The sequence below is a fragment of the Bradyrhizobium viridifuturi genome, from assembly GCF_001238275.1.
Classification (GTDB): domain Bacteria; phylum Pseudomonadota; class Alphaproteobacteria; order Rhizobiales; family Xanthobacteraceae; genus Bradyrhizobium; species Bradyrhizobium viridifuturi.
In genome coordinates, this window is the sequence record NZ_LGTB01000011.1 from 56,325 (window position 1) to 111,818 (window position 55,494).

General features: G+C 64.4%; 55 protein-coding genes, 1 tRNA gene and 3 pseudogenes (2 of these 59 running past the window's edge). 21 read left to right on the forward strand and 38 right to left on the reverse strand.

The genetic code is table 11. The features are described from left to right. The 4 genes from ALC15_RS11875 to ALC15_RS11890 all read left to right on the forward strand — a co-directional run. Positions 1-319, forward strand: partial view of an acetamidase/formamidase family protein gene (locus ALC15_RS11875; RefSeq protein WP_050627375.1) — the end only. The gene continues 632 nt to the left of window position 1, outside the view; the window shows 319 of its 951 coding nt (coding positions 633-951); its start codon lies beyond the left edge, outside the window; the stop codon is at positions 317-319. 87 nt (positions 320-406) lie between these two features. Next, positions 407-2,233 (forward strand): AMP-binding protein, encoded by a 1,827-nt coding sequence (locus ALC15_RS11880; protein ID WP_050627376.1) that lies wholly within the window; start codon positions 407-409, stop codon positions 2,231-2,233. Between the two features lie 164 nt (positions 2,234-2,397). Next, positions 2,398-2,598 (forward strand): hypothetical protein, encoded by a 201-nt coding sequence (locus ALC15_RS11885; protein ID WP_016844973.1) that lies wholly within the window; start codon positions 2,398-2,400, stop codon positions 2,596-2,598. Between the two features lie 49 nt (positions 2,599-2,647). Next, a complete protein-coding gene (locus ALC15_RS11890; RefSeq protein WP_050627377.1) occupies positions 2,648-3,115 on the forward strand; it encodes a GcrA family cell cycle regulator in 468 nt (155 codons plus the stop codon). Positions 3,116-3,169: 54 nt separating this feature from the next. Here the strand turns inward: ALC15_RS11890 and ALC15_RS11895 are convergent, their stop codons facing one another. The 3 genes and pseudogenes from ALC15_RS11895 to ALC15_RS11905 all read right to left on the reverse strand — a co-directional run bounded on the left by ALC15_RS11895 (position 3,170) and on the right by ALC15_RS11905 (position 6,644). Next, the gene (locus ALC15_RS11895; protein ID WP_050627378.1) at positions 3,170-4,132 is read right to left on the reverse strand and encodes an SDR family oxidoreductase; all 963 of its coding nucleotides are present in this window, start codon (positions 4,130-4,132) and stop codon (positions 3,170-3,172) included. A 352-nt stretch (positions 4,133-4,484) separates the two neighbouring features. Beyond that, positions 4,485-4,664: a hypothetical protein gene (locus ALC15_RS11900; RefSeq protein ID WP_094193847.1), complete on the reverse strand. Its 180-nt coding sequence runs from the start codon at positions 4,662-4,664 to the stop codon at positions 4,485-4,487. 445 nt (positions 4,665-5,109) lie between these two features. Next, positions 5,110-6,644, reverse strand: a pseudogene (locus ALC15_RS11905) (porin). Positions 6,645-7,098: 454 nt separating this feature from the next. Here ALC15_RS11905 and ALC15_RS11910 point away from each other — a divergent pair. Next, entirely contained in the window at positions 7,099-7,611 is a 513-nt protein-coding gene (locus ALC15_RS11910) for a MarR family winged helix-turn-helix transcriptional regulator (protein ID WP_050627380.1), read from the forward strand. A gap of 293 nt (positions 7,612-7,904) precedes the next feature. Here the strand turns inward: ALC15_RS11910 and ALC15_RS11915 are convergent, their stop codons facing one another. From ALC15_RS11915 to ALC15_RS11950, 8 genes are all read right to left on the reverse strand, one after another. Next, positions 7,905-9,596 carry a radical SAM/SPASM domain-containing protein gene (locus ALC15_RS11915; RefSeq protein WP_210168588.1) on the reverse strand — a complete coding sequence of 564 codons (1,692 nt, stop codon included), beginning with the start codon at positions 9,594-9,596 and terminating at the stop codon, positions 7,905-7,907. Positions 9,597-9,706: 110 nt separating this feature from the next. After that, positions 9,707-9,784 (reverse strand) — tRNA-Pro (locus ALC15_RS11920). A gap of 84 nt (positions 9,785-9,868) precedes the next feature. Next, positions 9,869-10,462 (reverse strand): MerR family transcriptional regulator, encoded by a 594-nt coding sequence (locus ALC15_RS11925; RefSeq protein ID WP_050627382.1) that lies wholly within the window; start codon positions 10,460-10,462, stop codon positions 9,869-9,871. Between the two features lie 127 nt (positions 10,463-10,589). Further along, the gene (locus ALC15_RS11930) at positions 10,590-10,925 is read right to left on the reverse strand and encodes an integration host factor subunit alpha (RefSeq protein WP_035631661.1); all 336 of its coding nucleotides are present in this window, start codon (positions 10,923-10,925) and stop codon (positions 10,590-10,592) included. Between the two features lie 130 nt (positions 10,926-11,055). After that, the gene (locus ALC15_RS11935; protein WP_050627383.1) at positions 11,056-12,033 is read right to left on the reverse strand and encodes a beta-ketoacyl-ACP synthase III; all 978 of its coding nucleotides are present in this window, start codon (positions 12,031-12,033) and stop codon (positions 11,056-11,058) included. Continuing rightward, entirely contained in the window at positions 12,030-13,091 is a 1,062-nt protein-coding gene (plsX, locus tag ALC15_RS11940) for a phosphate acyltransferase PlsX (protein ID WP_050627384.1), read from the reverse strand. The genes ALC15_RS11935 and plsX overlap by 4 nt, the downstream gene beginning before the upstream one ends. Positions 13,092-13,411: 320 nt before the next feature. Then, positions 13,412-13,999 carry a YceD family protein gene (locus tag ALC15_RS11945; RefSeq protein ID WP_050627385.1) on the reverse strand — a complete coding sequence of 196 codons (588 nt, stop codon included), beginning with the start codon at positions 13,997-13,999 and terminating at the stop codon, positions 13,412-13,414. Next, the gene (locus tag ALC15_RS11950; RefSeq protein ID WP_050627479.1) at positions 13,996-14,547 is read right to left on the reverse strand and encodes a ubiquinol-cytochrome C chaperone family protein; all 552 of its coding nucleotides are present in this window, start codon (positions 14,545-14,547) and stop codon (positions 13,996-13,998) included. The genes ALC15_RS11945 and ALC15_RS11950 overlap by 4 nt, the downstream gene beginning before the upstream one ends. Positions 14,548-14,737: 190 nt before the next feature. Here ALC15_RS11950 and ALC15_RS11955 point away from each other — a divergent pair, with 190 nt between their 5' ends. Continuing rightward, positions 14,738-15,163 carry an outer membrane protein assembly factor BamE gene (locus ALC15_RS11955; protein ID WP_050627480.1) on the forward strand — a complete coding sequence of 142 codons (426 nt, stop codon included), beginning with the start codon at positions 14,738-14,740 and terminating at the stop codon, positions 15,161-15,163. 136 nt (positions 15,164-15,299) lie between these two features. Beyond that, positions 15,300-16,307 (forward strand): Bug family tripartite tricarboxylate transporter substrate binding protein, encoded by a 1,008-nt coding sequence (locus ALC15_RS11960; protein WP_050627386.1) that lies wholly within the window; start codon positions 15,300-15,302, stop codon positions 16,305-16,307. A 38-nt stretch (positions 16,308-16,345) separates the two neighbouring features. Here the strand turns inward: ALC15_RS11960 and ALC15_RS44790 are convergent, their stop codons facing one another. From ALC15_RS44790 to glyA, 9 genes and pseudogenes are all read right to left on the reverse strand, one after another. Further along, complete coding sequence (locus tag ALC15_RS44790) at positions 16,346-16,501, reverse strand: hypothetical protein (RefSeq protein WP_167350140.1); 156 nt, start codon at positions 16,499-16,501, stop codon at positions 16,346-16,348. A gap of 87 nt (positions 16,502-16,588) precedes the next feature. Further along, positions 16,589-18,709: a sodium-translocating pyrophosphatase gene (locus ALC15_RS11965; RefSeq protein ID WP_050627387.1), complete on the reverse strand. Its 2,121-nt coding sequence runs from the start codon at positions 18,707-18,709 to the stop codon at positions 16,589-16,591. A 220-nt stretch (positions 18,710-18,929) separates the two neighbouring features. Then, the gene (gene thiL, locus ALC15_RS11970) at positions 18,930-19,931 is read right to left on the reverse strand and encodes a thiamine-phosphate kinase (RefSeq protein WP_050627388.1); all 1,002 of its coding nucleotides are present in this window, start codon (positions 19,929-19,931) and stop codon (positions 18,930-18,932) included. Between the two features lie 137 nt (positions 19,932-20,068). After that, positions 20,069-20,563: a transcription antitermination factor NusB gene (nusB, locus tag ALC15_RS11975; RefSeq protein WP_050627389.1), complete on the reverse strand. Its 495-nt coding sequence runs from the start codon at positions 20,561-20,563 to the stop codon at positions 20,069-20,071. 2 nt (positions 20,564-20,565) lie between these two features. After that, positions 20,566-21,057: a 6,7-dimethyl-8-ribityllumazine synthase gene (gene ribH, locus ALC15_RS11980; protein ID WP_050627390.1), complete on the reverse strand. Its 492-nt coding sequence runs from the start codon at positions 21,055-21,057 to the stop codon at positions 20,566-20,568. Between the two features lie 213 nt (positions 21,058-21,270). After that, positions 21,271-21,879, reverse strand: a complete 609-nt coding sequence (locus ALC15_RS11985) for a riboflavin synthase (RefSeq protein WP_050627391.1) — start codon at positions 21,877-21,879, stop codon at positions 21,271-21,273. Continuing rightward, complete coding sequence (ribD, locus tag ALC15_RS11990) at positions 21,879-23,027, reverse strand: bifunctional diaminohydroxyphosphoribosylaminopyrimidine deaminase/5-amino-6-(5-phosphoribosylamino)uracil reductase RibD (RefSeq protein WP_050627392.1); 1,149 nt, start codon at positions 23,025-23,027, stop codon at positions 21,879-21,881. The genes ALC15_RS11985 and ribD overlap by 1 nt, the downstream gene beginning before the upstream one ends. Then, the gene (nrdR, locus tag ALC15_RS11995) at positions 23,024-23,506 is read right to left on the reverse strand and encodes a transcriptional regulator NrdR (RefSeq protein WP_050627393.1); all 483 of its coding nucleotides are present in this window, start codon (positions 23,504-23,506) and stop codon (positions 23,024-23,026) included. The genes ribD and nrdR overlap by 4 nt, the downstream gene beginning before the upstream one ends. Positions 23,507-23,537: 31 nt before the next feature. Beyond that, positions 23,538-24,838: pseudogene (gene glyA, locus ALC15_RS12000) on the reverse strand (serine hydroxymethyltransferase). A gap of 618 nt (positions 24,839-25,456) precedes the next feature. Here glyA and ALC15_RS12005 point away from each other — a divergent pair. Next, entirely contained in the window at positions 25,457-27,706 is a 2,250-nt protein-coding gene (locus ALC15_RS12005; RefSeq protein WP_050627394.1) for a TonB-dependent siderophore receptor, read from the forward strand. Between the two features lie 219 nt (positions 27,707-27,925). Here ALC15_RS12005 and ALC15_RS12010 read toward each other — a convergent pair whose 3' ends face one another. From ALC15_RS12010 to ALC15_RS12025, 4 genes are all read right to left on the reverse strand, one after another. Beyond that, on the reverse strand, positions 27,926-28,207 hold the full coding sequence (locus tag ALC15_RS12010) for a hypothetical protein (protein ID WP_050627395.1): 282 nt from the start codon (positions 28,205-28,207) through the stop codon (positions 27,926-27,928). 121 nt (positions 28,208-28,328) lie between these two features. Beyond that, entirely contained in the window at positions 28,329-29,828 is a 1,500-nt protein-coding gene (locus tag ALC15_RS12015; protein ID WP_050627396.1) for a tripartite tricarboxylate transporter permease, read from the reverse strand. After that, positions 29,828-30,316, reverse strand: a complete 489-nt coding sequence (locus ALC15_RS12020) for a tripartite tricarboxylate transporter TctB family protein (RefSeq protein WP_050627397.1) — start codon at positions 30,314-30,316, stop codon at positions 29,828-29,830. Before ALC15_RS12020 ends, ALC15_RS12015 begins: the two co-directional genes overlap by 1 nt. Further along, positions 30,313-31,281: a Bug family tripartite tricarboxylate transporter substrate binding protein gene (locus ALC15_RS12025; RefSeq protein ID WP_050627398.1), complete on the reverse strand. Its 969-nt coding sequence runs from the start codon at positions 31,279-31,281 to the stop codon at positions 30,313-30,315. Before ALC15_RS12025 ends, ALC15_RS12020 begins: the two co-directional genes overlap by 4 nt. Positions 31,282-32,047: 766 nt before the next feature. Here ALC15_RS12025 and ALC15_RS12030 point away from each other — a divergent pair. The 4 genes from ALC15_RS12030 (at position 32,048) to ALC15_RS12045 (ending at position 33,637) form a co-directional block, all read left to right on the forward strand. Next, complete coding sequence (locus tag ALC15_RS12030; RefSeq protein WP_050627481.1) at positions 32,048-32,281, forward strand: hypothetical protein; 234 nt, start codon at positions 32,048-32,050, stop codon at positions 32,279-32,281. Between the two features lie 26 nt (positions 32,282-32,307). Further along, entirely contained in the window at positions 32,308-32,697 is a 390-nt protein-coding gene (locus ALC15_RS12035) for a PRC-barrel domain-containing protein (protein WP_050627399.1), read from the forward strand. A gap of 303 nt (positions 32,698-33,000) precedes the next feature. Beyond that, complete coding sequence (locus tag ALC15_RS12040) at positions 33,001-33,231, forward strand: DUF6894 family protein (protein ID WP_050627482.1); 231 nt, start codon at positions 33,001-33,003, stop codon at positions 33,229-33,231. A 16-nt stretch (positions 33,232-33,247) separates the two neighbouring features. Continuing rightward, positions 33,248-33,637 (forward strand): hypothetical protein, encoded by a 390-nt coding sequence (locus ALC15_RS12045; RefSeq protein WP_128089504.1) that lies wholly within the window; start codon positions 33,248-33,250, stop codon positions 33,635-33,637. 298 nt (positions 33,638-33,935) lie between these two features. Here ALC15_RS12045 and ALC15_RS12050 read toward each other — a convergent pair whose 3' ends face one another. From ALC15_RS12050 to ALC15_RS12065, 4 genes are all read right to left on the reverse strand, one after another. Next, the gene (locus ALC15_RS12050) at positions 33,936-34,157 is read right to left on the reverse strand and encodes a hypothetical protein (protein ID WP_021078384.1); all 222 of its coding nucleotides are present in this window, start codon (positions 34,155-34,157) and stop codon (positions 33,936-33,938) included. 20 nt (positions 34,158-34,177) lie between these two features. Next, positions 34,178-34,408 carry a hypothetical protein gene (locus ALC15_RS12055; RefSeq protein WP_050627401.1) on the reverse strand — a complete coding sequence of 77 codons (231 nt, stop codon included), beginning with the start codon at positions 34,406-34,408 and terminating at the stop codon, positions 34,178-34,180. Positions 34,409-34,594: 186 nt separating this feature from the next. Continuing rightward, entirely contained in the window at positions 34,595-35,113 is a 519-nt protein-coding gene (ldtR, locus tag ALC15_RS12060) for a transcriptional regulator LdtR (RefSeq protein WP_024583358.1), read from the reverse strand. A 660-nt stretch (positions 35,114-35,773) separates the two neighbouring features. Then, positions 35,774-36,235: a DUF6163 family protein gene (locus ALC15_RS12065; RefSeq protein WP_050627402.1), complete on the reverse strand. Its 462-nt coding sequence runs from the start codon at positions 36,233-36,235 to the stop codon at positions 35,774-35,776. A gap of 184 nt (positions 36,236-36,419) precedes the next feature. Here ALC15_RS12065 and hemB point away from each other — a divergent pair, with 184 nt between their 5' ends. The 3 genes from hemB to ALC15_RS12080 all read left to right on the forward strand — a co-directional run bounded on the left by hemB (position 36,420) and on the right by ALC15_RS12080 (position 39,084). After that, a complete protein-coding gene (gene hemB / locus ALC15_RS12070; RefSeq protein WP_050627403.1) occupies positions 36,420-37,484 on the forward strand; it encodes a porphobilinogen synthase in 1,065 nt (354 codons plus the stop codon). A 179-nt stretch (positions 37,485-37,663) separates the two neighbouring features. Next, positions 37,664-38,221 carry an RDD family protein gene (locus ALC15_RS12075; RefSeq protein WP_050627404.1) on the forward strand — a complete coding sequence of 186 codons (558 nt, stop codon included), beginning with the start codon at positions 37,664-37,666 and terminating at the stop codon, positions 38,219-38,221. An 86-nt stretch (positions 38,222-38,307) separates the two neighbouring features. Further along, entirely contained in the window at positions 38,308-39,084 is a 777-nt protein-coding gene (locus tag ALC15_RS12080) for an arginyltransferase (RefSeq protein WP_021078378.1), read from the forward strand. Between the two features lie 8 nt (positions 39,085-39,092). Here ALC15_RS12080 and ALC15_RS12085 read toward each other — a convergent pair whose 3' ends face one another. After that, positions 39,093-40,466, reverse strand: coding sequence for an Nramp family divalent metal transporter (locus tag ALC15_RS12085; protein ID WP_050627405.1), 1,374 nt, complete (start codon positions 40,464-40,466; stop codon positions 39,093-39,095). Positions 40,467-40,587: 121 nt separating this feature from the next. Here ALC15_RS12085 and ALC15_RS12090 point away from each other — a divergent pair, with 121 nt between their 5' ends. From ALC15_RS12090 to ALC15_RS12105, 4 genes are all read left to right on the forward strand, one after another. After that, positions 40,588-41,718: a PspA/IM30 family protein gene (locus tag ALC15_RS12090; protein ID WP_050627406.1), complete on the forward strand. Its 1,131-nt coding sequence runs from the start codon at positions 40,588-40,590 to the stop codon at positions 41,716-41,718. Next, positions 41,715-42,374 (forward strand): OB-fold-containig protein, encoded by a 660-nt coding sequence (locus tag ALC15_RS12095; RefSeq protein ID WP_050627407.1) that lies wholly within the window; start codon positions 41,715-41,717, stop codon positions 42,372-42,374. The genes ALC15_RS12090 and ALC15_RS12095 overlap by 4 nt, the downstream gene beginning before the upstream one ends. Before the next feature lie 3 nt (positions 42,375-42,377). Then, complete coding sequence (locus tag ALC15_RS12100; protein ID WP_050627408.1) at positions 42,378-44,126, forward strand: flotillin family protein; 1,749 nt, start codon at positions 42,378-42,380, stop codon at positions 44,124-44,126. A gap of 138 nt (positions 44,127-44,264) precedes the next feature. Next, positions 44,265-45,506 carry an MFS transporter gene (locus ALC15_RS12105; protein ID WP_050627409.1) on the forward strand — a complete coding sequence of 414 codons (1,242 nt, stop codon included), beginning with the start codon at positions 44,265-44,267 and terminating at the stop codon, positions 45,504-45,506. 114 nt (positions 45,507-45,620) lie between these two features. On the opposite strand, the gene ALC15_RS12110 is transcribed toward ALC15_RS12105, so the two are convergent. Further along, on the reverse strand, positions 45,621-46,874 hold the full coding sequence (locus ALC15_RS12110) for an adenylate/guanylate cyclase domain-containing protein (protein ID WP_050627410.1): 1,254 nt from the start codon (positions 46,872-46,874) through the stop codon (positions 45,621-45,623). A gap of 173 nt (positions 46,875-47,047) precedes the next feature. On the opposite strand from ALC15_RS12110, the gene ALC15_RS12115 reads away from it, so the two are divergent. After that, positions 47,048-47,242, forward strand: coding sequence for a hypothetical protein (locus ALC15_RS12115; protein ID WP_050627483.1), 195 nt, complete (start codon positions 47,048-47,050; stop codon positions 47,240-47,242). Here ALC15_RS12115 and ALC15_RS12120 read toward each other — a convergent pair whose 3' ends face one another. Then, positions 47,243-48,121 (reverse strand): DMT family transporter, encoded by an 879-nt coding sequence (locus ALC15_RS12120; RefSeq protein WP_050627411.1) that lies wholly within the window; start codon positions 48,119-48,121, stop codon positions 47,243-47,245. 79 nt (positions 48,122-48,200) lie between these two features. On the opposite strand from ALC15_RS12120, the gene ALC15_RS12125 reads away from it, so the two are divergent. After that, the gene (locus tag ALC15_RS12125; protein WP_050627412.1) at positions 48,201-49,013 is read left to right on the forward strand and encodes a helix-turn-helix domain-containing protein; all 813 of its coding nucleotides are present in this window, start codon (positions 48,201-48,203) and stop codon (positions 49,011-49,013) included. Here the strand turns inward: ALC15_RS12125 and ALC15_RS12130 are convergent. From ALC15_RS12130 to era, 7 genes and pseudogenes are all read right to left on the reverse strand, one after another. Beyond that, a complete protein-coding gene (locus ALC15_RS12130; RefSeq protein ID WP_050627413.1) occupies positions 49,004-49,843 on the reverse strand; it encodes an N-acyl homoserine lactonase family protein in 840 nt (279 codons plus the stop codon). The genes ALC15_RS12125 and ALC15_RS12130 overlap by 10 nt on opposite strands. Before the next feature lie 113 nt (positions 49,844-49,956). Next, positions 49,957-50,951: pseudogene (locus ALC15_RS12135) on the reverse strand (cation diffusion facilitator family transporter). Positions 50,952-51,071: 120 nt separating this feature from the next. Then, positions 51,072-53,327 (reverse strand): DNA topoisomerase IV subunit A, encoded by a 2,256-nt coding sequence (gene parC / locus ALC15_RS12140; RefSeq protein ID WP_050627414.1) that lies wholly within the window; start codon positions 53,325-53,327, stop codon positions 51,072-51,074. 81 nt (positions 53,328-53,408) lie between these two features. Beyond that, on the reverse strand, positions 53,409-53,666 hold the full coding sequence (locus ALC15_RS12145; RefSeq protein WP_050627415.1) for a hypothetical protein: 258 nt from the start codon (positions 53,664-53,666) through the stop codon (positions 53,409-53,411). A 91-nt stretch (positions 53,667-53,757) separates the two neighbouring features. After that, a complete protein-coding gene (recO, locus tag ALC15_RS12150; protein WP_050627416.1) occupies positions 53,758-54,507 on the reverse strand; it encodes a DNA repair protein RecO in 750 nt (249 codons plus the stop codon). Between the two features lie 94 nt (positions 54,508-54,601). Continuing rightward, entirely contained in the window at positions 54,602-54,982 is a 381-nt protein-coding gene (locus ALC15_RS12155; protein WP_050627417.1) for a cyclin family protein, read from the reverse strand. A gap of 12 nt (positions 54,983-54,994) precedes the next feature. After that, on the reverse strand, positions 54,995-55,494 hold the 3' portion of the coding sequence (gene era, locus ALC15_RS12160) for a GTPase Era (RefSeq protein ID WP_050627418.1). It continues 424 nt past the right edge of the window; the window shows 500 of its 924 coding nt (coding positions 425-924); its start codon lies off the right edge, out of view; the stop codon is at positions 54,995-54,997.

Sequence of the window (55,494 nt, forward strand, 5' to 3'; positions counted from 1 at the left end):
CGGCGAGGTCTGCGTCACCGCGATCGAGACCGCGCTCACCGGCCGCTTCCGCCTCACTCTGCGCAAGGACTTCAAGCTTGCTTATCCGCGCGCCGAGACCGCCGACCACTACATGACGATGGCGATGGATCCCGATCTCGACCAGTGCGTGGTGCGGGCGCTGCGCGACATGATCGTGCTGCTCGGCGAGAAGCGCAATCTGTCGCGCGAGGACGCCTACACGTTGTGCAGCCTGGCCGCCGACCTGCGGGTGACCCAGACGGTCAACGGCTCCAAGGGCATTCACTGCATGATCGCCAAATCGGTCGTTCACGGCTGACGGACGGTCGATAAGCCGCACTTGTGCTCCGCGCGCGCGGCTCGATACAATCCCGGTCCCAACGAACAAAAATGGACGGGGACGGATATGCTGAAGGACAGGCTTTCACCGGCCGATGAGGCCGCGCGCGACAAGGAGATGCGGGAGACGCTCGCAGCCTGCCCGCGGATCCTCGATCTCATCGCCCGCGGTCCGCAGGGCGCGCCGGACGCAGAAGCCGCGATCTATTTGCGCTCGCCGCTCGATCCCAACCCGGTCGTGATCTCGAACGATCAGCTGATGGGCTACGTCAAGGCGGCCGAAAACTACTTCCGCGGCCAGGGCATCGGCAAGGACGATGCGGTGGCGATCCTGGTGCCGGCCTGTCCTGCAAGCATCGTTGCGATCTTCGGCGCGGCAGCCTGCGGCGTCGCCGAGCCGCTCAATCTGCTGTTCACGCGCGAAGCGATTGTCGCCCAGCTCAATGCCATCAACGCGAAACTGCTGCTGGCACCACCACCGGGCACACCGGGTGGGCTCTATGAGCGGATCGAGGGCTTGCAGCGCGAGGTGCCGTCGCTCAAGCGCATCGTGACCGTGCCGCTCGACGGCACGATCTCGTTCGACGGCGAGGTGCTGCGGCCCGATCCGGGGTGGCGTGACGACTATGGCAAGTCCAGGGATATGAGCGAGGCCGACCGCGTCGCGGTGATGCTGCCGACCGGCGGCACGACAGGCCATCCCAAGGTGGCGCGACTGACCAACCGCGCGATGGTCGCCTCCACCGTGTCCTCGCGGATGGCGCTCGACTTCCATCGCGGCGAGCGCGCGATGATCACGATGCCGCTATTCCATGTCGGCGGCTTGTTCTGCACCTCGGCCAATTGCCTATCCGCCGGCACGACGATGGTGATCCCCGGTCCTGCCGGCGCGCGCGATCCGGCGCTGGTCCGGAACTTCTGGCAGATCGTCGAGCAATACCGCATCAACATCGCCGGCAACGTGCCGACCATCCTCGGGGCGCTGGCTGATATTCCGGTCGGGGACAGCGATATCTCGACCCTGCGCGTCACCGCCACCGGTGCCTCGATCTGCCCGCCGGAGATCGAGCGGCGCTACCTCGCGACCTGGGGAGGTCCCTGCATCCAGCAGCTCTACGGCATGACCGAGCTCGCCGGCGCGATCACCCATGACGTGCACGGCGTGAAGCCGCGCGCCGAAAGCGTCGGCACCCGCAATCCGCTGGTCGAGCTCGCGATCCTCGAGGGCGGCAAGCTGCACACCGGGCCGTGGCCCTCGCCGGTCGGCGAACTCCTGACCAGAGGTCCGCAGGTGTTCGCCGGCTATGTCGACAAGAAGCAGACCGAAGAGGCGTTCCGCGACGGCTGGCTGCGCACCGGCGACATCTGCCGGATCGATGCCGACGGCTTCGTCTACATCATGGGCCGGGCCAAAGACGTCATCATCCGCGGCGGCCACAACATCGACCCGCGTGCGATCGAGGATGCCGCGCTGGCATTTCCGGGCGTGGCACTGGCCGCGGCGGTCGGACGTCCCGACAGCTATGCGGGCGAAGTGCCGATGCTGTTCGTCTCGGCGCAGCCCGGCGCGCAGATCGATCCGAACGCGCTCGCCGCTTTCGTGCAGGACAACATCCTGGAGCCGCCCGCGCGGCCTCGCGTGGTGTCGGTGATTCCGGAAATGCCGGTCACGCCGGTCGGCAAGATCTTCAAGCCCAAGCTGCGCGAGATCGCCGCCGGCGAGGCCGCGCGCGAGCTGTTGGCGCTGGAGGGTCTATCCGCGGAAGTCAGCGTCGAGGCCATCACCGACCCGTCCCGCGGGCTGTACCTGAGCGTGAGCGCGCCTCCGGACAAGGCCGAAACCGCTGAGCGGCTTCTCAAGAAGTTCCCGGTCAAGGTCGAGTTGCGCGCTTAACCCATTCATATCGCTAAAAATTCTGATCACGACGCCGCGCCGGAAGCGACTTCCGACGCGGCGGTTCGCATTTTGCGGCCAGCGGCTTGACGAACCGCCGCATTCCTAAATAGACTCTAAATAGATACTTTTCAGTACAGGCGTTCAAGGTTAAGCATTTTCTCATGGCTACGGAAAAGGCCGAAACCGACCGCGTCCCGGTCACACTGGCACTCTCGACCATTGGTTATCTCGAGAAGCTGGTGAGACAGGGCACCCACGGCACGAGCGTCCCGGGCGTTGCACGGACATTGATCGAGGAAGGCATTCGGCTCGCCATCAAGGACGGGTTGCTTGCAATCCGCGATAACGGCCGCACGCCCTGACGGCGCACGCGTCCGCGCGGCGGTTCAACACAGAACGTGGAACCGTCAGATGATTGTCAACCAAGAGACCTGGACGCCGGAGCGCGTCGACCAACTCAAGATCTACTTTGAAGCCGGCCTCTCCTGCCGTGACATCGCCGTCAATATCGGCGTCAGCCGCAACGCGGTCATCGGCAAGCTGTCGCGGCTGAACCTGACGCGCACGACGCCGGACGAACGCCGGGCACGGCGCAAGAAATCCGCCGCACACGCCGCGCAACGGGTGACCGCGAAGCAGCAGCTGCAATTGCTGCAGGCAGTCTACGAACCGCCCGCCGAGGACACACCGATCGTCAGCACCAACAGCTGCTCGCTGTTCGAACTGAGCGAACAGCGCTGCCGCTGGCCGATCAGCAGCCCGGGCGCCGACGATTTCTGCTTCTGCGGCAACACGCCGCTCGGCGGCATGCCCTATTGTTCAGGGCATTACCGCCTCGCCTATCAGTCCGGGTCGCGCCAGCGCGCAATGCGCGGCTAGGGCTTCGGGCACGACGAGCATCGGTTCTGACCTCTGTCAGAACCGATGCATTGATCAGCCGACCTTCCAGCCGGTCGCCGCCACCAGGTCCTGATAGAACTCCGGCGTGTAGGCCTGCTCCGGCGTCTTGCGCACGCGCTCGTCGAGCATATGCGCATCGTCGCCGACCAGGATGCGCCAGCGATCGGCCTTGACGCCGTCGAGGATGATCTTGGCGGCGGCGGCCGCCGTGGTCGGCGCCTCGTCGTGGAAGATGCGGGCGCGATCGAGCGCGAGCTGCTGGATGTCGGCGTCCGACATCTTGGCGACGTCGATGCCCTGCCCCTGCAGCCGCTGGCGCGCCTGCTTGAGCTCGTCGGGATTGAGCTGATCGGAGCCGTTCTGCACCTTGCGCGAGTTCGACACGATCGAGGTGCCGATGTGACCGGGCATCACGACCGAGCATTTGACATGCGGTGCGTTGAGGCGGAGATCGTTGATCATCGCCTCGGTGAATCCCTTCACGGCGAATTTCGCCGCGCTGTAGGCGGTGTGCGACACGCCGAGGCCGACCGAGGCCCAGAACCCGTTGACGCTCGACGTGTTGACGATGTGCGCCTCGTCGGCCTTCACCAGCAGCGGCAGGAAGGTGCGGACGCCGAGATAGACGCCGCCCCAGCAAATGTTGAAGGTGCGCTCCCACTGCTCGCGGGTGTTGGTGAACAGGCTGCCGCCGCCGCCGATGCCGGCATTGTTGAACAGCAGGTGGATCTTGTCGGTCGCCTGCTGTTCGATCAGCTCGTCGCGGAAGCGCTTGTAGTGATCTTCGATCGAGACGTCGGCGACGTGGGTGGTGATGCGGAGGCCCTGCGGCAGCTTCTCGACCTCGCAGAGCCGCTTGGTCTCGGCCATCGCCTCCATCGAGACGTCGCACATCGCGACATTGCAGCCCTCGGCAACGAGCTGGCGTGCGAGCTCGCGCCCCATGCCCGTGCCGCCGCCCGTGATGACGGCAATCTTTCCGGCGAAATCCTTCATGTGAGATCCGTTCCTTCCCTGCGTTTTTTCTTGGTTTCGGCTGGAACGCGGATCGCACTTCCGGCCGTTTGACTGAGGCACTGTACATCACCGAATTATCGCCCAGCAACGGTGCCCGACGGTCACGCGCGCGGTCGGGCCGCGTCGAGTAGATTGAAGCGGAGGATGCCGCAGCGAAATCATTCCACGCTGCGAACAATCTGACATCGACAACCGGAGACGACGACCGCGCAGATCGTGAACAGCTTGCGCGCGACAACGCTGACGGCAATCGCAGCAGTCGCCCGGAGACCTGGCGCGCAGCGCGTGACACCACGATTGATCGGGTGCAACTCCGGGGATCGCTGCTGCGCTATTCGGCTGTCTCGATCCGAACCGGTGCGCGCCGCCGCAACGCGGCGGCGCCGACGCTCATGACAAACTTGAACAGGCCCCGCCACGAGAAGTCGACGACCACCTCATGGTGCCGCAATCCCTTGCCGCCCTTCACCAGCCCGAGATCCCGTATCAAGCAGTAGTGGCCGCTGCTCATCCGAGCCAGGCGGCTGTTCTTGAAGCGTCCCATGAATGACGAGAATGCACTGCGGACCGATTCCGTCAAATCTTGACGGCATCGAATCGACGCGGCGCTGTCGGCCTGCTGTGCAGACGACGGCTTGCGATGGCCGCGGACGTCTCCGTCTCCGGCGCCGGCTCGGGTCATGAATCAAAAACCTCCGGCAGGGCATTGCCGGAGGTTTGGGAGGCTTAGCATGTCGCTAAGAGCCATCATTCAATGTGTTGGCCGTGGCGTATATAGTTTAGTAGATCAGCTAAGTAAATAAGTTTGCCGCCAATGAATCGCATGGCTCGTCTTCGCTCTTCGCGTGGACCGAAATGTCGCAGCCAGTCTTCCGCCACCACCTGTTTCGGTCGAAGAAAAAACCCCGGCAGTTGCCTGCCGGGGTTCTGTCGGATCGAGATCAGATCAACCGGTATTACCAGTTGCGCTGAGCGCGGAAGAGCATCTGGACAGTGTCCTGATCCTTCAGCTCGTAGGTCGCGGTCGGCTTGCCGATACCAGCCGACGAGGTGGTGATCGTGCCGGCGTACTTCTGATCGAGATGGACGTAGGTCACGTCGGCCGAGAAGGTCAGGTTCTTGACCGGGGTCCAACGGGTGATCACGCCGATCTGTCCGATGTTGTAGTCGGGGTTGCAGTTGGTCACGCCAGCGCCGCCACCGAAGGCCGTGCGGAACGTGCCACCGACGCCGCCAACGCCGCAGATGAGCGACTTCGCCGTGTCGTTGTACATGACCGCAGCGTAGGCACCGTACAAGCTGGTGTTCCAGTAGGGATCCCAGTTGTGAGTGTACGCGCCGCGGAAGCCCCAGGTCTTGATCGACTGCTGCTGGCCGCCAGGGCCGAACACCGTATCGGGCGCCGTGCCGAAGCCGACGCTTTGATAGGCGCCCGCCAGGTTCGTGCTGCCAAAGATGGCGATCGAGCTGAACTGGCTGGCCAGTTCCTGGATGTTGTAACGGGTCGCACCGTCGGTGTAGACGCCCTGGACGTTGATGGTGTCGCCGGGTCCGGTCGGGATGTTCTTGATCGACAGGGCCAGTGCACCCGCCCAACCCCACTTGTCGTCGGGATGACCGGTCAGCTCCGTGCCACCGTAGTACGCAGCATGGTTGTCATGCGCGGCGACCGACGCCTGGAAGATACCCCAGGCCTGATCGACCTTGAGCGCGGCGACGAAGTCCGGCGCGATCGTGCCGGCGTAGTCGCTCGAACCGTAAGCACCGCCGACGCGAGGTTGTTCACGCCAGCCTGCATGTAGGCAACCTGGTCCTGCGCCGACAGAGCCAGCGAGACGCCGTTGCCGAACTGCGCGGTGTAGGTGAACTGGTTGATGCCGTTGGTGGTGCTCACGCCACCGACGAGACCGTCGTAGTTGTTGCCCGGATAACCGTTCCAGGGAGCAGCGAACTGCGAGACCGACTTACCCATGGTGAAGCCGGCGAACTGGATGAAGGCGTAGTAGACGCCGACCGAACCGGCAGCAACGCCACCAGAGCCAGCGTTGTTCGGCGCCGCAGCGGTGCCGATTGCCGAGTAGATCGACGAGCCGTTGCCCTGACCGGTGTAGCTGTCGGAAGTCCAGGTGAACACTGCATCGAAATAGGTGCGGACCACGCCGTACTCGGTCGCGGTGCGCGTATCGATGTTCAAGTCTTCACGCGAACGCCAGGTGTAGCCGTTGGTGAAGCGGTTGTTGGCACCGCTGGCGCCGTTGACGTTCGGGCCGTAGACGCTGTTGCCGTTGACGACAACGTCAGCGCGGACGAAGCCGCCCAGCTTGATACAGGTGTCGGTGCCGGGGATGTAGTAGAAGCCCGGACCATAGAGCGAGCAAACCTTCACGTACTCGACCGCTTTGGCCTTAACGGGAAGATCAGCCGCCTGTGCCCCGCCGACCGCGACCAGCGCGGCGGCCGAGCCCAGAATAAGGCTCTTCGCCAATGTCATATTAAACCTCCAAGTTGCTCATATGCGTAGAGTCCGGGTCGCGAGCGACCCGTGATCCTCCCGCATTGTCCAAGACCGTTTTCCCCAAACCCCGCACCCGCAGATCAATCTCTGGAGTGCGGCGGACTTGAACGATCACCGCAACGGGACGATCGAGATTCCCCTACCGCCGGGTTCAATATGCATGGGCGAGTTCGCCAAACAAAATAGTTTATAAAGTCAGGAATACGAATGAGGCCACACTGTGTCCCGCCAGCAACGCTCGACGTAAGCCCCTTACCTGCATAGGTAATTTTGTCGCACCCCAAAAAACCGAATCGTCACATACGCATCATAATTGCTTTACGTTCACTTGCCTTCCTGAGCGACTTACGGGAAAAAACATCGCGGCCGACGCGGGAAACAAGAAATAAATCAGCACAAAGCTGAGTCGGCACCTAGGGAAGGGGAAGCTGTGTCAGTGACCAGGAAGGATCAGGCGCGCCAGCGCGCCATCGAGCATCTCGACATCATCAAGCGCTTTACGCTCGAGATCTCGTCCATCAACTCGCATCTCGAACGGGTCCGCCAGCTCTGGGGCAAGGCGCTCGGCGTCAGCGGCCCGCAATGGATGATTCTCATCGCGATCTCGGATCTCGACAAGAATGACGGCGTGCCGATCAACGTGGTGTCGAAGCTGCTGCACGTCGATCCGTCGTTCGTGACCACGCAGTCGAAGCTGCTCGAGCAGAAGGAACTGCTGCATCGCTCACCCTCCCCGGCCGACGCGCGCGTGGTCCGGCTGTCGCTGACCGACAAGACCCGAAAGCACCTGGCGGGCCTCGCCGAGCAGCACAAGGCGTTCAAGAAGACCGTGTTCGAGGAGTTCAGCGAGCATGAGCTGGCCGAGTTCACCGGCAAGCTTGCGATGCTCAACAACCGCCTGGAAAAGGCCTGCCTGATCGCCGCGATGGATTTCGAGACCTGACGGCCGGGCGCAAGCGAGGCCCGAGCCGCCGGAAATCAAATCCCATTTAGGCCGTCTTGGGTGTGATGGATCGGCTGGTGTTGGGCAATGCGGCTTCGGAGCGGATAGCGCTCCTGATCATCGCTTGACCCGACCAAGGCCTCGACCTGGCGCGTCGCGGTGGGGCTTGGCTTGCGTTGGTCCGGAGTTCGGCCGCGACTGCGACGGTTGCACCAGCGGTTCATCAACCGCCAACAGCTCTCAAGGCTGTCATCCCGCCTGAGTTCGGCTTCAACTGAAATCAGGCAGAAGGCTCAGCCTTCGTAATTTTCCTCAAAATGAGCTGGGACCGGCAAATCGACGAATTTGAAGAAATCTCGCTGATTCCAGTAGGTGGTTTCTGGATCAAAGCGGTCGATCTTCCTGCACTGCGCACAAACAGGATTCATGTTGTCGCCATTGGCGGTACGTCGATAGGCCTGCAGGATCGGCGAATTCCAGAACTCGCGCAGCCCCGAGGTGGTCCGAATGGCTTCGCGATCAAAGTAAGCGCCAATATCCGCGGCGAGACCGCAGCAAATGGTCGCCTCCTCGCGGCGGCTCTTCCAACCCCATAGCAGGAATAGATGTCGCCACGGTTCACCGCATTCCTCAGGAACCTCGTCTTCCCATCGATTGCCGAAATAGATCTGCGTCTGTTTCGAGAAAGGCGGCGGGACGCGCACTTGCACACCAAGTTCCTTGGCCCGGTCGACGACGCGCGCGAACATCTCGTCGGATCGCTCTTTGTCAAAATAAAGCGAATCGCTGAAGCCGAATTTCGAGTTGATGACTTCCTCGTGCCCGGCATGAATGTCGGGAATGTAGTGTGGATAGAAGTGGATGAACGTCACCATATGGGCGCCGTTCTCGGCGGCAAATTCAAGATTCTGAAGGGCGCTGCCGAGGTTCCACTTCATCATGACAAAATTGGCCTGGACGAATGGTCTTTTGGATCCGTTCAGGGCCTGCTTCATCGCGCGCATATTCGTGGAGAACTTCTCCCAGTCCCCCTGGTGAATAACCCGATCATAGTCCTCGCGATTTGACGCGTTCATCGACACGTAGAGATAGTCCAGTCGATCGTAGAACTCGTCCAAGCGCTTCTTAACAAGCGAACGGCCATTGGTGAGTATTGAAAGATGGAGGTGCGGGTTGTTGTCCCGGACGTAGCTGAATATCTCAGAAAATTTGGGGTGGATGATCGATTCAGCCGTGCCGGCAGAGAAGTTCAGCCACCAGGCATACTTAAACCACTCGATTTGCTTGATGTGTTCGAGGGGAAGAAATGCTTTGGGCACGTGATTATGCGTATACTTGCAGAACCGGCATTGAATGTTACAGACCGAAGTCAGATCCATGCAGATGTCGGGCGGAAGCGCGTATACCTGATCCATCCTCGCCTTGGTCTCGTGGACGGAAAGCTCGTAGTTCGCGAGATGCGGCTGCGGCATCTCGTCTACGAGACGCTTCAGCGCGCTATATCGATCAAGCAGGAGATTTTCATTCTCCCATCGGCGGAGCCTCGGCTCGAGAAGCTCTGACTGCGTCACGAGCTGCGAACGCAGAAGGAGATCGTTGTAGACGCCGTGTCGAAATGGCTCGGGCTGAAGTACATTGGGCGCTGTCGATGGCGCGAGGTCTTCGGCGGCGGCCTTCTGGCCAATACGCCAAGCTTGCTTGAAATGCCGCTTGGCCTGATTCAGGAAAGCGAGGGCTTGCGGCCCATTTTGAGGACCGAGCGCGTCCGCCAAGCGTTTTGCTAACCCCGTTCCCACGATGGGCTCCCCCGCAAATGTTCGAACCGAATTAAGCCAATGCAATATATTAGGCAAGTGGCTGGAGGCGCGGAGCGCAACCATCGCGAATTCTTCAGGAGACGTCGCAGCGCTTCTTGCAGGTAATGTGTGCTGATAGGAAAAGCGGCCGATACGAGTTGCGCATTCTAGGCCTTCGAACTTCGCCATCCCGCCGGCCCTGGCGGGGTCGCCGCCGGTTCCGCGCGCGGGCCCCAGCGACATTCCGTCTTGTCTTCCCAGCCCGAATTCCGGGAAGGCTTACCGGTCAAAGTCTTTGTTGGTCGGAGCGAGAGGATTTGAACCTCCGACCCCTAGTCTCCCAGACTAGTGCGCTAACCGGGCTGCGCCACGCTCCGATGCCGTTCCATTAGCTGCGATCCTGCGTTCGCGCAAGGCGGAGCAGGCCCTTGAAGGCTGCAATCCGGGCACCGGTTCCCGGATCAGCCGTCTTTCATCGCCGTATCGATCATTTGCCGGCAGGCGACCAGCTCCTGCAGGGCGCGTTCGAGCCGCTCCCGATCCGCTGAAGGAACGGACGGCCGCACCGGTGGCGCGGCGGACGCCTTGCCCGGCTGGGCATGCGCCTTGTAGGTCGAAAGGATCGGATCCTCGTCGGGATCGACGAATCGGTAGTCGATGCCCTTCTCGTCGCCGTCGCCCTCCTCGCCGTCGAAATCGAGGCCGTCATTGCTCCCGAGGTCGTCGGGCTCGGCCATGCTGTTGCCGACCGCCTCCTCGACCGCACCGAACGAGACCGCGGCGGTCTGGTCGGCGATGCCCTGCACCGACTTGATGCCATGCTCTTTCAGGATCCGCTGCACGCCGCGGATGGTGTAGCCCTCGCCGTAGAGCAGCCGGCGGATGCCCTTGAGCAGGTCGACGTCGTCGGGGCGATAGTAGCGGCGGCCGCCGCTGCGCTTCATCGGCTTGATCTGCGCGAAGCGCGTTTCCCAGAACCTCAGCACATGCTGGGGAATATCGAGCTCATCTGCGACTTCACTGATGGTACGGAACGCATCCGGCGCCTTGTCCAAATGCCCGCTCCTCTGGCTTCAATGCCTGTAGCCTCGCCGTTCGGGTTGAATCGGAACGGGACTCCAGACTCTGGTTCTGGCGCGTCTTCTTCACGCGAACCGGGTATCCACTTCGCTTGAAAACGCTCTAGTCGGCCTTGCTGCCGTCGCCATTGGTGACGACGTGGCCGTTGATCCGCTGCTTCAGGATCGCCGACGGCTTGAACACCATCACGCGCCGCGGCGAGATCGGCACCTCGGTGCCGGTCTTTGGATTGCGGCCGATACGCTGGCCCTTCTTGCGCACCATGAAGGAGCCGAACGAGGACAGCTTCACCGTCTCGCCCTTTTCCAGGCAATCGGTGATCTCCTTCAGCACCAACTCGACAAACGCCGACGATTCCGTGCGCGACAGACCCACCTTTTGGTAGACCGCCTCGCACAAATCGACACGCGTCACTGTTTTTCCGGTTCCCGTCGTCATCGCCTGCCCCGCACTCTCGGCGAACAATTTCTTGACTGAAATTAAAAGCTTAGCGCGCAATGGTCAACAGCGACCAGCATGCACGCTGGAAAAGACCCTTACGAAATATCCGTACCTTTAGGCGAAGCGCTCACCAGCGTACAAGCGCCGAGCCCCAGGTAAAGCCGCCGCCCATCGCCTCGAACAGCACCAGATCGCCCTTCTTGACGCGCCCGTCCTTCACGGCGACCGACAGCGCGAGCGGGATCGAGGCGGCCGAGGTGTTACCGTGCTTGTCGACTGTCAAGACCACCTTCTGCGGCGCAATATGCAGCTTGTGGGCCGACGCGTCGATGATTCGCTTGTTGGCCTGGTGCGGAATGAACCAGGTGATGTCGTCGGCGGTGAAGCCGGTGGCATTGAACGCGTCGACGATCACGTCGGTAATCATGCCGACGGCGTGCTTGAACACCTCGCGGCCCTCCATCCGGAGGTGGCCGACCGTCCTGGTCGAGCCGGGACCGCCATCGACGAACAGCTTCGACTTGTGGCGTCCGTCGGAGCGCAGATGCGTGGTCAGCACGCCGGGATCATTGATCGTGCCGGAATGCTGCTGCGCCTCGAGCACGACTGCACCGGCGCCGTCGCCGAACAGCACGCAGGTGCCGCGGTCGTTCCAGTCGAGGATGCGCGAGAAGGTCTCGGCACCGATCACCAGCGCCCGCTTGTGATGGCCGGCGCGCAGGAAATTGTCGGCGGTGGTCAGCGCAAACACGAAGCCGGAGCACACCGCCTGCAGGTCGAAGGCGACGCCATGGTTGATGCCGAGCCCGTGCTGGACCGCGACCGCGGTCGCCGGAAAGGTGTTGTCCGGCGTCGAGGTCGCGAGCACGATCAGGTCGATCGACTGCGCGTCGATCTTGGCATCGGCCAGCGCGGCCTGCGCCGCCTTGATCGCGAGATGCGACGTGAACTCGTCGTCGGCCGCGATGTGGCGCTCGCTGATGCCGGTGCGCTGAACGATCCAGTCGTCAGACGTGTCGATCCGGCTGGCCAGTTCGGCATTGGTCAAAACCCGCTCCGGCAGATAGGAGCCGCAGCCGAGCACTACCGAACGTATCGCAGTCACGAGACAGCCTCCTGCGCGGTCTGCGCCTGCACCAGCGCACTGCCGTCGCGATTAAGCATCTGATTGATCTTGGTGAGGAGATCGAAGTGGGCCATCTCATAGCCAACATCGACCGCATAGGCAAAGCCTTCCGCGTTGACCCCGCCGTGGCTCTTGACCACGACGCCCTTCAGGCCGAGCAGGATGCTGCCGTTCGACTTGTTGGGATCGAGCTTGTCGCGCAGCTTCTGGAACGCGCCGCGGGCAAACAGATAGCCGATCCGCGCCAGCCAGCTCGACGACATGGATTCGCGCAGTAGGGTGAACATCTGGCGTGCGGTTCCCTCGGCGGTCTTGAGCGCGATGTTGCCGCAGAACCCCTCCGACACGATCACGTCGGCAGCGCCCTTGCCGATCCCGTCCCCCTCAATGAAGCCGACATAATTGAACTGGGACCCGTTCATCGCCCGCAGCATGCCGGCTGCCTCGCGGATTTCCTCGTGGCCCTTGATCTCCTCGGACCCGATGTTGAGCAGGCCGACGGTCGGCCGCTCGAGGTTGAACAGCACGCTCGCCATGGCGCTGCCCATCACGGCCAACGTCGTCAAATGGCGGGCATCGCCGCCGATCGTGGCGCCGAGGTCCAGCACGACGGAATCGCCGCGCAACGTCGGCCACACCGCGGCGAGCGCCGGACGGTCGACCCCGGGCAGCGTCCGCAGGTTGATATTGCCCATCGCCATCAGCGCACCGGTGTTGCCGGCGGAGATCGCGACGTCGGCCTCGCCATGCTTCACGGCATCGATCGCGAGCCACATCGACGAGGCGCGTCGGGTCCGCCGCAGCGCCTGGCTCGGCTTCTCGTCCCCTTTCACGGCGACGTCGGTATGGATCACCTTCGATACCGCCTTCAGCGCCGGATGCCTGGCGAGCTCCGGCTCGATCTGGGCACGGTCTCCAACCAGCAGGAATTCGCTGTCGGGATGACGGCTCAACGAAATCGCGGCGCCCGGAATGACGACGGAAGCGCCGACATCGCCCCCCATGGCGTCAAGCGCGATTCGAACCTTATGAGGCATGAACGTCCCGGAAGCCTGCTCTCCCACAGCCCTTCAGACGAAGACCGCGAGCTTGAAGTCACCGCCGTCAACGGCGCCCGACGAAACACCAACTCGCGTCCCGGCCGGGCCGCGACAATAGCGTGTCCGCGGTCCGACACAACCTCTTGACCACAAACGAGGCAGTGGCCGAACCGTCACGCAGCGCATTAAGATATATCAGAAATGCATTGTATTTCAATGTATTATGACGCTTATTTGAAGTGATCGCGAACACCATTCGCGCAGCTCCGTAGCGAGCCATCCCCGCAAATGTGACATCGGCTGCCGCTCGGCCGCCCTTAGCTGCCCTTGGGCTTTTTGCCGTCCGCCTGCCCCTTCAGCGCCTTCAGCGCCGCGAACGGATGATTTTCCGGGTCAGGCGCTTCAACCTCTTGTTCAAAGACCGCATCCACCTTGCGTGGATATGGGTCGATGCCGAGGAACAGCGCATCGGTGGCAAGCCGGCCGATATCGATGAAGCCACCGACGATCGGCTCCGGCGGATCCGGCGTCTCCTCGTCGCTCTCCTCGGCGTCGTCGACCAGATCGGCCATTTGCGGGATCTGCTCGGGCGGCGCGAACACCACGTCGATCGGCTCGTCGATCTCGCTCTCGATCGGATCGAGCGTCACCACGCAGGTTTGTCCGATCCGGGCCCGAACCCGGCCGGTGACGTGGCAGCTGCCGTCGCGCTTGGGCTGCAGATCGAACTGCGCCTGCGCGGAAATGACGTCCCGGAGCTCCGCGACGTCGGCCATCGCCTTGCGTACCGCCTCGTCGGCTGTGATCTCACGATGCAAGCCGGTCTCGGGGATCTGCGCGACATTGACGAGAACCCGCCAGGGGTCGCGCTCGCGCTCGGGCCGTCCCGTGCTGCCGCCGCTCATGCCGCACTCCCCGCTTTCTGTGGCGTCGGAAAGCGCCATTTACCCTCTGTCAGTGCCGCGCGGTCGGCGCGTGCCAGTTCGGCCAGTGCCTCCCGGGCATAGACGGCCAGCTCGCGGGCCTTGTCGATGTTCTGACCATTGAGGATGTTCTTGCAGAACGACTCGGCCAGAGCCTCGCCGCTGTCGGCCAACGCCAGATCATAGGCCGCGGTGCGGCCGTAAAACGCCTCACCGAACGCCTGCATGCGCTTCGGCACCGTGAGGTCGCCGACGCCCATTTCCCTGAGATTGTCGTCCATATCGATGCAGAAATGATCGAACAGGGCCTGCGCCAGCTCCACACCGCCATCGACGGATTTAAGTCGCCGCAACACCATCCACAGATGCATCACAAGCAGGTCAAAACGGCCATTAACCGTGTCCGGGACACCCAAGTCACGGTAAAACAACGGTTCTCGCGCCTGCGTCACGATCATGCCATAGATGGTCTCAATGGTGCTGCGCGCGGGCACCCGGGGTCTTTTGAAGTGATTGAACGGCCAAAGCATAGCGGGTTCCGGCTGCCGGCCCCCAAAGGACGCCTGTTGAGGGCTCGTCCATTGGAGCTCGGCATGATTGCAATCCATTGAGCTGCCCGGTACGTCAATGCTCCGGCCGATGCAAGGGGACGGATCAGTTCCGCCGATGAACCACACTCTTCCAAGACAGTCTCGCGTGGCTTCCGCGCGCGGGTTCTTCATGCGCTTCCGCGCCCTCGCGGTCGTTGGCCTCGTCTGCGGCGCCGCGCTCGGCGGCTGCGCCGGTGAGCAATTCCAGAAGGGCTACATTCTGCCCGATGGCGCGCTCGAGCAGATTCCGATCGGTGCGAGCCAGGATCAGGTGCTGATCGTGCTTGGTACGCCCTCGACGGTCGCAACGCTGGACGGCGAGGTGTTCTATTACATCTCGCAGCGGACCTCGCGCCCGGTTGCCTTCATGAATCAACGGGTGGTCGATCAGCGCGTCATCGCGGTCTATTTCGACAAGAACCGCCAGGTGCGCCGGCTCGCCAATTACGGCCTGAAGGACGGCAAGATCTTCGACTTCGTCAGCCGGTCCACGCCGACGTCGGGCCAGGAAATGTCATACCTGACACCGCTGTTCAAGCTGCTGAGCTTCAACTAGGGCGCTTCGAGCGAAGCGCCCTCCGCTTGGCCTGAACCAGAGCGCTACTTGCTGCGCCAAGTTGTCGCGCTTGCCCGACCGGCAAGCGCTCCCCTAGGCTTGCTCACAAACAAGAGCCTGAGCAGGGGGTAAGCGCGTGAGAGCCAAGAGTTTTTCCCGTCGTACGGTATTGTCCGGCACGGCCGCGTTGGCGGCCGCATCGATCCTGCCGCGCGCCAGCTTGGGTGCCGGCGACTGGCGGCCGACCGAGACGGTTCGCATCGTCGTGCCGGCCGCTGCCGGTGGATCGACCGACGTGATGGGGCGGCTGCTCGCCGCCCATTTGCAGCCACTGTGGGGCCAGTCGGTCGTGGTGGAGAATCGCTCGGGCGCCGGCGGCACCATCGGCACATCGGAGGTCGCGCGGAGCAAGGGCGACGGCCACACCATCCTGATCGGCAATCCCGGCCCGAACGCGATCGCCTTCAGCATCTTCCGCAATCTGACCTACAAAGCCGACCAGTTGCAGGCGGTTTCCAACATGATCCGGATCCCGAACATCGTCTCGGCGCATCCATCGACCGGCATCAAGTCGATCCCCGAACTGATCGCCTATCTGAAGAAGAACCCCGACAAGCTAACCTACGGCTCGTCCGGCACCGGGCAGAGCCCTCACCTCACCGGCGCCTGGTTCCTGCAACTGACCGGGCTGAAGATGACGCACGTCCCGTTCCGCGGCGCCGGCCCGGCATTGCAGGCCGGGCTCGCCGGCGACATCCAGATCCTGTTCGACAATCTCTATCCATCGCTGCCGCAGGTGCTGGACGGCAAGCTGAACGGGCTCTGTGTCACCACCCCCGAGCGGAGCGAGTCTGCTCCGAACCTGCCGACCATGCGCGAGGGCGCGCCTGAGCTGGCAAAATTCGACGTCGCGTCCTGGTTCGGCGTGTTCCTGCCGAAGACCGCGCCCGCGCCCGTCGTCGACGAGCTGAACCGCCAGATCAAGGCGATGCTGGCGCGCGACGACGTCAGGAAGAACATCAGCGGCATGGGTGCACGCGCCGACTACGGCACGCCGCAGCAATTCTCCGATTTCGTTGATGCCGAGACGAAGAAATTCGCCGCCATCATCGAGAAGGAAGGCTTGCAGATGGAGGTCAAGTGACGGCGCCGCCGTCATTTGGGATCACGGTGCGGCCAGCGCTACGAAGACTTGTTGATCTTCTTGACCTTGGCGTCGGTGGCTTCGATCGACATCGCAAGCTCCATGATCGCCTGCGACAGCAGGTCGATGGCCTCCTTCTGATCCTGCGACTTGGCGGCGCGCAGCGCGTAGTTGCGGGCGGATGAGAGCGACATCGATTGATCTCCGTGTTGTTCGCGTCAAGTTCTTCCAACAAAAACCCCGCGGCTTTCGCCGCGGGGTTTTGCATTCGTTGATGTCGCTCAGTGCGCGAGGATTGCCAGCAGCAGCAGCGCCACGATGTTGGTGATCTTGATCATCGGGTTCACCGCCGGCCCCGCCGTGTCCTTGTAGGGATCGCCGACGGTGTCGCCGGTCACCGCGGACTTGTGGGCATCACTGCCCTTGCCGCCGTAGTGGCCGTCCTCGATGTACTTCTTGGCGTTGTCCCACGCGCCGCCGCCCGAGGTCATCGAGATCGCGACGAAGAGACCGGTGACGATGACGCCGAGCAGCATGGCGCCGACCGCCGAGAATGCCGCCGACTTGCCGTCCGCACCGCCGCCCGCAATGAAGTAGATCAGGAAGTAGACGACGATCGGCGACAGCACCGGCAGCAGCGAGGGGATGATCATTTCCTTGATCGCCGCCCGGGTCAGCAGGTCGACCGCCTTGCCGTAGTCCGGCTTGTCGGTGCCCTGCATGATGCCGGGCTTCTCGCGGAACTGACGACGCACCTCCTCGACGATCGCACCGGCGGCGCGGCCGACCGCGGTCATGCCCATCGCACCGAACAGGTACGGCAGCAGGCCGCCGAACAGCAGGCCAACCACGACGTACGGGTTGTTCAGAGAGAAGTCCGGCTTGACGCCCTGGAAGTAGGCATGGGCGCTGGGGTCGCTGATGAAGAATGCGAGGTCCTGGTTATAGGCCGCAAACAGCACCAGCGCGCCGAGACCGGCGGAGCCGATCGCGTAGCCCTTGGTCACCGCCTTGGTGGTGTTGCCGACCGCGTCGAGCGCGTCGGTCGACTTGCGCACCTCCTTCGGGAGACCCGCCATCTCGGCGATGCCGCCGGCGTTGTCGGTGACCGGGCCGAAGGCGTCGAGCGCGACGATCATGCCGGCCAGCGCCAGCATGGTGGCGGTCGCGATCGCGATGCCGAACAGGCCGGCCAGGCTGTAGGTGACCAGGATGCCGGCGATGATGACGATCGCGGGCAGCGCGGTCGCCTCCATCGAGACGGCCAGGCCCTGGATCACGTTGGTGCCGTGACCGGTGACCGAGGCCGCCGCAATCGACTTCACCGGGCGATAGTCGGTGCCGGTGTAGTATTCGGTGATCCAGATGATCAGGCCGGTGACGACGAGGCCGACCACGCCGCACTCGAACAGCGCCATGCCGGTAAACTTGGCGCCTTCGAGCGGGCCGAAGCCGATCAGCCAGTTGATGACGGCCGCGACGCCGACCAGCGACAGGATGCCGGTGGCGATCAGGCCCTTGTACAGGGCGCCCATGATCGACTGGCTGGCGCCGAGCTTGACGAAGAAGGTGCCGATGATCGAGGTGATGATGCAGACGCCACCGATCGCGAGCGGCAGCGTCATCATGTTCACCAGGATCGAGGTCTTGGCGAAGAAGATCGCCGCGAGCACCATGGTGGCAACCGCGGTCACCGCATAAGTCTCGAACAGGTCGGCCGCCATGCCGGCGCAGTCGCCGACATTGTCGCCGACGTTGTCGGCAATCGTGGCCGGGTTGCGCGGATCATCCTCCGGGATGCCGGCCTCGACCTTGCCGACGAGGTCGCCGCCGACATCAGCACCCTTGGTGAAGATGCCGCCGCCGAGACGGGCGAAGATCGAGATCAGCGAAGCGCCGAAGCCGAGCGCCACCATGGCGTCGACCACGGTGCGGCTGCCCGCTTCCAGACCCATGAATTTGACCAGGATCATGAAGTAGATGGTGACGCCGAGCAGCGCGAGACCGGCCACCAGGAGGCCGGTGATCGCGCCCGCCTTGAAAGCGAGCTCGAGGCCGCCGGCCAGCGAGGTGGTCGCCGCCTGTGCGGTGCGGACGTTGGCGCGCACCGAGACGTTCATGCCGATGAAGCCGGCCGCGCCCGACAGGATCGCACCGATCGCAAATCCGAGGGCCACCAGCAGGCCGAGGAAGTAGGCCAGCAGCACGAAGATCACGATACCGACTATGCCGATCGTGGTGTATTGCCGCCGCAGATAGGCCTGCGCACCTTCGGCCACGGCACCTGCAATCTCTTGCATGCGCGCATTGCCCGCATCCGCACTGAGAACCGACTGGGTCGCCCAGATCGCGTAGACGATGGAAAGCGCCCCGCAGAGCACAATCAACCATAAAGCTGTCATTGAATGTTGCCTCAGATCCTTGATGTAACCCCCGCGCCTATTTGTGCCGCTAGGGCGCGGCAGGCGCTTATTTTGCGAGGACAACCCTCCCCAAAACGGATTGCCTCAAATCGGGCGCGACCTTGCCAAAATCGTTACCGCTGTGCAACGCCACCTGTGGCCGAAAAAGCCGATATGGGCAGCAATTTAGAAGGAAAATCGGCGCTATCAGCCGGGAATGCTAGAAATGGCTGTAGGACAGGCGCTTCAACTTCAGTTCCCTGCCCTGCCCATCCAGGAAGCTCGGTGGTGACGAACCGGCAATGAGGCCGCCGATGGCGGTCACTGTGACCTTGGCCTGGCGTGCCTCTCGCAGGAACGCGTCTGCGCGATCGCCCGGGACGGCGCACAGAAGTTCGTAGTCGTCGCCGCCGGCGACCAGCGTCTCGATCCCGATCGCCTTGCGTGCGAGCAGCCCCGCGGCCGCGGATGACAACGGGACGCTCGGCACGTTGATCACGGCCGTCACACCGCTGGCTTCGCAAAGCTTTGCCAGATCGCCGGCGAGACCGTCGGACACATCCATCGCAGCGCTGGCGTGGGCGCGGACAGCGTGGGCAAGCGCGTTGCGCGGCTGCGGAACACGGTAGCGGGCGGCAAGAAAATCCCGCCCGGCGGCATCGTCCGCCAGCGCCGCCGCGACCGGACCTCCCTGGAGCACGTCGAGACCGAGCGCGGCATCGCCGATCGTACCGGTGACGAACACGCGGTCGCCCGCCCGCGCGCCCGCGCGATGCACCATCTTGCCCTGCGGCAGCCGGCCGAATGCGGTGATCGAGATCATCAGCGGCCCCGGCGTGGCGACGGTATCGCCGCCGAGCAGCGGACAGCCAAAATCGGCTGCGTCCTCGCCAAGCGCCCGGGCGAACGGCTTCAGCCAGCTCTCATCGGCCTTGCGCACGGCCAGCGTCAGCACGAAGCCGGCGGGCACAGCCCCCTTGGCCGCAATATCGGAGAGGTTCACCCGCAGCGCCTTGCGCGCCAGCGTGTCGGGCGGATCGTTGCTGAGGAAATGCACACCCTCGACGATGGCATCCGTGGTGACCACGATGTCCTCGCCGGCGGCCCGCAGCGCGGCGGCGTCATCCTCGAGACCGAACGCGCCGGGATCGGTCGCGAGCGGCTTGAAATAGCGCGCGATCAGGGAGTCTTCGCCGGAGGGATTATCGTGACGCTCTGCCATATCGTGCGCCTCCCCTCAGCTGTCATCGCCCGGCTTGACCGGGCGATCCAGTACGCCGCGGAAGCTGTTGTTGAAAATAGCCGCCGCGGCGTACTGGATCACCCGCATGCGCGGGTGATGACGGCGGAATATGCGGTTCAGCTCCGCACAAACTCGTCGCCGCGGAACTGGCGTGCGATCTGGTCGAGCACGGCATTGACCATGCCGGTCTCGTCCTTCTCGACAAAGGCATGGGCGACGTCGACATATTCGGACACCACCACGCGGCCCGGCACGTCCCGGCGGTGCTCGAGCTCGTAGGAGCCTGCCCGCAGCACCGCGCGCAGGATCGCGTCGATCCGCTTCAGCGGCCAGCCCTTCGACAGCGCCTCGTCGATCAGGGGATCGAGCTTGGCCTGATCGCGCACCACGCCGGAGACGACGTCGCGGAAGAACGCCGCTTCCGCCGGCAGATATTTCTCGCCCTCGACCTCGTTGCCGAGCCAGTGGCTCTCGAATTCGGCGAAGATGTCGTTGATGCCGGCACCGCCGATGTCCATTTGGTAGAGCGCCTGCACGGCGGCGAGCCGCGCCGCGCCGCGCCGGTTGGCCTTTCTTTCAGGGGCTTTGCCGGGTTTGTTGCTCTGAGCCATGATCAGGCCTTTGCCAGACGGCGTTTGATCCGCAGCATCGCGATCGCGGCGCGGGCAGCGTCGCCGCCCTTGTTCAACTCGCTGGCGCGCGCCCGCGCCCAGGCCTGCGCCTCGGTGTTGACGGTGATGATGCCGTTGCCGAGCGGGAATTTCCGGCTGACAGCCAGATCCATCAACCCGCGCGAGGACTCCATCGAGACGATTTCGAAATGGATGGTGTCGCCGCGCACCACGCAGCCGAGCGCGATCGCCGCGTCATAGGGCTTGCCGTTCGCTTCAGCGGCATCGATCGCAATGGCGATCGCGGCCGGAATTTCCAGCGCGCCGGGCACCGTGATGACGTCGTGGCTCGCGCCGGCGATCTTCAGCTCCGCCAGCGCGCCTTCCAGCAGCGCATCCTGGATGTCGTCGTAAAACCGGGCCTCGACGATCAGCACGCGTGCGCCTGATATGTCGGTCTGGTCCTTCAGGGGTGCGCGCCGCGCGTCAGCCATTGCAATAACCAATCGGAACTTGGGGAGGATTTGTGCAGCGTTTTAGGCGCAGCAGGCGGTAAAGCCAAGGGCAATACTGGCCCGGATGTCACCGCGATCGGCCTGATTTTTCAGGTCGGCTTCGTCAGCAATGCATGGGACATCCGGCCGGCAGTCGCCCGAGCCGAATTGGCACATAGGGACGTCCGTCTCGGCCGCAATGCCGGATCGAGGCTATTTCATCTCCGACAGCCGCGCCGCGTAGCGGGCCATCAGATCGACCTCGATATTGACCTCACTGCCGGCCTTCCAGCCGCTCAGGGTCGTAACACTGAGCGTGTGCGGGATGATCAGCACCGAAAAGGTCACGTCGTCGACCGTGTTCACGGTCAGCGAGACGCCGTCCAGCGTGATCGATCCTTTCGCCGCGATGAAGCGCGCCAGTTCGCGGGTGGTTCTGAGCTCGAAGCGCGCCATGTCGGGCAGATCGTCGCGCTTGACGATGGTGGCGATGCCGTCGGCATGGCCGGCCACGATGTGACCGCCGAGTTCGTCCCCGATCTTGAGCGCGCGCTCGAGGTTGAGCCGGCCGCCCTGCGCCCAGTGCCTGGCGGTGGTCATGCCGAGCGTTTCGGCCGCGGCATCGACGTCGAACCAGGTCTTGCCGCCTGACGTGCCGGAGGCGACAACGGTGAGGCAGACGCCGTTGCAGGCGATCGAGGCGCCGTCGGCGATCGTGGTCTGGTCGTAGTCGCAGGCGATCCGCAGCCGATGCAGTTGCCCCTGCGCCACGGGCTTCAGGCTAACGATCTCACCGATATCGGTGACAATTCCGGTAAACATCACGCACGCTCGTAGATATTGAGACTGTCTTTGCCGAGGGCTTCGCTAGCACGAAGCCGGAAAGCGGGCGACTGCGTGATTGCGTCGAGCGGCAATGCGTCCAGCGCGGGAACGCCGTCGGCACCGATCGCATCCGGTCCGCGCAACAGCCAGATTTCATCGGCAAGGCCGGCCGCCACGAAAGAATTTGCCACGCGAGACCCGCCCTCAACCAGCAGTCGGGTGATTCCCTTCTCGGCCAGCGCATGCAGGACGGCAGGCAGATCGAGCCCCGCGGGCGCGCCGGCGGCAACGCGGATCACCTGTGCGCCGGCGGCGCCGAGCTTCACAGCGGCGGGCGCCTCAGCCAGATCGGACGTCATCACCCAGAGCGGCGTCTCGCGCGCGGAATGCACCAGGCGGCTGTCGCCCGAGATCCGCAGCGCGCGATCCAGCACCACGCGTACCGGCGAGCGCGCAGCCATGCCCGGCAACCGGCAGGTCAAGAGCGGATCGTCAGCCCTGACCGTACCGATGCCGACCAGGATCGCGTCGCACTGCGCGCGCAACAGATGCACGCGGGTCCGCGCGGCCTCGCCTGATATTGCAACCGGCTTGTGGCCGTGCGCTGCGATCTTGTCATCGGCTGACACCGCGAGCTTGAGGATCACATGTGGACGCTTGTCCGTGATCCGGCGGAAATGTCCGGCATGGTCGCGCGCGGCCTCCGCGGCGCACAGCCCGACATCGACAGCGATGCCGGCGGCGCGCAGTTTCGCGTGCCCCTTCCCGCCGACCTCCGGATTGGGGTCCTCGATCGCCGAGACCACACGCGCAAGCCCGGCCGCGACGACGGCGTCGGCGCAGGGCGGCGAGCGGCCGAAATGCGAGCAGGGTTCGAGCGTGACATAGAGCGTGGCGCCGCGGGCAGCGTCGCCGGCGCGCCGCAGCGCCTCGACCTCGGCATGCGGCCGACCACCGGGCTGGGTCCAGCCGCGACCGACGATGACGCCGTCCTTGACGATCACGGCGCCGACCGCCGGATTGGGCCAGGTGCGCCCGAGTCCGCGGCGGCCGAGCGCCAGCGCAAGCTGCATGAAGCGCAGATCGGCGGCTTTGGCCTCTTTGGATTTCTGCGCGAACTGGTCTTCGAGAATGCGAAAGATCATTTTCGCAACGTGGCGAGCCGCGGGTCCTCTTCGCCGGTCAACTCGTCGAGCACTGCTTCAAAGTCCTTGGCCTCGCGGAAATTGCGATAGACCGAGGCGAAGCGCACATAGGCGACGTCGTCGAGCTGGCGCAGATGCTCCATCACGATCTCGCCGATCGCCTCCGAGGAGACCTCCGCCTCGCCGCCGCTTTCGAGCTCGCGAACGATGGTGGAGACCATCTTCTCCAACCGCTCCGACTCCACCGGGCGCTTGCGCAGCGAGATCTGCAGCGAGCGCACCAGCTTGTCGCGGTCGAACGGCACGCGGCGGCCGTTGCGCTTGATCACGGTCAGCTCGCGCAGCTGTACCCGCTCGAAGGTCGTGAAGCGGAAGTTGCAGGCCATGCACACGCGCCGCCTGCGGATCACGGCCGAGTCTTCGGTCGGACGCGAGTCCTTGACCTGCGTATCGAGAGAATTGCAGCTCGGGCAGCGCATCCGACGGGACCTCTAACAGCGACCCTTTAACTTACTGGTAGATCGGGAAGCGATCGGTCAGCGCCTTGACGCGCTCCTTGATCGCGGCCTCGACCAGCGGCGCCTTGCCGTCCGGCGACTGCGCCAGCGCGTTCAGCACCTCTGCGATCATGCCGCCGACCTGCTTGAACTCGGCGACGCCGAAGCCGCGCGTGGTCGCGGCCGGCGTACCGAGCCGCAGGCCCGAGGTCACGAACGGCTTCTCGGGATCGAACGGGATGCCGTTCTTGTTGCAGGTGATGGCGGCGCGCACCAGCGCCTTCTCGGAGATGTTGCCCTTCAGGCCCTTCGGCCTGAGGTCGACCAGCATCAGATGATTGTCGGTGCCGCCGGACACGATGTCGAGGCCGTGCCCGCGCAGCGTCTCCGCCAGTGCTTGGCGTTCTCGACCACGTTCTTGGCGTAGACCTTGAAGTCCGGACGCAGCGCTTCGGCGAACGCGACCGCCTTGGCGGCGATGACGTGCATCAGCGGGCCGCCCTGCAGGCCGGGGAAGATCGCCGAGTTCAACTTCTTGGCCAGCGTCTCGTCATTGGTCAGGATCAGGCCGCCGCGCGGACCGCGCAGCGACTTGTGCGTCGTGGTGGTGGTGACGTGGGCATGCGGCACCGGCGAAGCGTGCACGCCACCGGCGACGAGGCCTGCGAAATGCGCCATGTCGACCAGCAGATACGCACCGACCGAGTCGGCGATCTCGCGGAAGCGCTTGAAGTCCCAGGCGCGCGAATAGGCCGAGCCGCCGGCGATGATCAGCTTCGGCTTGACCTGCTCGGCCTGCTTCTGGACTTCGTCCATGTCGATGATCTGGTCCTCGCGGCGCACGGTGTAGTGCGCGGCCTTGAACCACTTGCCGGACATGTTGACCGGCGAGCCGTGGGTGAGATGGCCGCCGGCGGCGAGGTCGAGACCCATGAAGGTATCGCCGGGCTGCAGCAGCGCCAGAAACACCGCCTGGTTCATCTGGCTGCCGGAGTTCGGCTGGACGTTGGCAAAGCCGGCGCCGAACAGCTTCTTGGCGCGCTCGATCGCCAGGTTCTCGGCGACGTCGACCCACTCGCAACCGCCGTAGTAGCGCGCGCCCGGATAACCTTCCGCGTATTTGTTGGTCATCACCGAGCCCTGCGCCTCCAGCACGGCGCGGCTGACGATGTTCTCGGAGGCGATCAGCTCGATCTCATGGCGCTGCCGGCCGAGCTCGCCCTTGATCGCGGCGGCGATCTCGGGATCGGCCTCGGCAAGGGTCGCCGAGAAGAAGGAATCGGGCGCGGAAGCGGTGTTGGTGGACGAGGTCATCGGCGAAATATCTCCACCGCCGCAAGCCTTTACACGGGATGCGGACGGTCACGAGTGGCGGTCGAAGCTGGTTTCAGAGCGTTATCACATCGCCCCAAAATGGCCAAGCGCTTGCGGTCCCTAGCGGTCAATTATGCCAGATATGGTGGGGATGGCGGGGATTGCCAGCCGGACGAGCCAGCCCCGCGGGGCCGGTTCCGGCCCGCCGCCGCTGGCTCCGATTCCGGCCCGGCCGGCCCGGCACACGGCAAGCCGCGGGTGACGGATCCTTCCCGATTGCGCACGTGCGGGCATGGTCCGAGGCGTTCGTCCCCTCCCGTACTTCCTGAGAACAGAACTGCGCCACCTGCCCCGCTCTCGATCCTCACGCGTCTATCGTCATACATCGTGTCACGAGACGATCTCGCGAAACGAATTTTGAATCGTTCTTTGAATCGTTCAACACTGGATCGATTCAAACGTCTCACGCGAGGCGTGCAATTGCGCGTCGTACTCCGTTGTCTCACAGTCACACCCGCGCGCTTTGCGCACGGCTTCGATAGCTTCTAAGCGCGCGCGGCTGTTTACGAAAATCATCGTGATAACGACGCCGGAGAAAATTCTCTTCGGGGGCGTTGAATGACGGACGGATGGATTCGGCCGCAGCGGTTTGCTGCGTCGGCGTTGGTGGTGCTTTCGGTTGCTGCGGCGGACGAGGCGTTCGCGCAGACGCAATTGCCGTCGGTGACGGTCGATGCGCCGTCGCACCGGCAAGCGGCGCGATCGCAGCAGCCTTCGCAACGGACCACGCGCGCGCAGGTCGCAGCACAGCCGCAAGCCGCGCAGCAAGCTGCCGGCGGAGCCGGCGGCCACGAACGCGCCAACGGTCCGGTCACCGGCTATCTGGCGCGGCAGAGCGCAAGCGGAACCAAGACCAGCACACCGATCATCCAGACGCCGCAATCGGTGACTGTCATCAGCGCCGAGCAGATCCGAGACCAGAAGATCGTCAGCAAGTTCGACGAGGTGTTGCGCTACACGCCGGGCGTCATCGGCGGCACCTATGGCGCCGATTTCCGCAACGACTGGTTCATGATCCGCGGCTTCCCCGCGCAGAACGAGTCGCTGTTCCTGGACGGCCTGCAACTATTCTACACCTCCTATGCGAGCTGGAAGCTGCAGCCCTTCAACCTCGAGCGCGTCGAGGTGCTGCGCGGTCCGTCCGGCATCCTGTATGGCGGCTCGGCGCCGGGCGGCCTCGTCAATGCGGTGAGCAAACTGCCGCAAGCGGAGCCCATTCGCTACATCGAGACCGGCGTCAACAATTTCGGCAACGCCTACACCCAGTTCGACATCGGCGGCGCGATGGCGCAGCCCGCTGGCGGCCAGGTGCAGTATCGCCTGGTCGGCCAGGCCCAGGGCGGCGGCACCCAGACCGACTATGTCTACGACAACAACTTCTTCTTCGCGCCATCGGTGACCTGGCGTCCGGATGCCGACACCAGTCTCACCGTGTTCGGCCTCGCCTCGCACAGCAATAGCCGCGCGCTAAACTTCCTGCCCTATGTCGGCACCGTCACCAACGCGCCGTTCGGCCGGATTCCGACCAGCCTGTTCGCCGGCGATCCCGGCGTCGACCAGTTCCGCCGCGACCAGCAGATGGTCGGCTACCAGTTCCAGAAGAGCGTGACCGACAACGTCGACTTCCGCCAGAACGCGCGCATCGCCCACGCCGACGTCTATTATGCCGGCCTCTACGGGCTCGGCTACGCGACGACGCCGGCCGCGGCCGACATCACGCGCGGCAATTTCTACACCCGCGGCATCGCCACCCAGCTCAACCTCGACAATCAGCTCGAGTACCGTTTTGCCACCGGCGCGCTGCAACACACCGCGCTGGTCGGCCTCGATCTTAAATATTACGGGATCGACGACCGCCAGGGCTTTGGCGCGGGCACCAACCTCAACGTGCTCAATCCGGTCTACGGCAACAACCTGCCGTTCAGCGGCGCGCTGTATCAAAACGCCTATCTGACCCAGGGCATGGCCGGGCTTTATCTCCAGGACCAGGTCAAGCTCGACCGCCTGACGGTGGTGCTGTCGGGGCGCCAGGACTGGGTTGATCTCACCAACGACAACCGGATCGGCGCCTCCCAGGGCCGCGACGACAGCAAGTTCTCCGGCCGTGTCGGCGCGATCTACAATTTCGACAGCGGCGTCGCGCCTTACGTGTCCTACATGACCGGCTACAATCCGGTGATCGGCACCAATGCCGCCGGCCAAATGCTGCTGCCGGAAACCTCCGAGCAGTCCGAGGTCGGCGTCAAGTACGAGCCGGCCGGGCTGAACGCGCGGTTCGGCGTCGCGTATTTCGATCTCAAGCGCAAGAACGCGCTGACGACAGACCCGAACAACACCCTGTTCCAGACCCAGAACGGCGAGGTCACCTCGCGCGGCGTCGAGCTCGAGGCGGTCGCGAACATCACGCGGGATTTCAAGCTGGTGGCGAGCTACACCAATTACGAGCTGTTCGTCAGCAAGGATCTCAATCCCGCGCTGATCGGCACCGTGCCGACCAACACGCCCCGCGAGCTCGCCTCGGTCTGGACCGACTATACTTTCCGCGACGGCCCGCTCACGGGCTTCGGCCTCGGCGGCGGCGTGCGCTATGTCGGCTCGTCCTTTGCCGACACCGCGAACACCGCGCGTGTCCCGGGCGTCGTGCTCGGCGACCTCGCCGTGCACTATGAATGGGGCAACAACTGGCGCGCGGCGCTCAATATCGTGAACATCACGGACAAGATCTACGTCGCGAGCTGCGCCACCATCAGCTCCTGCTATTACGGCGACCGCCGGCGCATCACGGCAAGCCTCGCCTACAAATGGTGAGCACGCCGCGAAACATTTCGTTCACAAACTTTAATCGAGAGGCGGCGTTCGGCCGCCTCTTCTTTTCCACCGCCGTCAGGGTGGTGTCAGCTTCTCGCGCTAGGTTCGCGCCGCGGCAACGCTTTGCCGCGCCCAGACTGGCCCGCTCCGAAATGCGAGCCCCGGAGCGGGCCTTTTAAATGGAAGGTTTTGCCACGGCTGCCCAGCCGCGGATCGGCGTCAGAACGCACTCCTGAACTGCGCGACATAGTCGGGGCTGCCATAGACCCACATCGGCTCGTCGCATTGCCGTGATCCCAGATCGTTCGTGCAGGCCGCACTCCATGGCGGAGCCGCGATCTGGCGGCCAACGATCCCGTCGCCTTTCAGTCCGCCGCCAATTGTCAGCCCGGTGCCGACATGCGCGCGATCGCTGCCCTTACCGGTTCGTTCGTGAGCAATGGCCTGGGTCGTGAGCGACGGCACCAGCAGGAGCGCCGCCAGAAGGTACGTGGTCTTCATTGTTCAGCCGCCTTGATTGAGCCTCGCGCGGGCGAGGCATCTACGTTGCTGAACGGAAGACCGGGACCGCGGTCCGGATACTTCCGGATCACGCGAATGTTTGGCAGCGTCAAGCCGCGGCCTAATCCTCGTTAGCCTTGAACCGCCCAAGTCCCTTGAGGACGAACGGCGCGAGCAACGCGATCACCGCGACGCCGAGCAGCGTTGCCGAGATCGGGCTTTGCAGCAGCACCATGGGATCGCCGAGGCTGATCGCGAGCGCGCGGCGCAGCTGGCTCTCGGCGATCGGTCCGAGGATCAATCCGATCACGACCGGCGCGATCGGGAAATCGAACCGCCGCATCAAAAAGCCCATCACACCGAATGCCGCCAGCATCGACAATTCGACGACCGAAGGCTTGGCTGCGATCGTGCCCATGGTCGCGAACACCAGGATGCCGGCATAGAGCCATGGCTGCGGGATCGCGAGCAGCCGCACCCACAGCCCGACCAGCGGCAGGTTGAGCACCAACAGCATGCCGTTGGCGATGAACAGGCTCGCGATCAGGCCCCACACCAGGTCCGGCCGCTCGGCGAACAGTAGCGGCCCGGGATTGAGGCCGTATTGCTGGAAGCCCGCCAGCATCATCGCCGCGGTGGCCGAGGTCGGCAGCCCAAGCGTCAACAGCGGCACCAGCGTGCCGGCGGCCGAGGCATTGTTGGCAGCCTCCGGCCCGGCGACGCCCTCGATGGCACCCTTGCCGAACTCTTCCGGATGCTTGGTCAGCCGCCGCTCGGTGGAATAGGACAGGAAGGTCGGGATCTCGGCGCCGCCGGCCGGCAGCGCGCCGATCGGAAAGCCGAACAGCGTGCCGCGCAGCCACGGCTTCCACGACCGCCGCCAGTCCTCGCGCGTCATCCACAGCGAGCCGCGCACCGGCTCGAGCTTCTCCTCGGCGTGATGGCGGCGCGAGGCGACATAGAGCGCCTCCCCCACCGCGAACAGGCCGACCGCGAGCGTCGTCACCTCGACGCCGTCGAGCAGTTCCGGAATGCCGAAGGCAAGCCGCGCCTGCCCGGTGAGCTTGTCGATGCCGACGAGGCCGAGCGTCAGGCCGATGAACAGGCTGGTGAGGCCGCGCACCGGCGAGTCGCCGAACGTTGCCGACACCGTGACGAAGGCGACGCACATCAGCGCGAAATAATCCTCCGGTCCGAACCTGACAGCGAAGTCGACCAGCCATGGCGCGAGGAACGCGAGGCCGATGGTGGCGATGGTGCCGGCCACGAACGAGCCGATCGCCGAGGTCGCCAGCGCCGGGCCGCCGCGGCCGGCCTTGGCCATCTTGTTGCCCTCGAGCGCGGTCGCCATCGACGCGCTCTCGCCCGGCGTGTTGATCAGGATCGCAGTGGTCGATCCGCCATACATGCCGCCATAATAGATGCCGGCGAACATGATCAGCGAGCCGCCGGGATCGAGCTTGTAGGTCACCGGAAGCAGCAGCGCGACCGTCAGCGCCGGACCGATGCCCGGCAACACGCCGACCGCGGTGCCGAGGATCACGCCGATCAGGGCGTAGAGCAGATTCATCGGCTGTATGGCGACCGCCATGCCATGCGCCAGCGCGGCGAAGGTATCCATCACAGCAGTCGCTCCAGCGGGCCGGCGGGAAGGCTCAGCGTCAACAGCTTGTCGAACGCCAGATAGATCAGCGTCGTGATCACCAGCGCGATGGCGGTGTCGACCGCGACTGCGCGGCGGCCGAAGGCGGCCGATGTGGTGACGAACAGCGCCGAGGTGGCGAGGATGAAGCCGCCACCGCAGCCGATGATGGCGATCAGCAGCGCCAGGCCGCAGACGATCCGCCATACCGGCTTCGGATCCATGCGCTCCCGCGCCGGCAATTTGCCGCGCAGCGCATCGATCAGATTGCCGACGGCCAGAATGACGAGGCCGATCGCAATGACGATCGGCATCGCCTCCGGCCCCATGCCGTACATCGTGGTGGACGGCAGCTTGCTTGCGTCCCACACCAGCACCGCAGCGAGCACGGCCAGCGCGGCCGCGATCACGACACCGGCGCGATCGACCCGCCGGCCGGCTTGTTCGAGACCGCTGTCCGGCGTCATGATTTCACGAGGCCGACCGATTTCAGCACCTCGGTCACCCGCGCGATCTCCTGCTTCAGGAAATCGGCGAAGGCATCGCCGCCGAGATAGGCATCATCCCAGCCCTTCTGCTTCAGGATCTCCTTCCAGGCGTCGGACTTCACCATCTTCTCGACGGCATCGCTCAGCGTCTTGCGCTGTTCCGGCGTGATGCCGGGCGGCGCGACCACCGAGCGCCAATTCGCCAGCACGAGATCGATGCCCTGCTCCTTGAAGGTCGGAATGTCGACGCCGGGCCGACGCTGCGCCGAAGTCACGCCGAGCGCGCGCAGCTTGCCGGCCTTGATCTGGCTTTCATACTCGCTGAGGCCGGAAATCCCCGCCGTGACCTTGCCGCCGAGAATGGCAGCGAGCGACTCGCCGCCGCCCGAGAACGGAATGTAGTTGATCTTCTTGGCGTCGGCCCCGACCATGCCCGCGAACAGCGCCGCCATCACATGGTCGACGCCGCCGGCCGAACCGCCCGCAAAAGTCACCTTGGCGATGTCGGCTTTCACCGCGGCAGCAAGATCCTGCGCCGTCTTCAGCGGCGAATTCGCCGGCACCACGATGACCTGGATCTCCTCGGTGAGGCGCGCGATCGGCGTCACCTGCTCCAGCGTCACCGGCGACTTGTTCATGGCGAGCGCGCCGACCATCACGAAGCCGTTCACCATCATCTGGTTGCCGTCGCCCTTGGCGCCGTTGACGAACTGCGCGATGCCGACGCTGCCGCCGGCGCCGGGCACGTTGGTGACCTGGACGCTGCGTGCGACGCCCGCGGCGACCAGCGCCTGCTGCATCGAGCGCGCAGTCTGATCCCAGCCACCGCCGGGCGCCGCCGGCGCCATCAGCTTGAGCTCGAGTTGCTGGGCGACAGCCGGACCGCTCGCCCCGACAAGCAGCGCGACGACCGCGCCGAACAGGCGCATGCGGGACAAGATCATAGGGCTTCCTCCTGGATTTCAGAGGCAGCCGGGCGATTGCTGGCTGCATCCGGTCATGTGGCCGCAGCGCCAGTCGGAAAGCGCGGGTCCCGTCGGATCAGGGAATCGCTCGCCGACATTACTTCTGCGTATCCCTAGCGACCATTCGCCTCAGCCGTCGGCAAGCCGCACGGCCCAACTAAGCCGTGCAGCAAATCGCCGCACCCGACCGATCGCATTTCGCTTGCGTTGAGCCCGCGTTCGACCCGCGAAGAATCTCGTGTGACCGCGTAACGCCACCCAAATGCGAAAGGCTCCCGACAGATGCCGAGAGCCTCGCAACACATCCGGAGTATGTCGCGCCTAGTGGTGCCAGAACAATGCGATCAGCAGGATGACCGGCAGCGGAACGCCGAGCAGCCAAAGGATAGCGCCTTTTCCGAAGTCCATGGTGTCCTCCTCCAGTAGTTGAGGTTAAATTCACAACCCATCCGGCTGTTCCCTCACTCCGTTCGCATTTCAGACCGAGCTCCCGCAGCGACCGAATGTCAGGGTGCACTTGGTCCTCTCATCTCGCTCTCATCGCACGCGCGACATGGTCAGGGCCGCACTGACAGCAACGAACAGCACAACGCATCCATGCACCTTCGGCGTGAAGCAAACGGCGGAGCCGCGCCTAAAGATGCTCTTGGGTGATGGCGCGCGGTCGCGGTTCAACCTTAGGAACCATTGCCATTCCCTCCCGTTCCACCTCCGCCGATTGATACGGCTATTGGAGGAGTCGAACATGAACGTTAGAGCAATTGTCGCGGCATCGTTGCTTGCCGCCTTTGTCACGCCGGCATTTGCCGCGGATGAATACTACGTTGTGCAGGACGTGAAGACGAAGAAGTGCACGATCGTCGACCAGAAGCCGGTCGACACGACGACCACCGTCGTCAGCCCATCGGGCACCATCTACAAGACCCGCTCCGAGGCCGAAACCGGCATGAAGACCGTCAAGGTCTGCAGCACCAACTAAATGGTCTTCAGGCAAGGAGTTCTCTGATGAGGAATTTTGCTATCGGCTGCATCACAGCCGCGGCGTTCGCTACCGCCGCGCATGCGGCGACAACCATGTCCTCTGCCCCAGCGGAGAGTTGGACCATCGCCAACTATTACAAGCAGAATGTCTACGACCCGAAGGAATCCAAGATCGGGACAATCGACGACGTGCTTGTCGACAAGGCGGGCAAGGTGACCGGACTCGTCGTCGGCGTCGGTGGCTTTCTCGGCGCCGGCGAAAAGGACGTGATCGTGCCATACACGGCGGTCAAGTCTCAGAAGAAAGACGACAAGTGGTGGCTCACACTCGACGAGACCAAGGACAGCCTGAAGGCTGCGCCAGGCTTCAAGTACGATCGGGCCAGCACGACCTGGAAGCCGGAGAGCAAGTAAGCACTGAAGTCCCGTCTGCTCACCGATGCGCAGACGGGACGCAGTGACGGTTCATTGGCACACGCCTGCAACGCTGGCGGCGCTGAAAGCAGACCGCGTAACGCCTGGAAGATCGCCTTCTCGCAGAGGCCAAGAGCTTGCGCGGGGAAGCAAGGGCGCTTCCTGCCGGACTCCCGAAAGCCCTGCAGGCCGATACGGCCGCTCACATGAGCGAATGGCTGTCGTCAGCGGAACTCCCAGCCACTCGAATAGGAACACAATCCATCGGACGGTTGTTGCTCACCATTGCGAGGAGCAATGGAAATGCCCGGCTACTTCTTCGACATCAGAGACGACGGCGATGTATACCCCGATGAAGAGGGGTTGGATCTTGCCGACCTGAGAGCGGCAAAAGTCGAAGCCGCGAACACGCTGGCCGGCATCGCCCGAGACGCCGGCCGTTTCGGCGGCGAACATGACGTTGCAATCGAAGTCCGCACTAACGACGGGCTGCTGTTTCATGCCGCCTTCGTCCTTGATCGATCCAGGCAGTAAGGATGCGAGCTTCGCGATGTCTGGCATGTCATTACGATTGCGATCTGTTCTGAGCTTTCCGCTTCTGATCGCCTTGAGCGGTTGCGGCAATCAGCTCGAGTGCGATTCAATCGAAACCCGAAAGGCCGTGCTACAGGCCGTTGCCGACGATCACCGCAATCCACTGGTCAACTATGCGGCCAAGGAGTCGACGGCAAAACCGCCCCAGGAGAATTCGAAGCCGCAATATCTTCTCGGTGAGCGGATCGTCACGACGTCGACGAGCAAGGACAAGCGGACTTTGCAGTGTAGCAGCGGAATTTCGGTTTCCGTGGGCGATGTCAAAGCGTCGAAAGAGGTGGAATTCACGGTGCAAAAATCAGCGGATGGAAAGCTGGCCGTCTCGGTGGCGCCGTTCCAGTTTTGACCTCGCCAGTTTTGACCTCGCGCCGTTGCCGTCTCAACGACGTCCCTCCCCGAGGCGAGTTAGGCACAACCTGACGGGCGGAGCCAAGCTGTGTCCCATTCTCGACTGTCATCGCCCGGCTCGACCGGGCGATCCAGTACGCCGCGGCCTCTCCGCTCAATAACGACTGTCTCTGGAATACTGGATCACCCGCCTTCGCGGGTGATGACACCGGGCGACTGTTTGACAGTTTGACAGTTGAATCGGAGGCCCTGCCCGTCTCATTGCGCGCGAAGCAAATGAGGTGCGGAGCAACGTTCTACAGCCCGGTATACCCGGCCTTCACGTGGTCGGTGCTGCCGTCGAGCTGGCGCAGATAGGTCAGGCCGCATACGGTCAACCGGTGCGTGTCGCGTTCGCCCGCCTCGAACAGCGTTTGCACGTACTCCGTCACCTTCGCCCGCGCTTCGTCGCTTGCAGCGGACGTGCGATTGAGCAGCAGATCGTACGTCTGCATGATGCGATCGATAGCGGCTTCCATTGAAGTCTCCGGGTTGACGCTCAGGCGACCACCAGCGTCTCGGCCTCGAACTTCGCGATCGCCTTGTTGGCGAGGCGGAGCCGGTTCAGCTCACCGCGCTGGAACAGCTTCACGATGATACCGAGCAGGCGCTCATTGGTGGCGAAAGTGTCAGGAATCGCGCCGGATTTGCGCAGATAATTTGAGGCGATCGCGTAGGCGTCACCGACCACCTCGACATTCAGCACCTCGATCCCGCGCTCGACCAGCATGTCCTGTCTCTCTGTTGGGCAACAGATAAAGCGCAGGGAACACGTTGGTTCCTCGTCGGAGCCCATTTATTTTCGCAGGTGCAACATGAAAAACGCATCGGCCGGGCATGACCGATGCGTTAACTGGAGGAAGGCTGCCGGTCTTCTCAAGCGGCCGGCTTGGCCATCAGGCGAAAAGAGGAAGGCTCAGAGGCGATACAGGATCTGGTCGGTCCAGAACCGCTCGAGGCGATGCAGCGACTTGTTGAGGCTCGCGAACTCCTCGTTCGAGATGCCGCCGACCTGCTCCACCGTCTTGACGTGCTTCTGATAGAGCGCATCGACGATCTTGCGGACTTCCTGGCCCTGCGGGGTCAGACGGATGCGGACCGAGCGGCGATCGACGCGCGAGCGCTGATGATCGAGGAAGCCGAGCTCGACGAGCTTCTTCAGATTGTAAGAGACGTTGGAGCCGAGATAGTAACCGCGGGTGCGCAGCTCGCCGGCGGTCAGTTCCTTGTCGCCGATATTGTACAGGAGCAGTGCCTGCACCGAGTTGATGTCGGCGCGGCCGCGACGATCGAATTCGTCCTTGATGACGTCGAGGAGCCGGCGATGCAGCCGCTCCACCAAAGTCAGGGCTTCGAGATAGAGCGGCTGCACCGGAGCTTGACCGGCAGCGCGATCAGCGGCATCCGCCGCCGTTGTCGCAACGGCTTTCATCATGACACTTCCCCTGTTTGTCGTTTTTATCGACTTTATTCGACGAAACTTGTGTCCCGCCTGATAGGTCCAACGTAAGGGGGCCGTTTGAATATCCGCTTAAATAAGAGAATAAAGAGATCATGAATTTAAGACAGTGAATCGTGGATTAAGCCCATGGATCAAGGACTTTTCGCAACTTTTCATTGACGGTGGCAGACCCTTTGTTCACGCTTCGTCTGCCCCTCCTGTCACATTCGGAAACAGCATCGTCTGAATTCGAAACGACGGCGTAACGAGTCTGAGGGAACCCTTTACGGTGACCGATCGGTTACCGGAAAATTCTTTGAAAATTTTATCGGAGTGCATCGCGGCGGGACACGCGCGATACGCGCAAGCCGTCAGCGTCAGGTGTGGGTGAGATCGGTTCCGCCGTCGGCCCGCGCAAAGCCGGCCGGCACACGCACCAAGATCCGGAGCAATGGATCCCGACGGCAGGTCCCGTGGAGATGCTCCGGAAACGGGGCGCCTCGAAAGGGATGCGATCTGTCGCATCCACCTAGCAGAACCGGCGAGGCTGTCTTCTCGTTGCGCGCACGACTGTCTTGAATCGGCGGCCACCGGCCGCAATTCGTCGCCCTGTCGCAGCCGGGCAACAGCATCAGGCCGGCGCAGCGGGCTCGCCTATGGCGGGCGTTCGCGCGCCGACATCCAGGCCAGTGCGAGATACGCCGCGAGCATCACGGCCTCGAGCCCGACCACGGTGAGACTGCCGCCATAGATGGCGGGAAACATCAGCTCGATGACCGCCATCGACACCACGGTGGTCAGCCACACCACGGCGCCCCAGGGCGTCGCGAGCCAGAGCCCGACGGCGGCGACGAGCTCGATGACGGCGAAATAGATCGTGGCGGTCTGCCAGGCCATCGACTGGTTCTCGAAGGCCTCCTCCTCGCCGCCGACGAAGCCGGTCACCTGCGCCCAGTGATAGAGGCCCTTGGCGACCGAGACGACGGCCATGATGCGCAGGAAGATGACGAGACGCCGCGTCCACGCATTGTCGTCCGGCTCGATCCGGTCCGACGAGATCGCGCTCACCGAGATGGCGTTGTCCCGGGCCTGATCGCGTGCAGAGGTGTCAGACATCCGAATCGCCGCATGGCAGCTGCAAAATGGGGTTCATGGCGCAGTCTTGGCCCGCCGGGAGCCCAAAATCAATTGCCGTTGCGGCAAATCAAGGGCGCTTGGGGCGCAATGACGGCGCCGCTGTCAGGTGCTAGAAATAGACTTATATCAGGTCCAGGCCAGCCGTCCCCGGGGAGAACAAGACATGGCGATCAAATTCGGGCGTCCGATCGAATTGCGCGACACACCGCGGCGCCAGACCGATGCCCTCGCCTCCCCCTCGCTCGACCTGACGATCCGGATGCGCCGCAATCGCAAGTCGGAATGGGCCCGCCGGCTGGTGCGCGAGAACGTGCTGACCACCGACGACCTGATCTGGCCGATGTTCGTGGTCGACGGCCACAACACCCGCACGCCGGTGGCATCGATGCCCGGTGTCGACCGGCTCACCGTCGATCAGATCGTACGCGACGCCGAGCGCGCCGCAAAGCTCAACATCCCCTGCATCGCGCTGTTTCCCTTCACCGAGCCGGCGCTGCGCGACGAGCAAGGCTCGGAGGCGCTCAATCCCGATAATCTGGTCTGCCAGGCGGTGCGCGCCATCAAGAAGGAGTTTCCCGATATCGGCGTGCTCTGCGACGTCGCGCTCGACCCCTTCACCAGCCACGGCCATGACGGGCTGATCGAGGATGGCAAGATCCTCAACGACGAGACCGTCGCGGTGCTGGTGAAGCAGGCGCTGACCCAGGCCGAGGCCGGCTGCGACGTGATCGCGCCGTCCGACATGATGGACGGCCGCATCGGCGCGATCCGCGAGGCGCTCGACGACAACGGCTTCGGCGATGTGCAGATCATGTCGTACGCGGCGAAATATGCTTCGGCCTTCTATGGCCCGTTCCGCGACGCGATCGGCTCGGCCAAGACGCTAACCGGCGACAAGCGGACCTATCAGATGGACAGCGCCAATTCCGACGAGGCATTGCGCGAGGTCGAGCTCGACATCGCCGAGGGCGCCGACATGGTGATGGTGAAGCCCGGCATGCCCTATCTCGACATCGTCCGCCGCGTGAAGGACCATTTCGCGATGCCGACCTTCGTGTACCAGGTGTCCGGCGAATACGCGATGATCGCAGGCGCCGCCGCCAATGGCTGGATCGACGGCGAGCGTGCGATGATGGAGAGCCTGGTCGGCTTCAAGCGCGCCGGCGCGGACGGCATCCTGACCTATTTCGCGCCGAAGGCCGCCGAGAAGATCAAGGCGGAGCGCTGAGCGAAGCAGGCTCCCCGGCGCAGCAACATTGGTTTGCTGCACCAAAGCCCTGCCCGCAAACCCGGCGCAGACCGGCCGCCGAATCGCCGGAATATTTCGGCTAGTTAATGTTCGCCCGGACTTGGCAGGCGAGCCTCCTGTTCCCATGTCCTGCGCGGGACTTTCATCGGAGGTTGGTCATGTCCTACGGCAATGACGGCGGCACCTGGCGCAACGATGCTTGGCGCAACGACGGCGGCGTTCCCCCGCATGCGTTCGATCCATCGATAGAGCCGGATCTGTTCCGCGGCGTGCTGACCCGACGTGTCTTTGCATTCCTGATCGACCTCGTGGTGCTGTCGGTGCCGGTGATTCTCGCCGTGATCTTCATTGCCGTGTTTGGCCTGGTCACGCTCGGCCTCGGCTGGGCGCTGTTCTGGCTGGTGTCGCCGGCGTCGATCGTCTGGGCCATCGTCTATTACGGCGCCTCGATCGGCGGCCAGCACTCGGCCACCATCGGCATGCGCATGATGGATCTGGAACTGCGTACCTGGTACGGCGCCCGCGGCTATTTCGTGCTCGGCGCCACCCACGCGGTGCTGTTCTGGGTCACGATCTCGTTCCTGTCGCCGCTGGTGCTGCTGGTCGGGCTGTTCAACGGCCGCCGCCGGCTGCTGCACGACATCATCCTCGGAACCGTCGTTATCAACAGCTCGGTCCGGACCCAGATATCCCCGGCCGCGCGGGCCTCCTATTAGGCCCGCCTAAACCAATTGACCGTTAGCCTCCGGGGGGCGATGCTAGCTCGGCTGCCTGTATTGTTTGTGGAGCCCGACGATCAGACGTGACCCAGCACTCGCGTGATACCCCGCAGTTTTATCTGACGGCGCCCTCGCCCTGCCCGTATCTTCCGGGCCGCCACGAGCGGAAGGTTTTCACGCACCTGGTCGGAGACAAAGCGGGCGATCTCAACGACTTGCTGACCCATGGCGGCTTCCGGCGCAGCCAGTCGATCGCCTACCGCCCGGCCTGCGACCAGTGCCGGGCCTGCGTCTCGGTGCGGGTCGTGGCCAACGAATTCCGCCCCTCCCGCAATTTCCGCAAGGTTCTGGCCCGCAACGCCGACATCATCGGCGAGCAACGCACCGCGGTGCCGACATCAGAGCAATATTCTGTGTTCCGGGCCTATCTCGACCGCCGCCACCGCAACGGCGGCATGGCCGACATGACCGTGCTGGACTACGCGATGATGGTCGAGGACAGCCATGTCGAGACCCGGATCATCGAATACCGCAAGCGCAATGCCGACAGCGCCATCACCGGCCGCGGCGACGAGCTGATGGCGGTGGCGCTGACCGACGTGCTCAGCGACGGGCTGTCGATGGTCTATTCGTTCTTCGAGCCAGGGCTTGAGGCCCGCTCGCTCGGCACCTTCATGATCCTCGATCACATCGCCCGCGCCCGCCGCCAGGGCCTGCCTTACGTCTATCTCGGTTACTGGATCGAGGGCTCCAAGAAGATGGACTACAAGGGCCGCTTCCTGCCGCAGCAGCGGCTCGCCCCGTCGGGCTGGCTGCGCGTCGATGCGTCAGGCGAAGGGCTGGCTGAGCCGCAGGACTAGCGTTCGCGCTAGGTCCCGAACAGCGTATCGAACAACAGCTTCACGTTCAGGATCACAATCAGGCCGGCGACGATCCACGCCGCCACCGCAACCGGCATCGAGATCGCGAACGCGCCCATCTTGCGCTTGTCGGACACGAAGCGCACCAGCGGGATCACCGCGAACGGCAGCTGCATCGACAGCACGACCTGGCTGAACACCAGGAGCTGCGCGGTGCCGCTCTCGCCATAGAGCGCCGCGACCACGATGACCGGGACGATCGCGATGCCGCGGGTCACCAGCCGCTGCAGCCAGTCGGGCAGCTTGAGGTCGAGGAAGCCCTGCATCACGATCTGGCCGGCCAGCGTCGCCGTCACCGTCGAGTTAAGGCCGGAGGCCAATAGCGCCACGGCAAACAGCGTCGAGGCGATGCCGAGGCCGAGCAGCGGCGACAGCAGCTCGAACGCCTGGTCGATCTCGGCGACATCGGAATGGCCGCTCTTGTGGAAGGTCGCGGCCGCCAGCACCAGGATCGCGGCGTTGACGAACAGCGCCAGCATCAGCGCGATGGTGGAATCCGTCGTCGCCCATTTGATCGCGTCGCGCCGCCCCTCCTCGGTGCGCGGATAGGCGCGGGTCTGCACGATCGATGAGTGCAGATAGAGGTTATGCGGCATCACGGTGGCGCCGATGATGCCGATCGCGATGTAGAGCATCTCCGGATTGGTGACGATCTCGCGCGAGGGCATGAAGCCGCCGAGCACGCCGGCGATCGGCGGCGCGGCCGCGGCGATCTGCACCACGAAGCAGACCGCAATGACGATCAGGAGCGCGATCACGAAGGCTTCGAGGAAGCGGAAGCCGCGGTTCATCAGCAGCAGCAAAAGGAACGCATCGAGCGCGGCTAGCAGCGCACCGCCGATCAGGGGGATGCCGAACAGCAGCTTCAGCGCGATCGCGGTGCCGATCACCTCGGCGAGGTCGCAGGCGATGATCGCGGCCTCGCAGGCGAGCCACAGCAGCAGGTTCACCGGCCGCGAATAGGTCGCGCGGCAGGCCTGCGCCAGATCGCGATCGGTGGCGATGCCGAGCCGCGCGGCAAGCGCCTGCAGCAGGATCGCCATCAGGTTGGAGAGCAGGATGACCGACAGCAGCGTGTAGCCAAACTTCGAGCCGCCCGCGAGATCGGTGGCCCAGTTGCCAGGGTCCATGTAGCCGACCGAGACCAGATAGCCCGGCCCGGCGAAGGCCAGCAGCCGGCGCCACCAGACGCCTGCGCTCGGCACCTGAACGGTCGCGTTCACCTCGGGAAGGCTGCGCGCGTGGCCGGCATCATCGCGCCAACCGCCGGGCACGGCGTTGGGAACGGAAACGGAAGACATGTCAGGGGTCCGAGCGTCCATGCGCGCAGGATGGCCGATCTCTCCCGTTATTGCAACTCATTTGCAACTGCATCTGGGATCACGGAAATGATACCGACCGCCCAGCTTGTAAAGCACTGAGGAAGTGCTTTACGTTAGACGTATGATCAAGCTTCCCGTCGAGACGCCGACCGCAACGCTGCGCTACGCCCTCGCCCCTGACCCCTCAGGCGTCGAGGCGATCGAGGCGACCTTTGCGGCCTATGACCGGATGATGGCAATCCTCGCCGAGGTCGCTCCCGTCGGTGCCAACCTCGTCTCGCTGCACGCCCAGGCCTATGAGCGAATCCGCAAGGAGACCGGCCTGCCCGCGCGCCTCGTGACGCTCGGACTGCGCGACCGCGCCAACTACGTCGCGGGTGCCGCCGTCCGCCGGATACCGCTCGACGACAAGTTGTTCGCGATCAAGGGCCCAACTTCACTGACCATTAGCACTGTCAGCGGACGTGTCTTGGTGCCGTTCGACGTGCCGGGATATGTCTCGGGCTGGGAAAGCCCCTTCCCGGCGCATTTGATCTCGGATGGTCGCGGCTACGAAATCCACATCGCCGTCAAATCGAAATCAGCACAACCGGAGGAGAAGACCATGCTTCACGAAGGCATCCTTGCACGCATGGGCCGGCTTCTTGCCGCCATCGCGAGCCAGACCATCGACAATGTCGAGAGCAACAACAAGGTCGCGCTGGTCAAGCAGGCGATCCGCGAGATCGACGCCGGCGCCGACGAAGCGCGCTATGCGCTCGGCAAGTCGCGCGCCGAAGAATTCCGACTGAAGAAGCGGCGTGAAGAACTGGATACCGAAACCGCTCGCCTGAACGAGAAGATCCGTCTCGCACTTGCGGAAAGTCGCGAGGACCTCGCGCGCGCCGGGGTCGCTCGGCAAATCGACCTGGAGTCGCAGGTGATCGCGCTGGAACGCGCGATGGATTTCATCGAGCTCGAAATCGACGAGCAGACCAAGGCGCTGCAGGCCATGCTCGGTGCGCGCCGCGAGGCCGAAGCGCGATTGGCCGATCTCGAACAAAGTCTGATCCGCGAGGCCAAGGACGAAACCAGCCGGGGCCCATCGACGACCAATACATTGAGTGCTGAACGCGCCATGGCGGCGATCGCTCGGGTGACCGGTGTTCCCGCTTCCAGCGTGCTCGGCGACAAGGAGCTTGACGAACTCGATCGCCTGCACCGCGAAAAGGAAATCGCGGCGCGGCTTGAAAGGATCAAGTCAGAAAAATGAGTGCAGTTGGCGACATCCTGCTCGCCCCCGACGTACGGCCCTTCGCGGTCGCGGCTGCGATCATGGTGGCACTTGGCGGTATCGAGCTGCTCACCACCATGGTCGGACTTTCGATCAGCGAACTCATCGGCAAGGAGTTCGCGGTCGAGGCCGAGAGCCACAATGCTCTCAGTGGCCTGTTTCTCTGGATCAACGCCGGGCGGCTTCCCCTCCTGATCCTGATCATCCTGATACTTGGCATATTCTCGATCGGAGGCTTTCTGCTTCAGGGACTGGCGCATGCCGTCGGTACCGCCATCCCGGTTTCCATTGCCGCGCTGGTGGCTGCTGCCGGCAGCCTCCCCGTGATCAGAAACAGCAGCCGCGGCCTCGCCCGCATCATTCCCCGCGACGAGAGCTATGCGGTCAATGACAGCGACTTTGTCGGCAAGGTCGCGACCGTGTCGGTCGGCCCGCTCGATCAGGGCCTGCCGGGCCGGGTTCGTCTCAAGGATGTCTTCGGCAACTGGCACACCGTGTCGGCGCGTGCCAGCGCAGAGTCCGAGGCATTGCCGGTCGGCGCCAGCGTGCTGCTGGTCGATCGCGATGCCAAAGGCTTCATCGCGATTGCCGCTCCCTCCGATCTCGTCGAACAACAATCTTCCAACAGGGCATAACACATGTGGGAACTTGCTATACCCGTCGTTATTGGCGTCCTTGCCATTCTCGTTATCGGTCTGCTGTTTGCAAAACTCTACAAGCGCTCGACGCGCGATGAGGCCTATGTCCGCACTGGCCTCGGCGGCCAGAAGGTGGTGCTCGACGGCGGCTCGCTGGTGCTGCCGATCTTCCACTCCACCGCCGCGGTGAACCTGAAGACGCTACGGCTCGAGGTGGCGCGCGGCGGTCCGGACTCGCTGATCACCAAGGACCGCATGCGCGTCGACATCGGCGCCGAGTTCTATCTGCGCGTCAAACCCGATAGCTCCTCGATCGCCCTGGCCGCGCAGACGCTCGGCAACCGCACCAACGACGCCGCCGAGCTGCGCGAGCTGGTGGAAGCAAAATTCGTCGACGGCCTGCGCTCGGTCGCCGCGACCATGAACCTCGAGGAATTGCAGGAGCAGCGCGCGACGTTCGTCAAGGCGGTGCAGGACGCGGTCGGCGCCGACATCCAGAACAACGGCCTCGAGCTTGAATCGGTGTCGCTAACCCGGCTCGACCAGAGCGACATCAAGCATTTCAACCCGAGCAATTTCTTCGACGCGCACGGTCTCACCACGCTGACCAAGATCACCAAGGAGCGCGAGCAGGAGCGCAACCAGATCGTCCGCACCACCGAGGTCAACATCGCCCAGCAGGACCTGGTGGCGCGGCAGACCACGCTGACGATCGAGAGCACCAAGCGCGAGGCCGAGCTCGCCCAGCAGCGCGACATTGCCAACAAGACCGCTGCGATGCGCGCGCAGACGGCGCAGGTCGAGCAGACCGCGTTGCAGAACGAGGCCGAATACCGCATTCAGCAGGAGCTCGCGGTCGCCAACAAGCAGACCGAGGCCAACCAGGCCCGCGACACCCGCAAGATCGAGGCCGATCTCGCGGTCAAGCGCCGCACCACTGAGACCGACCGCGAGCTGCAGATCGTGGCGCAGGAAGCCGCAATCGCGGTTGCGACTAAGAGCAAGGAGCAGTCGGAAGCCCAGACCATCGCGGAGACCGCGCGCGCACTCGCGATCGCGGCCGAGGAAAAGGTGACCACCGCCCGCGCCACCGAGGTCGCCGAACGCGACAAGATCATCAACGTGATCGCCGCGCGCAAGGTTGCCGAGACCAATGCAATGCCGATCACGGTGATGGCGGAAGCCGAGAAGCAGGCTGCGGCCAACAAGGCCGAGGCCACCAACGTGCTGGCGAAAGCCGACGCCAACGCAGCCACCACCCGCGCCGCCGGCGTCAAGGCACTCGGTCAGGCCGAGGCAGAAGTTGCGACATTGAAGGCGGAGGCGCGCAACAAGCTGAGCGCCGAGATGATCGACTACGACCTCAACCTCGCCCGCATCAACGTGATCCCGAGCGCACTCGCCGAGGCGGTGAAGCCGATCGAGAAGATCTCCGACATCCGGATCTTCGATACCGGCAGCATGCTCGGCCGCGGCGGCGCCAACGGCCATGCCAATGGCAATGGCGGTCTCGGGCTCGGCGACGGGCTCGCCGCGCAATTGCTGTCGGTCTCGGCGTTCAAACCGATGATCGACAAGATCCTCTCGGAGGCGGGCTTCCCGGCCGGATCCGACGCGCTGACCAGCCTGACCAGCGCGCTGGCGCAGCGCAAGGCCGAGGCGGCTCCGGCGTCTGCGAACGGCGAGGATAGCCGGCCTGCCACATTGGTCGGCACCATCACCGGCCAGCTCGCGCCCTCGCCGCAATAACGCGATCGTGTTTGACATCATCGATAAGGCCCGCCGTTTCCGGCGGGCCTTTGTTTTTACGTTGTCGGGAAACGGGTGGGATCGGACGTCTTCCAACCACACACTATGGCCAGATCGATTTTCCCCAAGGATTCTGCCATGTCCGCCGATACGCCTCGCCTGCCGGCCACCTTCAATCGCCTCGCCTGGTCCAACCTCGCCGCGCAGTCGGCCGAGCAGATCGCGCTTGCGGCCGCGCCCATCGTCGCCGTGCTGGTGCTCGGCGTCGGCGAAGGCCAGACCGGCCTGCTGCAGACCGCGCTGACGCTGCCCTTCATCCTGTTTGCAATTCCCGCCGGCCTGCTCGCCGACCGCGTGTCGCGGCGCTGGGTCATGGCCGGCTCCGAAGCGCTGCGCGCGGCGGCCCTTTCCGCGATCCTGCTGTTGCTGTGGCTCGGCGCGATGACCCTGCCGCTGCTCGCCTTGCTGGGCTTCATCGCGGTCTGCGGCACGGTGGCCTACAGCGTCGCCGCGCCCGCTTTGGTCCCGTCGCTGGTGACATCACAGCAACTGCCTGCCGCGAATGCCCGCATCGAGCTCGCGCGCACCGTCGCGTTCGCCAGCGGTCCTGCGCTCGGCGGCGTGCTGGTCGGCTGGGTCGGCGCGGCGCCCGCATTCGGCTTTGCCGCGGCGCTGTCGGCGATCGCGGTCGTGCTGCTCGCCGGCCTCTACGAGCCGGCGCGTGCACCCGCACCGCGGCGCCATCCATTGCAGGACATCAAGGAAGGCGCGGCGTTCGTGATGCATCACGCCTTGCTGCGGCCTGTGTTCATCACCCAGTTCATCTTCAATACCGCATCGTTCCTGCTGCTCGCCGTGTTCGTGCCTTATGCGGTGCGCCACCTCGGGCTCAGTGCCACCGGCGTCGGCACGACGCTTGCGATGTATGGTGTCGGCATGGTGGTCGGCGCGCTGTTCGCAACGCGGGTGATGAAGCGGCTGGCGTTCGGCACCGTGATCGGGCTCGGCCCGGTGACTGGCCTCGTCGCCTCGCTGGTGATGGCACTGACGACCTGGATCGCAACGCCGCTGCTCGCCGGCCTCGGCTTCTTCCTGCTCGGTGTCGGTCCGATCCTCTGGGTGATCTCGACCACCACACTCAGGCAGTCGGTGACGCCGCCCTCGCTGCTCGGCCGCGTCTCGGCGATCAACATCATGAGCTACGGCGCCCGTCCGCTCGGCTCCGCGCTCGGCGCCATCGTCGGTGGGTTCTACGGCGCCGAGGCCTGCCTCTATCTCGCGGCCGCGATCTTCGCCGCCCAGGCGCTGGTGATCCTGCTGTCGCCCGCGGTGTCGCTGACGCGGCAGCCCGACATGGTCGGCGAGCCGGCGCGCTGCTAGGCCGGGCTTTCTCAGCCGTCATTGCGAGGAGCGAAGCGACGAAGCAATCCATTCTTCCACGCGGGGAGACGTGGATTGCTTCGCTTCGCTTGCAATGACGGAGGAAGGGGCTGCCTAGCTCGCCAGATACCGCTCATACTTGCCGCCGACGACCTCGTCGGCAGGCACGGCCGGATCCAGTGTATAGAGATCCTGCGCATGGCCGATGCCGCGCAACACGAAACGGCCGGTGGAAACCAGGTAGTTGCGGCCGGCGGCATCCAGCCCGGTGCGGAAATCGGTCGAAGTCAGCAATTCGCGGTCAACCGAAGCGCACATCGAGGCGATCCGGCTGACCTCGTTGACGGCGGGCCCGACCACCGTGAAGTCGAGCCGGTCCTCGCTGCCGATGTTGCCGTAGAAGACTTCGCCGACATGGAGGCCGACATAGGCCGTGGTGGTCGGCCGGTTCTCGTTCTCGCGGCGATCGTTCAGCACGCGGATGTTATGGCGGAATCTGTGCTCGGCACGCAGTGCCGCGCGTCTGGCGCTTGCCATGTTCTCGCTGGTGAACATCGCCAAAACGCCGTCGCCGATCAGCTTCAGCACCTCGCCGCCCGCGTCGTGGATCGCGTCGATCGAGGCCTGCGCGTAATCGTTGAGGAACGGAATGATCTCGTCGGGGCCAATGCGCTCGCTGATCGCGGTCGAGCCGCGCACGTCGGAGTACCACAGCACGGCCTTGATCTTCTCTGTGATGCCGCGCTGCATGCGCCCGCGCAGCACCTGCTCCGCCGTCTCGCGGCCGAGATAGACCCGGCCGAGCGTGCGGGCGATCTCGACCTGCGCCGCGGATTTGATCGCAAGCCCGAGCACCGGCACCAGGTCGCGCAGCGCCGACATGTGAAGGTCGCCGAACCCGTCCGAATGGCGCGTGGTGTAGTAGGAATAGAAACAGTCCATCTCGCCGATCGTGCCGGCCTCGCCGAAGCGGTGCACGAAGGCGGCGAAATGCTTGTGGCCCTTCTCGGCAAGCTCACCGATCATCGAGAAATCATGGCTCTCGGCGAGATCGATCACCATCTCGTCATGGCCGTTTTCGAGCATGTGGTGGAACGCCGACCGCCGCCAGGTCTGATTGGCCTCGCCGGTGCTGGTCGAGCCGTATTCGAAGATGTCGGCCTCGTTGCTCTCGCCGTCGTTCCAGCGGAAGCCGCGCCCCTCGAAGATCGGATGCAAGGTGTCGATGAAGACGATCGCCCGCGACAACGGCATGCCGGCGGCCCGGCAGCGCTCGCAGAAGCCGCGCAGCAGATCGTTCTCAGGCAGGCCCGTCAGACCCTGGCGGACCAGCCAATTCATGAGGCGCAAACGGGGCGTCAGTTCCATCAGCTGATTATGCCGGGCAATCGGTGCGGGAGGAAGGGCTGGTCGTCGCGTGACAGATGCGGATGCCCATGTGGTATTGCAAGGCCGCCCGCCTGACCATTTCGCAGGGAACAGCGCGGCCTGAGCCGGCGATTCCGCTTCCCTTTGCCCCGGCCTTCGCGCACAAGGAACGCATGGACAACGATGCCGGCCTGCAAAATCCGATCCGACGCCTCATGCGATGGGCGATCACTCCGCCGCAATCCTATGGGGTCTATCTTGGTGGCATCATCCTGGTCTACGCCCTGTCATTCTACGCCGGCACGCTGAAGCCGAAACACGTTCCGGCCGCCCCGCCGGTTACCACGCCGTCCGCTCCGCACAGCTGATCAGGCCGGTTTGGCCTCCGATGTCGCCATCCAGATTCCGGCGCAGACCGCGATCAGGCCGACGACCAGACTGGCCGTGATCGGCTCGCCGATCAATTGCTTCGCCAGCAGCCCGGCCGCGATCGGATTGACCGTCATGGTGTTGGCGACACGGGTCGGTGAAGCCCGCTCGAGCGCCAGCACCCACAGGATGAAGGCCAGCGCGCCGCCGGCAATTCCGAGATAGAGCCCGGCGATCCACTGCGATGCGCCGAATTCGCGCAGCGTCGCCAGGCTGCCGGTGAACGCCCCGACCGCCACCAGCGCAGCCGCACCCGCGCCCATGCCCACGGCAAGGAAGCCGAGCGCGCTGGAGCGGCGGATGAACGGTCGCGACAGCACGTTGTAGAACGCCATGCAGAGCACCGCGGCCGCCATGATCAGCTCGCCACGCCATGCCCCCGGTGGTGCCGCCGACAGCCCCGATGCCAGCGCCGCGGCGACGCCGAGCACCGCAATCGAGACCCCGGCCGATTTGCGCATCGTCAGCGGCTCGATGCCGAGCACGGCGCCGACCACCATGGTGGAGAGCGGCAACGTCGCCAATGCGAGGCTCGCGCGTGCCGCCGTCGTGTAGGACATCGCGATGTTGTAGAGCACGAAGAACACGCCGAAGAAGGCGATGCCGAGCACGGCGACCGCCGGCCAATCTTCGCGCGGCGGCCATTTCGCCCCGAGCAGGACTGCAACGGGAAGCACGCAGAGGAAACCGATCGCCCAGCGCAGGATCGCAAGCGTGATCGGGTCGGCGTTACCGGCCAGATACCGCGTGATCGCCGCCGCCGTGCCGCCGAGGCAGCTCGAGGCCAGTGCAATCGCAACGCCGATCCACTCGCCCATCCAGCACCCGATGCGTTTCGCGCCCGCTTGTGGCATCTTGCCCGGCGAGACCGTTTCGGCAACTACCTGACAGGTACTCATGTCGCAGCGCGATTTTGCAGCCAGCCTGCGCTGGTGGCGCCAACGCAAGGGCCACTCGCAACTGGAGCTCGCCGGGCGCGCCGATATCTCCCAGCGCCATCTGAGCTTCCTCGAGCTCGGCCGCGCCGCGCCGAGCCGGGACATGGTGATCCGGCTTGCCGCGGCGCTCGATGTGCCGCTGCGGCAGCAGAACGCGCTGCTGGTCGCGGCCGGCTTCGCGCCGGTATGGCGGCAAACCGACCTTGCCGCGCCCGAGCTCGTCCAGATCCGCCACGCGCTGGATTTCATCCTGGCGCAGCAGGAGCCGTTCCCTGCGGTCGTGGTCGACCGGCACTGGAATCTGCTGCTCGCCAATTCGGGCGCGGTGCGGCTGGTGGAATTCCTGGTCGGGCCGCTGGCGCCCGGCACACAGGTCAATCTCGCCGACGCGTTGGTCGCTCCCGGCGTGCTGCGGCCCCACCTTACCAACTGGACCGAGGTCGCCGGCTACTTCATCCGCAGCGTCGAGGCCGATGCCGCGAGCGACGGCACGTCAGCGACGGCCGAATTGCTCAGGCGCCTGCTGGCCTATGACGGCGTCGAGGCCGCGTTGACCGCGCCGCCCCCGACGTCCGGACCGGTGCTGCCGATGCTGTTCCGCAAGGGCGACACGCGGCTGCAACTGTTCACCACGATCGCAACGCTGGGGACGCCGCAGGACGTCACGTTGCAGGAACTGCGGATCGAGAGCTTCTTTCCGATGGACGAGGAGACCGCACAGATTTTTCGAGGCTGGTCGACGGCGAGTGCCGCCAAGGCCGCTCAGTCGTAGAACTCCGGCGACATCTTCAGTCCGTCACGCTGCACCTTGTCGTGGTTGATCCAGAGCTGCGCCTTCTCCTTCGTCAGCGTGTCGGCGATCTTCTGCATCGAGGCCAGCGTCTGCTCCTTGCTGGCGTTCAAGCTCGGTACGCGTCGATTGTCCCAATTGTCCTTGAAGTGAACGGCGTCGCCGGTCAGCACGAGCGCGCCGGTCTTCGGCAGCTTCACCAGCAGCGACTGGTGGCCGGGCGTGTGGCCCGGCGTCGACAAAATCGTGACGCTGCCGTCGCCGAACACGTCGCGATCACCCTCGAGCTTGGTGACGGGATGCTCGGGCTTGAAGCGTGGCGCGTTGTTGACGCCCGGCCATTCATACTCCGCCTTCTGCACATACAGCATCGCGGCCGGAAACAGCTCGACATTGCCGATATGATCGGGATGGGTGTGCGAGACGGCGATCGCCTTGATGTCCGACGGCTTGACCCCGAGCTGGGCGAGCTGCGCGGCGAGCGTCTTCGGCCGTCGCCACGTGATCGCCTTGGGATCGGCCGGCGCAAGGCCGTTCGGCATTGCTGCCACCGCATCCGGAATGCCGGTGTCCCACAGGAACCAGCCCTGCGCATGCTTGATCAGGTAGCAATTGTCGACGAAGTCCATCGACTTGCCTTCATTGACGCCGGGCGACCAGCGCGAAATATCGCCCGCAACGCCCTCGCCGCAGTTGAGGATATAGAGCCGCTCGACGCCCGGTTTCGCCGGCTGGGCGTCCGCGGGCAGCACCGCGCCCGCGACCCAGAGCGACAATGCAAGACCGATTGCCTTCTTCACGTTGCCCTCCATTGATCGAGCCGGCTATTGCAGCGCGCGCAGCCGCAATGTGCCGTCTCGTCCGCAACCGCGGAAGAGGCCGGCAAGAGGCAATCGATCAATTGAATGCGAGCGCGCGCCGCGGCCTAGACCGTTTCCGCGGGCGCCAGGCGGCAGGTCTCGCTGCTGATCTCGACCTGCAGCGTCGCGTGATGAATGCTGAACCGCTCCGAAAGCTCGGCGCAGACGTGATGCAGGAACACGTCGTCGTGGCCGCCGGGCCGCACCAGATGCGCGGTCAACGCGGTCTCGCTGGTGCTCATCGCCCAGATGTGCAGGTCGTGCACCTCGGTGACGCCCTCGAGCGCGGCGAGATAGTCCCTCACCCGCTTGAGGTCGATACCCTTGGGCACCGCATCGAGCGCGAGGTTGACGCTGTCGCGGGCAAGCTCCCAGCCGCTCAGCAGCACGACCACCGCGATGGCGAGGCTGATCGCCGGATCGAGCCACTGCCAGCCGGTCGCCATGATCAAGAGCGCGGCGATCACGACGCCGAACGAGACGCCGGCATCGGCCGCCATGTGCAGATAGCGCCGCGGACGTTGAGGTCGCTGTCGCGGCCGCGCATGAACAACAGCGCGGTGCCGCCATTGATCAGGATGCCGAGCGCCGCGACCCAGACCACGGTCCAGCTTGCGACCTCCGCAGGTTCGCGGAAGCGGTTGATCGCCTCGACCGCGATGCCGCCAACCGCGATCAGCAACAGCCCGGCATTGAACAGCGCCGCCAGGATCGAGGCACGACGGTAACCATAGGTGTGGGTGTCGGTCGGGCGGCGGCCGGCGAGCCACGCGCCGGCCCAGGCCAGCAGCAGCGCGATGACGTCGGAGAGATTGTGAACGGCGTCGGAGACAAGGGCGAGCGAGTTGGCGGAATAGCCGAAGATCAGTTCCGCAATGACGAAGGCGGTGTTGAGCGAGGCACCGATCGCGAAGGCCGTGCCGAAACTGGCGGGCGCGTGGCTGTGCCCGGCATGGGTATGTCCCGCGTGAGAATGTCCGGCGTGGGAGTGTCCGCCGTGGGAGTGCCCGCTGTGGGAATGACCACCGTGCTCGTGGTCGTGATCGTGATTATGCGCCATGGCAACCGTCGCCCGAATTCGTCGGCGACGGTTATAGCGCGGCGAAATCTGGATACTATCACACCGCGCGGCGACAAGAACGGCGGGTTACGGCTTGCGCCCAACCCACCCTACGCAGCGTCACTCCACGCCGCGGTTGAACTTGTTCGACTTCGGCAGACCATGGGCGAGCCGGCCGGCGTCGGCGCGGTTGCCGCGCCAGTCGGCCAGTTCCTTCATGGTCATGCTGTGCTCGCGGCCGGCGGAGTCCTTCCAGGTCAGGCCGGACTTGGAGTCGAACACTGCAACGTCGGATAGCTCCGAGCTGGTGTATTTCTGCAGCCGCACGCCGCGGCCGCGCGCCATCTCCGGGACCTGGTCGAGACCGAACAGCACCATCTTGTGGTTGGTGCCGATCACCGCCACGGTGTCGCCGTTCACCGTGGTGATCGCGCGGGCCTCGTTCGGCATCTCGACATTGAGCACCTGCTTGCCCTTGCGGGTGTTGCCGACGCAGTCCTCTTCCTTGACGACGAAGCCCTGCCCCTCGCTGCTCGCGATCAGGAACTTGCGCTCGCCCTTGTTGACGAACAGCGAGATGATCGCGGCGTCCTGCTCGAGGTCGATGAACATGCGGATCGGCTCGCCATGGCCGCGGCCGCCCGGCAGCTTTGCCACGTCGAGCGAGTAGAACTTGCCGTTGGTCGCGAACAGCAGCAGCTTCGAGGTGGTCTCGGCGAAGAACGAGTGCTCGAGCTTGTCGTCGGTCTTGAAGGCAAGCCCCGAGAGATCCTCGACATGGCCCTTCAGCGTCCGCACCCAGCCCTTCTCGGAGATCACGACGGTGCACGGCTCGCGCTCGACCAGCGCTTCCTCGATCGCGGCGAGGTCATGCTCGGGCGCATCGGCAAAGGTGGTGCGGCGCTTGCCGAGCGGCGTCTTGGGTCCGAAGATGTCGCGAACCTTGCGGACCTGCTCGCCGACCTTGGCCCACTGCTCGGTCTCGGAGCCGAGCAGCCCCTCGATGCCCTTCAGCTCCTTGCGCAGATCCTTGTCCTCGGTGCGGATCTCCATCTCTTCCAGGCGGCGCAAGTTGCGCAGGCGCATGTTGAGAATGGCTTCGGCCTGGATCTCGGTGAGCTTGAAGGTCTTGATCAGGACCGGCTTCGGCTCGTCCTCGGTGCGGATGATCTTGATCACCTTGTCGAGGTTCAGATAGGCGACGAGATGGCCGCCCAGCACTTCCAGCCGGTGCTCGATCTGGGTCTTGCGGAAGTTGGAGCGGCGGACCAGCACGTCGCGCAGATGGTCGAGCCATTCGCGCAGGCACTCGGCAAGGCCGACCACCTTCGGGATGCGCCCCTTGATCAGCACGTTGAGGTTCAGCGAGATCTTGCTTTCCAGCTCGGTCAGCCGGAACAGCGACTCCATCATCAGCGCCGGATCGACGGTGCGCGATTTCGGCTCGATCACGAGCCGCACATCCTCGGCCGACTCGTCGCGGACGTCGGCGACCAGCGGTAGCTTCTTCTCGTTGATCAGCTCGGCGATCTTCTCGACGATCCGCGACTTCTGCACCAGCCACGGGATCTCGGTGACGACCACCACCCAGGTGCCGCGCGCGCCCTCCTCCTGGGTCCAGCGCGAGCGGGTGCGGAACGAGCCGCGTCCCGTGGTGTAGGCCTCGATGATCGATTCCTTGGAATCGACGACGATGCCGCCGGTCGGGAAGTCCGGCCCCTTGACCCATTTCAGCAGCGCCTTCGACTTGGCGTCGGGCTTCTCGATCAGATGCAGCGCGGCGTCGCAGAGCTCGGCGGCGTTGTGCGGCGGGATCGAGGTCGCCATGCCGACCGCGATGCCCTGCGCGCCGTTGGCGAGCAGGTTCGGGAAGCCGCCGGGCAGCACCACCGGCTCTTTCGACTGGCCGTCGTAGTTGAGTCGAAACTCGACGCCGTCCTCGTCGATGCCGTCGAGCAACAGCCGCGCGACCTCGGTCATGCGCGCCTCGGTGTAGCGGTAGGCAGCCGGATTATCGCCGTCGATATTGCCGAAATTGCCCTGGCCGTCGACCAGCGGGTAGCGCGAGGAGAAATCCTGCGCCAGGCGCACCATGGCGTCATAGATCGCCTGGTCGCCGTGCGGATGGAACGAGCCCATCACGTCGCCGACGATCTTCGCCGATTTCTTGAATGCCGCGCGCGGGTCGAGCCCGAGCAGGTCCATGCCGTAGAGGATGCGCCGGTGCACCGGCTTCAGCCCGTCGCGGGCATCCGGCAGCGCACGATGCATGATGGTCGAGAGCGCATAGGCGAGATAGCGCTCCTCGAGCGCATCACGCAGCGGCACCTCGTGAATTTCGGCCGGCTTTTCCGGCGGGGTCTGTCGCTTTCCCATGGGGAGGCGTTAAACTTTTGCGCTGAATCGGGCAAGCCGCGAATCACGCCAAACGCGCACGGATTCACCTGATTCGCGCAATTATTGCGCGGTCTGGTTGGCCGTCCGCACGGTCCTCACCGGCGCTTCCTTGAGGCAATGGCGGGCGGTATCGATCTCGGCGTCGGTTGCGCCATGGGCTCTCGCCCAGCTTTCGGCCGCGGCGGCCGAATATCGCGCGACGTAATAGCGAACCACGGTGCAGGAGACGCGACGGAGGACGCTCCCCTGCTCGCCGGCATTGGCGTCCGGCGCCAGCGTCAGCAGCGCCGCCGAAATGACAATTCCCCGCAGAAACATCGGTCGCCCTTCGATGGAACCACGGTGCGGAACGCACCAGGAGGCGATTTCGTTCCCCATTGCATGACAGGGGCGCGGGAATGTCAGCGCTTCACGTCCCGGCCAGCCGGCTGCGCCGTCTGGTCACGGCGTTGATGAACCCGTCGCGGGCGTCGGAATGGCCCTGGCCGCGGGGCTCCAGCACGTGACGGAGCAGGAACAGGCCGGTGATCGTAAAGCCGTCGCGCAGATCCTGCTCCGACCAGCTGTTGGCGCCTCCCTCGCCTTCGCGCAGGAACGCCGGCAACGGCAACAGGCGGTCGCGCCACGGCTCGCCCGCGGCCCGCGACACCGCGCCGCCGGACTTCGGCGACACATAGATCAGGTCGGTGGTCTCCCCGGTGGCTGCGCAGTTCTCCAGATCGAGCCCGAAGCCGAGCTCGGTCAGCATCGCAAGCTCGAACCGGATCAGGTGCACGGCGGCAACGCCCGCGTCGTCGAAATCGTCGAGCGTCCCCTCCAGCATCGCGTAGATGTCTTCATGCGGATCGCGCTCCGGCAGCAGCCGGGCCAGCGCAGCCAGATGCGTGACGCCGTAGACGGCATGCGACGAGGCAAGCAGCGTCGCCGCCCGCAGCCGCGTCCCCTCCAGCGTGTACATGCCGAGATGCTCGTCGAGCCGCGCCCGCCACACCGCGGTGACGCTGTTGCCGGGCTGCAGCAGCGGCCGCATCCGCGAACTGGCGCCGCCGCGCACGAGGCCGAGATGGCGGCCATGCTCGCGCGTCAGGAGCTCGACGATGGCGGAGGATTCGCCATGCCGCCGCACGCCCAGCACGATGCCTTCGTCGGTCCACTCCATGTGTGAAGTCTAGCAGGATTCCGAAGATGCGCGCAGCGGCCAGACGCGACATCCAGAGCGAAGCGAAGCGCAAGCCCGGGATAACGACGAGCCCCTACGCGTTGAACCAGCCCTGGGCGTCGCCGGTGAAGGAATAATACAGCCCGGCCGTGGTCAGGATGCACGACACCACCTCGATGGCGCTGTCGAGCTCCAGGCCTCTGTCGCCGATCACCTGGGCCAATGACAGCACCGATATCACCAGCATCGCGGCCAGCACCCAGCGCGGCCAGTTCTTGCGGTGCTGCGCGGCGAGCCGGACGAAATACACCAGCAGCAGGATCATGCAGCCGGCCGTCAGGGTCTCGCCCGTGATCATCTGCTCAGTTCTCTCGAGGGTCGGCGTGCGGTCCTGGAACGCGACCGACAACGCGTCGAGCGTCAGCGACAGATAGAGCAGCACCTCAAACCACAGCACGTTCCTGGGCACGTTCATTGCGACCGGTTCTTATTCCTTGGGGAAGTCCAGTCCCATTTCCTTGTAACGGTCGGGATCGTCGCCCCAGTTCTCGCGCACCTTGACGAACAGGAACAAATGCACCGGCACGCCCATGATCTCGGCAATCTCGGCGCGGGCCTGCGCGCCGATCGACTTGATGGTGGCGCCGCCCTTGCCGAGCACGATCTTGCGCTGACTCTCGCGCTCGACGAAGATCGTCTGCTCGATCCGGATCGACTTGTCCTTGCGGTCGGTCCAGCTGTCGGTCTCGACCGTCGACTGGTACGGCAATTCCTGATGCAGGTGGCTGTAGATCTTCTCGCGGGTGATCTCGGCCGCCAGATGCCGCATCGGCGCATCCGACATCTGGTCCTCGGGATAGTGGAATGGCCCGGCGGGCACCATCTTGGCCAGCGTCTGGCGCAGATCGTCGACGCCATCGCCCGACAGCGCCGAGATCATGAAGGTGTGCTCGAAGCGCATCCGCTCGTTGGCGGCCTGCGCCAGCG

What these genes read in the sequence shown, in the direction of transcription:
- ALC15_RS12065 (WP_050627402.1), bottom strand. Translation starts at nt 36,235, where the DNA reads ATGTCTGACACCTCTGCACGCGATCAGGCCCGGGACAACGCCATCTCG.
- ALC15_RS12085 (WP_050627405.1), bottom strand. Translation starts at nt 40,466, where the DNA reads ATGGACGCTCGGACCCCTGACATGTCTTCCGTTTCCGTTCCCAACGCC.
- parC (WP_050627414.1), bottom strand. Translation starts at nt 53,327, where the DNA reads ATGGGAAAGCGACAGACCCCGCCGGAAAAGCCGGCCGAAATTCACGAG.
- thiL (WP_050627388.1), bottom strand. Translation starts at nt 19,931, where the DNA reads ATGGCAGAGCGTCACGATAATCCCTCCGGCGAAGACTCCCTGATCGCG.
- ALC15_RS12005 (WP_050627394.1), top strand. Translation starts at nt 25,457, where the DNA reads ATGACGGACGGATGGATTCGGCCGCAGCGGTTTGCTGCGTCGGCGTTG.
- ribD (WP_050627392.1), bottom strand. Translation starts at nt 23,027, where the DNA reads ATGATCTTTCGCATTCTCGAAGACCAGTTCGCGCAGAAATCCAAAGAG.
- ALC15_RS11915 (WP_210168588.1), bottom strand. Translation starts at nt 9,596, where the DNA reads ATGGCGAAGTTCGAAGGCCTAGAATGCGCAACTCGTATCGGCCGCTTT.
- ALC15_RS12020 (WP_050627397.1), bottom strand. Translation starts at nt 30,316, where the DNA reads ATGACGCCGGACAGCGGTCTCGAACAAGCCGGCCGGCGGGTCGATCGC.
- nrdR (WP_050627393.1), bottom strand. Translation starts at nt 23,506, where the DNA reads ATGCGCTGCCCGAGCTGCAATTCTCTCGATACGCAGGTCAAGGACTCG.
- ALC15_RS12040 (WP_050627482.1), top strand. Translation starts at nt 33,001, where the DNA reads ATGCCCGGCTACTTCTTCGACATCAGAGACGACGGCGATGTATACCCC.
- ALC15_RS11880 (WP_050627376.1), top strand. Translation starts at nt 407, where the DNA reads ATGCTGAAGGACAGGCTTTCACCGGCCGATGAGGCCGCGCGCGACAAG.
- recO (WP_050627416.1), bottom strand. Translation starts at nt 54,507, where the DNA reads ATGGAGTGGACCGACGAAGGCATCGTGCTGGGCGTGCGGCGGCATGGC.
- ALC15_RS12115 (WP_050627483.1), top strand. Translation starts at nt 47,048, where the DNA reads ATGGACAACGATGCCGGCCTGCAAAATCCGATCCGACGCCTCATGCGA.
- ALC15_RS12055 (WP_050627401.1), bottom strand. Translation starts at nt 34,408, where the DNA reads ATGCTGGTCGAGCGCGGGATCGAGGTGCTGAATGTCGAGGTGGTCGGT.
- ALC15_RS11900 (WP_094193847.1), bottom strand. Translation starts at nt 4,664, where the DNA reads ATGAGCAGCGGCCACTACTGCTTGATACGGGATCTCGGGCTGGTGAAG.
- ALC15_RS12145 (WP_050627415.1), bottom strand. Translation starts at nt 53,666, where the DNA reads ATGTTTCTGCGGGGAATTGTCATTTCGGCGGCGCTGCTGACGCTGGCG.
- ALC15_RS12050 (WP_021078384.1), bottom strand. Translation starts at nt 34,157, where the DNA reads ATGGAAGCCGCTATCGATCGCATCATGCAGACGTACGATCTGCTGCTC.
- ALC15_RS11895 (WP_050627378.1), bottom strand. Translation starts at nt 4,132, where the DNA reads ATGAAGGATTTCGCCGGAAAGATTGCCGTCATCACGGGCGGCGGCACG.
- ALC15_RS44790 (WP_167350140.1), bottom strand. Translation starts at nt 16,501, where the DNA reads ATGTCGCTCTCATCCGCCCGCAACTACGCGCTGCGCGCCGCCAAGTCG.
- ALC15_RS12010 (WP_050627395.1), bottom strand. Translation starts at nt 28,207, where the DNA reads ATGAAGACCACGTACCTTCTGGCGGCGCTCCTGCTGGTGCCGTCGCTC.
- ALC15_RS12095 (WP_050627407.1), top strand. Translation starts at nt 41,715, where the DNA reads ATGAGTGCAGTTGGCGACATCCTGCTCGCCCCCGACGTACGGCCCTTC.
- ALC15_RS12125 (WP_050627412.1), top strand. Translation starts at nt 48,201, where the DNA reads ATGTCGCAGCGCGATTTTGCAGCCAGCCTGCGCTGGTGGCGCCAACGC.
- ALC15_RS12030 (WP_050627481.1), top strand. Translation starts at nt 32,048, where the DNA reads ATGAACGTTAGAGCAATTGTCGCGGCATCGTTGCTTGCCGCCTTTGTC.
- ldtR (WP_024583358.1), bottom strand. Translation starts at nt 35,113, where the DNA reads ATGATGAAAGCCGTTGCGACAACGGCGGCGGATGCCGCTGATCGCGCT.
- ALC15_RS11945 (WP_050627385.1), bottom strand. Translation starts at nt 13,999, where the DNA reads ATGAGCGGCGGCAGCACGGGACGGCCCGAGCGCGAGCGCGACCCCTGG.
- hemB (WP_050627403.1), top strand. Translation starts at nt 36,420, where the DNA reads ATGGCGATCAAATTCGGGCGTCCGATCGAATTGCGCGACACACCGCGG.
- ALC15_RS12100 (WP_050627408.1), top strand. Translation starts at nt 42,378, where the DNA reads ATGTGGGAACTTGCTATACCCGTCGTTATTGGCGTCCTTGCCATTCTC.
- plsX (WP_050627384.1), bottom strand. Translation starts at nt 13,091, where the DNA reads ATGCCTCATAAGGTTCGAATCGCGCTTGACGCCATGGGGGGCGATGTC.
- ALC15_RS12035 (WP_050627399.1), top strand. Translation starts at nt 32,308, where the DNA reads ATGAGGAATTTTGCTATCGGCTGCATCACAGCCGCGGCGTTCGCTACC.
- nusB (WP_050627389.1), bottom strand. Translation starts at nt 20,563, where the DNA reads ATGGCTCAGAGCAACAAACCCGGCAAAGCCCCTGAAAGAAAGGCCAAC.
- ALC15_RS12045 (WP_128089504.1), top strand. Translation starts at nt 33,248, where the DNA reads ATGTCTGGCATGTCATTACGATTGCGATCTGTTCTGAGCTTTCCGCTT.
- ALC15_RS12025 (WP_050627398.1), bottom strand. Translation starts at nt 31,281, where the DNA reads ATGATCTTGTCCCGCATGCGCCTGTTCGGCGCGGTCGTCGCGCTGCTT.
- ALC15_RS11890 (WP_050627377.1), top strand. Translation starts at nt 2,648, where the DNA reads ATGATTGTCAACCAAGAGACCTGGACGCCGGAGCGCGTCGACCAACTC.
- ALC15_RS12015 (WP_050627396.1), bottom strand. Translation starts at nt 29,828, where the DNA reads ATGGATACCTTCGCCGCGCTGGCGCATGGCATGGCGGTCGCCATACAG.
- ALC15_RS12090 (WP_050627406.1), top strand. Translation starts at nt 40,588, where the DNA reads ATGATCAAGCTTCCCGTCGAGACGCCGACCGCAACGCTGCGCTACGCC.
- ALC15_RS12155 (WP_050627417.1), bottom strand. Translation starts at nt 54,982, where the DNA reads ATGAACGTGCCCAGGAACGTGCTGTGGTTTGAGGTGCTGCTCTATCTG.
- ALC15_RS11985 (WP_050627391.1), bottom strand. Translation starts at nt 21,879, where the DNA reads ATGTTTACCGGAATTGTCACCGATATCGGTGAGATCGTTAGCCTGAAG.
- ALC15_RS12075 (WP_050627404.1), top strand. Translation starts at nt 37,664, where the DNA reads ATGTCCTACGGCAATGACGGCGGCACCTGGCGCAACGATGCTTGGCGC.
- ALC15_RS12105 (WP_050627409.1), top strand. Translation starts at nt 44,265, where the DNA reads ATGTCCGCCGATACGCCTCGCCTGCCGGCCACCTTCAATCGCCTCGCC.
- ALC15_RS11930 (WP_035631661.1), bottom strand. Translation starts at nt 10,925, where the DNA reads ATGACGACGGGAACCGGAAAAACAGTGACGCGTGTCGATTTGTGCGAG.
- ALC15_RS11885 (WP_016844973.1), top strand. Translation starts at nt 2,398, where the DNA reads ATGGCTACGGAAAAGGCCGAAACCGACCGCGTCCCGGTCACACTGGCA.
- ALC15_RS12120 (WP_050627411.1), bottom strand. Translation starts at nt 48,121, where the DNA reads ATGGGCGAGTGGATCGGCGTTGCGATTGCACTGGCCTCGAGCTGCCTC.
- ALC15_RS11950 (WP_050627479.1), bottom strand. Translation starts at nt 14,547, where the DNA reads ATGCTTTGGCCGTTCAATCACTTCAAAAGACCCCGGGTGCCCGCGCGC.
- ALC15_RS12130 (WP_050627413.1), bottom strand. Translation starts at nt 49,843, where the DNA reads ATGGAGGGCAACGTGAAGAAGGCAATCGGTCTTGCATTGTCGCTCTGG.
- ALC15_RS11965 (WP_050627387.1), bottom strand. Translation starts at nt 18,709, where the DNA reads ATGACAGCTTTATGGTTGATTGTGCTCTGCGGGGCGCTTTCCATCGTC.
- ribH (WP_050627390.1), bottom strand. Translation starts at nt 21,057, where the DNA reads ATGGCTGACGCGCGGCGCGCACCCCTGAAGGACCAGACCGACATATCA.
- ALC15_RS11955 (WP_050627480.1), top strand. Translation starts at nt 14,738, where the DNA reads ATGCGCTTCCGCGCCCTCGCGGTCGTTGGCCTCGTCTGCGGCGCCGCG.
- ALC15_RS12110 (WP_050627410.1), bottom strand. Translation starts at nt 46,874, where the DNA reads ATGGAACTGACGCCCCGTTTGCGCCTCATGAATTGGCTGGTCCGCCAG.